The following is a 57671-nucleotide window of genomic DNA, read 5'->3' as shown; positions in this document are numbered from 1 at the left end:
ACCTGCACCTGGGCGTGCGCCGCGGGATACGTGAGCGCATCGCGATAGAACTCGTAGTGCAGTTGGCGGGGGGCGTTCTCGCCGTAGTGGAAGAACTCGCGGGTGCCCGCGCGCTCCCACTCGTCCACCACGCCGCGCCCGAAGTCCTGCTGGCGATTGCGGCCGAACGTGACGGCCGGCGCCAGCAGCACCAGCTTCCCGATCGGATGCTGAGGCAACACGGGGCCGAGGCGGGCCGCCGCGTGCCAGGCGACGAAGGCGCCCAGGCTCGATCCCATCAGCGCGACGGGCCCCGGAGGGCCCTGGGCGATGACGCTCCCGACTTCCCCCAGCATGCGCGTGACGGTGAGCGTACCGAAGTCGGGCGCGTTCAGGTCGGGCGCCACCAACGGGATCCCGACGTCGGCGAACTTCTCGCCGAAGAACCGGGCCTTGGTCGACTGGGCCGACGAGGCGAAGCCGTGCAGATAGATGACGCGTGAGATCACGATGCCGGCGTTCTAGATCATGCCCTTGCAGCCGGGTCGGCACTGACAGGGGATCTCGGCGGTGCCACCGGTGTAGTAGTTGTACGACAGTTCCTCACCGGCTTCGATGGTGCGGCCGGCGCGGATCCAGATGATGCTGTCGATGATCTGGCTGTAGCAGTTGGGCTTGCACGCGTGGTTGATGAAGCGCGAGACGTTGCCGCCGAACTTCGCATCGACTGCCCAGCGATTGCTCAACTCGAAACACCAGATGCAGCCCTTCTCGAGGTAGGCCACTTCACGATCGTGGCTCTCCTTGGCCGGCACCAGTTGTCCCGAGTAGTAGATGATCCGCGTGTTCTTCGGGATGCGCTCGAGCGCGAAGACGCCCCAGCCATGCACGCCACTGCGTCGGCGTTCGATCTGCGGAAGCGGCAGGTCGTCCGGCAGCTTGACGATCTGGCCAGCGACACGGGAGCGCAACTTGATGCGGGAACCGTCGATGACGAGGGGGGCGAGGTCGAAACGAGGGGTCTTGCCGTTGGTGCTTCCCTTGCGGGACGTGGTGCGCTTGGCCAACCAGGTGCCTCCGTAAGAACTGCGGAATTGTAGCAGGCTCAGATCACGCCACGCGTCTTCAGATCGTCGAGGGTCTCGGCCGAGAGGCCCAGCATGTCGCCGTAGACCTCCGCATTGTGCGCGCCGAGTGGTGGCCCAGGCCATGTCGTGCGTCCAGGCGTGGCCGACAACTGCGGCGCGATCGCCGGGATGACCACGTCCTCGCCGGAGGCCACCGTCACGTGTTCGATCAGCCCCCGCGCCGCGAAGTGCGGATCGGTCATCTGGTCGGCCACCGAGTAGATCGGCCCGCACGGCACGTCGGCCGCGTCGAGGGTGGCGAACGCCTCGTCGTAGGGTCGCGCCGACGTCCACGCCCCGATGGCGTCGTCGATCCGCGCCGCCTGCGGCACACGCCCATCGTTGGTCGCGAGACCTGTGTCCTCGGCGAGATCGGGTCGGTTGATGGCCCGCATCAGGCGCTTGAAGATGCTGTCGGCGTTGCCGCCGATGATGATGTAGCGACCGTCGGCACACGGATAGACGTTGGTCGGCACGATGCCGCTCACCGTGGACCCGTGCCGTTCGCGGACGACGCCGGCGGTGGCGTACTCGGGCAGCGACGACTCCATCAGGTTGAAGATGGACTCGTAGAGCGCCACGTCCACCACCTGACCTTCGCCGGTGCCCTTGCCGTCGCGATGATGCAAGGCCAGCAGGAGCCCCAGCACCGCGTGCAGGCCGCCGATGGTGTCGCCCAGACTGAGATTGGCGCGGGCCGGAGGGCGATCGGGAAAGCCGTTGACGTAGCGCAGGCCCCCCATGCCCTCGGCCACCGCCGCGAAACCCGGGCGCCGCGCATACGGGCCCGTCTGCCCGAAGCCAGAGATGCGGACCATGATGATGCGCGGGTTGATGGCCTTCAGCGCCTCGTACCCGAGGCCCCAGGCCTCGAGACGGCCGGGCCGGAAGTTCTCGACCACGACGTCGCACTGCTCCACGAGCCGGCGGATCAGGGCCCGCGCCTCTTCCTGCCGGAGATCGGCGGTGATGCAGCGCTTGTTGCGCCCCATCGCGTACCACCAGAGCGCCGTGCCGTTGTGGACGTGCCGCCACGTGCGCAGGGGATCCCCGCCATCGGGGGGTTCCACCTTGATCACGTCGGCCCCGAAGTAGCCGAGCAGCATGGTGGAGAAGGGGCCGGCGATGAGTTGGCCGAGTTCGAGGACGCGCAGGCCCTCCAGCGGAGCGGTCACGGGCTCATTCTAGCGGCCTTCGTCCCTGGGCCTTGGGCCTTCGCCCTTCATCCTTCGCCCTTCTCCCCTCTCCCTTCTCCCTTCGACCGGCCGGCATTCCGGCATTCGGCATCGCGGCATTTCTGTTTACTATTCCCCCCATGGCAGCCAGCGCGAGTTTCGACATCACCTCCACGGTGGACCTGCAGGAAGTGGACAACGCCGTCAACCAGGCGCAGAAGGAGGTCGGGCAACGCTACGACTTCAAGGGCGCGACCATCGAGATCGACTTCGACAAGGTCAAGAGCACCATCACCCTGCTGGCCGACGACGACTACAAGCTGTCGGCGGTGTGGGAGGTGCTGCAGAGCAAGATGTTCAAGCGCGGCGTGCCGATCAAGAACATGAAGCTCGGCGACAAGGAGATGGCTGCTGGCAGCGCCGTCCGCCGCGTCGTCTCCCTCCAGCAGGGCATCCCCACCGAAGCCGCCAAGGCCATCGTCAAGTTCCTCAAGGACGAGGGCATGAAGAAGGTGCAGGCCACGATCATGGCCGAGCAGGTCCGCGTCAGCTCGAACTCGAAGGACGAACTGCAGGAGGCGATGAAGCGACTGCGCGCCCACGACTTCGACATCGAGTTGATGTTTGGCAATTACCGATCGTGATCGGGAACCGGGAACCGGGAACCGGGCACCGTAAACCGGGCACCGTAAACCGGGCACCGTAGACCGGGCACCGGGCATCGGGCATCGGGAACCGGGCACCGGGCACCGCACGCCGTGAACCGGGCGCTGGCTACCGCGCACACCACAGCGGGCATCGGGAGCCGCGCGGGTAGGGCCGGCTGTCCCAGCCGGCGTCACCATCACGACTCGTCCTATCTCACGAATGCGAGCGACGCGAAGGCGTCCAGGCGACGGGTCACCGTGCCTCGCGCCTGCCACAGCATCTGGCCGATCGTGCGATCGCCCCGCACGTCGTCGTCCAGCGCGCGCGCCAGCGTCGTGAGCACGTTCTCGTAGACGCCACGCACAGCTGGCAACGAGGCCATCGCGAGCCCCCGGGACAGATGCGCGCAGGCCCGACTCACGTCGGTGCGCGTGGGGTGCTCGTGCACTCGTGCCAGCACCTCGCCGATGGCCCGGAGAGCGGCATACTCCTCGCGCATCGACGCGACCTGCGCACGGGCGAGCGACCCGCGACCCGCCCACGTGCCGTCGTCGAACAGGGCGAACGTCACTCGCGCGCCGTACTCCGGCGCCGGACCCGGCACGGCAAAGCCGTCGAGCGCTGTCTGTGCCGAACGGTCCACCAGGCGAGGCCGGACGACCACATCCGTGACGGGCCGCAGCCGGGCCCCTCGATCGCGGCGCGACACCTCGGCGCCCCACGCCACCACGACCTTGCCCGACGCATTGCGCGCAACCACACGGTGCGTGGGCCTGGGCGACCAAATGCCGAATGGCGCAGGATCGACGAACTCGAGCACCAGGGGCACGGCACTCGATGCCTGCTGCGCGCGTGCCGCCGTGGCCGCCAGCATCGCCGTGAGGCCACAGGCCGCTGCCATCGCAACACGTTGTTCGCGCATGTCGCCCTCCCTGAAGTGGACGCAGGCCCAGTCTGGCGCAGTGTCGATCGGCGAACCGACCTCGGCTGACCGCGTGCCTTACGGCACTCCTGTACCGGTCTTCCGCGTCGAGTCCTTCTGCAACACGGGCAGGCGACGTTGCATGTCGAGGGAGTTCGCGACCCGCTGGCGGGCCTTCGCCACGCCGTCCTCGATCGACAGGCCGGTCGGCCGCGCCGACGATGTCAGGCGCTTCAATTCGGCGATCGTGTTCAGGAACTCGTGGTTGGCCCGCCCCTCGGGCGTGTACGGCACGCGCGCGAAGGCGAGGGCGATGTGGTCGATCAGCGCCTGCACCTGATCGCCTCCGACAGGATCGGGAAAGGCGTCGAACGCGTGGTGCAGCGCGTCGAGCGCCGCGAGACTCGACCGTGACTCCGACCGGGCCCCCTCGATCGTCTCCGGCCTCCCCACCGCGGTCCCGTCGTCGAAGAAGGCCATCGTGGGCACGAGGACGCTGCCGTCGTCGGGCCGCCATCCCGCGGCTGAGGAGCGCCGCTCCACGCCCGGTCCCCATCCCTCGATGCCGAACTGCCCGCTGCTGCCGACCAACTCCCACAGGCCATCACGGCCAGGGCGATACACGGCCAACTCGACCACGTGGATGTCGCGCGACCCGACGTTGACGATCACGGCCTGCGGTTGGCGCGTGTCGTCGGTGATTGCCCGTACCTCGACAGGCACGCCGAAGTTCGGCGGCCCCGAGGCCACGGCGAGCGTCGCGGGCGCGCCGGACGCCGGGGCCTGTACGCCGGCCCCGCTGATGCCGACCGTGACCCGAGGTGTCGCGACAGCCTGCGGCGCCGAGGAGGCCGCTCCCTCCATCCGATCCGCCCCCGCCAGCGACACGCTCGAGACCAGCGCCCCGACCACCATGCACCCACGTGCGCGAGCGAATCCGTTGGTCATGACTTACTCCTTGCGTCTGTCTACCGTCGCTCTTCCGGGGGCGGCCGCCTCCCGTCTGCTCGCGATCACTCTGCGGCCGCGACGCCTGGCGATGCCGGACGGCTCCGCCGGCGACTGTAGCCCCGCACGCTGGTGCCACGCGTCGAGCTGAAGCTCGACGCCTACAGCAGCATCCTTCGTCCTTCGTCCTTCGTCCTTCGGCGTTCGGCGTTCGGCGGTCGGCGGTCGGCGGTCGGCGGTCTCCGCCTCCCGACTCCCGGTTTCCGGTTCCCGGTTCCCGGTTCCCGAACTACGTGCGCTTGACCACCATCAACGTGATGTCGTCGAACTGCGGCGCGCCCTCGACGAACGCATCGATGGCGGCGACGATGGCATCGATGATGGTCGAGGCGGGCTGTGCGCGCTCGCGTTCGACGATGTCGGCGAGGCGCTCGGGGCCGAACTCGTCGAAGACCGCCGTCTGGGCCTCGCTCACACCATCCGAGTACAGCACCAGCACGTCACCGGCACCGAGCGTGAACGACAGTTCCTCCCACGTCATGCCCGGGAACAGGCCGAGCGGCACACCGGTGGCGCCCATCCAGATGCGCTCGCCGCTGGCGCGCAGCAGCAGCGTCTCGGTGTGGCCGCCGCTGACGTAGCGGCATTCGCCGGTGGCCGGATGCGCCATGACGAGTGCGGCGGTCGCGTACTTGCTGCCGGGCGTCGTCGCGAACAGCAGCTCGTTGGTGCGGCAGGCCAGTTCGGCCAGCGAGTCCTCGCGGCCGAGCAGTGCGCGCAGCGTCGCCTGGATCGTGCTCATGAGCAGCGACGCCGCCAGTCCCTTGCCCGAGACGTCGGCCACGCAGAACAGGCAGGCCGGCGACACGCCATCGGTCAGCGTCAGCACGTCGTAGTAGTCGCCGCCGACCTGCTGCGCCGGACGGTTCATCGCGGCCACGTCGAAGCCGTCGAGGTCGGGCAGCGTGGCGGGAAACAGCCCCTGCTGAATGCCGGCGGCCACCGCCAGCTCCTTCTCGTACTGCTTCTTGTCCAGCATCTCGCGCAGATGCCAGCAGTTGTCGAAGGCGACGACGGCCTGCGCGGCCATGCCGGCGCCGAGCTCGAGATCCGCCGACGCGTACGTCTGGCCGCCCGGCCGTGCCCCGAGCGCCGCGAACCCGCACACCTGCTCGCCACTGCGCAGCGAGAACACGACGTGCAGCTTGTGGGCCTCGAACAGCGTGCGCAGGTCGCCATCCTGCAGGTCGCTGACCAGCGACGCTTCCGGCAGGTGATGCAGCGCGTCCATGTACGTCGACAGCGGCGGCAGCTTCACGCCCTGCTGGCGTGACACGGTGCCGAACGTGTCACGGCACACCGCGATGGCGTAGCGGGTGGCCATCCACTGCCCCGCCAGCGTCAGCCCGAAGATGCGCGCGACCTCCTCGACCTCGCTGACGCGCGAGAAGGCCCGCCCGAGCTCCATCAGCGTGCGTAGTTCCTGGATCTTCCGATCGAGGTCGCGGTTGAGACGCGTCGCCTGCGCATGCGAGTGGGCGTTGCTGATGCCGGTGGCCGCAATGCCCAGCAGCGCCTCGAAGAAGCCGCGTTCCTCCTCGTCCACGATGGGCCGCGCCGGCGGCGCGGTCGCCAGCAACCCCACGGCGGGCGTCAGGCCGATCGGCATCTGCTGCGGCAGGCCGAGGGCCGATGCCCTCGCCGCGTCGAAGCGTGATCCCACCGGCGCATCGGTGACGCCGCGCGCCATGGCCACGCGCAGGCCGTCGCCGACGTCGATGGCGATGACGGCACGCGTCACCAGCAGGCGCCCCATCACGGTGCGCAGCAGGTGCTTCAGCAGGTTGTCGAGGTCGAGCGAGGCGTGGAGGAGCTGCGCCGATTCCAGGAGGGATTCGAGGCGACTGACGGAGACATGCGCCACGAGGTGCTACTTCTGGATGCGCTTGAGGAGGCGGAGGCGGTTGCGCTCGCCGGGAACGATCTCGTAGGAGACCTCGTCCATCAGCGACTTCATCACGCGCAGGCCGAGGCCCCCGGTGCGCCGGTCGTGCACCATCTGCTCGACCGGGGTGGCGGGCATCATCGTCGGGTCGAAGCCCTGGCCTTCATCCACCACCTCGATGCGAAGGGTGGCCGCGTCGAAGGTGGCGCGGACGGTCACTTCCTTGTTGCTGTCGTGCCCGTGCGCATGCTCGATGACGTTGGCGCAGGCCTCGTCCACCGCGAGCTCGAGCTTGGCGACGTCGTCGTCTCCGAGTCCGGCCTGCGAGCCGACGTTGACGACGAAATCCCTGATCAGGGCCAGATTCTCGGTGGCCGAGGGCACCGTCAGGGTCAACGTCCGCTCGAGGGAGGTCATGGCGTTCATGCCTCCCGGGTGGGGCTGGTCGTGAAGCGCTGGACGGCGTCGGGCACCGTGTCGACCATGTCGTAGATGGCCTGGAAGCCCAGAATCTCGAAGATCTGCCGAACCTTGGGGCTGAGACCACAGATCTTGAGGTCGCCGCCCTGCTCGCGGATCTGCTCGATGAACCCCATGAAGACGCCGAGGCCAGCCGATGAGATGTAGGTGAGCTTCTCGCCGTCGACGATCAGTCGTGGGCGGCTGGCGTCGAGCTCGGCCTGGATGGCCTGTTCGAACACCGGCGCGGTATGGGCGTCGAGAAAGCCCTCGAGATGTAGCACCGAGACGTCGCCTTCGGCGGACCGGTGCACCTTGAACGGGTGAGGCATCAGAATTCCTCGTCCGAGTGGCCGTTAGTGTAGACGCAAAGCTCGAGCTCGGCCACCCTTCCACCACGTATCATACGGCCGCCGATGTCCGTCATCTCAGTGCTGTCTGGTCCCGCCCTCGTCATGGCCCCCATGACCAAGGGCGGCAACCTCCCCTATCGCCGCCTGTGCCAGGCCCTCGGGGCCACGGTCACGATGAGCGAAATGGCCGTCGTCCGCAGCCTCCAGCATCGCCGGAGGGGCGAGTTCGCGCTGATCCAGCGCGCGCCCGACGAACGCTGCTTCGGCGTCCAGCTGGCCGGCCGAGCCCCCGACGAGCTCAAGTGGGGGGCCGAGCTGGTGGCCTCTCGCGGGGCCGACTTCGTCGATCTCAATCTCGGCTGCCCCATCGACGAATTCACCCGTCGGGGGCTCGGCTCGGCCCTGCTCCGTCAGCCGCGCCGCATCGAACGCCTGGTGGCCGCCATGAAGGAGGGCGCCGGGCCCGTGCCGGTGACGGTCAAGATTCGTCTCGGCTGGAATGAAGACGAGCGAAACGCCGTGGATGTTGCACGGGCGGCCGAAGCCGGTGGGGCCGACGCCCTCACGGTGCATGGCCGTACGCGCAGCGCCCGCTATCGCAACGCCGCCGACTGGGTGGCCATCGGCGAGGTCGCGCAGGCCGTGCGCATCCCCGTGGTCGGCAACGGCGACATCCTCTTTCCCGAGGACATCGCGCGTGGACGGGCCCTCTCGGGCGTCCAGGCCGTGATGATTGCCCGCGGTGCCCTGATCAAGCCGTGGATCTTCGCCGAAGCACTCGGACAGGTCGTGGACGACTCCCCCGAGGGCCGACTGGCCATCTACCGCGAATACGTGCGTCTCGCGAAGGAACACTTCGGCGACGACGAGCGGGGGCACACGCGGCTGCGGCCGTTCCTCGTGTGGCACCTGGGCCTGTGGTGCCGACACATCCCCCGCCAGGCAGATGGGTCGTACGTGCCGATGCAGGAGCGCGCGGTCTTCGCCTCGCCGAGCTCGCCGCTCGAGGCCCTGCTGGCTCGCCCCGAACCCGAGGTGCACGGCTGGATCGCCGACCGCCTCATGGCCGGCGACGAGCTGATTCCCGGCGACCTGCCGGCCGACATCGTGCCCGATCCGCCGGACGATCCGCGCGATCGCCGTGACGATCGAGACAGCCGCCAGCGTCACCCGACCGAGACTCCAGCGGCGGGGTAGGGGAAATTGCAGAAGTTCGAATTTCAGAATTGCATGACCACCACCAATCCTCGACGTGCCGAGGTGGTGGTGGTGACATTCTGAAATCTGAAATTGAGATTCTGAAATTGCCATGTCCCCGATCTCCATCTCGGTCCCGACGCGGATCGCCGACCTCGGCGGCTGGACCGACACGTGGTTCGCACAGCACGGTCTGGTCTGCCACCTGGCGGTCTGGCCCGGAGTGGACGTCACCGTGCAGCCCGTCGACGGGCCGCCCGGCGTGGTGGTGCGGCTCGGCAACTTCGCCCGAGCCTGGCGGTGGACGCCAGGGCTCGACGCGCGCGCGACGCCCGACCCGCTGATTGCGGCCTGCCTCGACGAGGCGGGGGTTCCGCCCGGCGCCTGGATCCTGGACGTGAGGTCTGACGTGCCGCCCGGCGCCTCGATGGGCACCTCGGCGAGTGTGTGCGTCGGCGTGCTGGCGGCGCTGGCACAGGTCGCAGGTCTGCCGATCGCCCCCGCACAGCTCGCACGCCGCGCCCACGTCGTCGAAACCGAGCGGCTGGGTCAGCAGAGCGGCATCCAGGACCAGTGGGCGGCGGCGGCCGGCGGCATCAACCTCATCACCATGGACGCCTACCCCCTGGCCACGCGCGCGGCGATCGCGTTGCCGCCCGGCACGGGCGCGGCGCTCGAGGCGCAACTGCTCGTGGTGCTGCTCTCCCGCGGGCATGACTCGTCGGCGGTGCACGACCTCGTCGTCCGCCAGTTGGCCGACGCGGGCCCCGACGACCCGCGCCTCGAGGCCTTGCGTCGCTGCGCGCGCGACGGCGCCGAGGCGTTGCAGGCGGGCGACCTGGCCCGCTACGGCGCGGTCCTCACGCGCAACACCGAGGCGCAGGCCGCGCTGCACCCGTCGCTGGTCAACCACGAAGCGCACGCGATCATCGCTGCGGTGACCGTACCAGACACGCTCGGCGTCAAGGTCAACGGGGCCGGTGGCGCGGGTGGATCGCTCACCGTGCTGGCGGCAACGCCCGAGGCACGCGCACGGCTCGTGGCTCGGCTGGCGGCAGACTGCCCCGGCGCGCGAGTGCTGGATGTGACACTGGCCTGAGGGATCAAGGCTCAGGGCTCACGGCTCAGGGCTCGGGAAGGGGGCTCAGGGCTCTGGGCTCAAGGCGGACGCATCGCCGAAGCCGCCAGCCTTGGTGACGATGGGCAGGTCCGGGTGACGGCCGCCGATCAGCGTCGCGGTCGCGATGCCGGGCTGTCGTTCGCCGGTCAGCCACAGGCTCCCGCATCCGAGGGCCTGACACACGGCCGACGCCGTGTCTCCGCCGGTCAGCACGAGTCCCCCGACGCGGACGCGCGCGCACACCGCAGCCACGAGGGACGCGAGCCGCGCGGCGACGACGACGGGCGCGGCAGACACGTCCGGGAGTCCTGTCGTCGACAGGACGACGGAGGGCGATGACGCGAGGGCGTCGACCACGCGCGTGATCGTCTGCGCGGCTCCTGACGGGTCGTCGCTTTCGATCGACGACACGTCCGGGCGCACCACGACCACGCCGCGTCGCTGCAGCGCGTCCACCTGCGCCGCCGTCGCGGGGTGTCGACTGCCAGCCACCACCAGCACCGGTCCGTCCTGCCAGGACACCCGCGCGGGCGATGAGGCCTGTCGGCTCGCGCCGGCGAGGGCGATCGCTCGCGCCAGCCCGGCCGAGCCACACAGCACACGCAGGGGCGACGCCAGCGCCGCGGCGGCCAGCAGCGCGAGGTCGGCGTCGTCCTCCGCGTCGGCGAGCCACAGGCGGACGCCGCGCTCCTGCGCGACACGCCCGGCAAGGTGGTCGTGCCCCTGCCGCAGGTCATCACGCGACAGCACCACCATGGCGCCGTCCGCCGCTCGCAGGAACACGGCCCGGAGATCGGAGGGGACGTCAGCCTGCCCGACGGTGGTCTGTTCGATCGGGACACCGTGCACGTACTGACGGCCGCCGACCGTCGTGCGACCCTGCGCGGGAAACGCCGGCGCGACGAGCGCGGTCCGCTCACTCAGGGTGTCCATCACGGCCTCGAGCTCGATTGCCGGATGTCCCCGCAAGGTCGAGTCGATCTTCTTGTAGACCCGCATACCATCGTCGCCCTCACGCCAGGCGGCGATACGTCTCGCGCAGTGCCGTGTGGCCTCGGCGGCAGCCTCTGGCGCCAGGGCGCGCGACTCGCTGGTGAGCACGAGGACGTCTGCGGTCGGCGGAGCCAAGGCATCCGGCGACAGCAACACCACCGTGCGCCGTCCCGCGGCCGCGAACGCGGCACCGGTGTCGGCCGCGCCGGTCAGGTCATCGGCCAGGATCGCGAGCCGCCCGGTCACGATCCGGCAGGCGTCGCCGCGCGTGCCCGCACCATCTGCAGCGCGACGTCGATGGCCGCGACGAGGCTCTCGTCTCTCGCCACGCCGGTGCCCGCGATGTCGAACGCGGTCCCGTGGTCCACCGACGTGCGAATGATCGGCAGGCCGAGGCTGACGTTGACGCCCTCGTCGAACGCCAGCAGCTTCATCGGGATGTGCCCCTGGTCGTGGTACATGGCCACGACGATGTCGTAGGCGCCGCGCACGGCGCGCAGGAACACGGTGTCGGGCGGCTGGGGGTCGGACACGTGCAGGCCGCGCGCGCGCGCATCCTCGATGGCCGGCACGATCTCACGCGCCTCCTGCGACCCGAACAGCCCGCCCTCGCCGGCGTGCGGATTGAGGCCGGCCACGGCGATGCGCGGTGTGGCAATGCCGAGCGCGCGGCAGGCCTCGGCAGCCAGGTCGATGACCTCTCCGACACGCTGCCGCGTGACGCGACCGATCGCCTCCTCGAGCGCGACGTGCGTGCTGACGTGCACCACGCGCAGCGACGGTCCCACGAGCAGCATGCTGACCTTGCCGGCCCTGGTGCGGGCCGCGAGCAGTTCCGTGTGCCCGGCATAGGCATGGCCGCCGAGGTTCATCGCCGCCTTGTTGATCGGCGACGTGACCATCGCGTCGACCTCGTGCTGCAGCGCGAGATCGCAGGCCGCGAACACGTACTCGACCGACGCCCGGCCGCTCGCCGCGCTCACCTGTCCGATCAGACAGTCGGCGGGAGGCGCGTTGGCCAGGTCCAGCACGGTGATCCGGTCGTGGTCGAACTTCGCGTCGCGGGGGTGAGGCACGACCTCGAACCGCGGCGCCGGGCCCGTGTGTCCGGCCATCTCCGCCGCCCGCTGCAGGATGCGCGTGTCACCGATGACCAGCGGCCGGCACCGCTCGTGAATGGCCGGGCGCACGAGGGCCTTGAGAAGAATCTCGGGCCCCACGCCCGCAGGGTCGCCCATCGTGATCGCCAGCAGGGGCCGGAATGGCATGGGGGATTGTAGGCTCAAGGCTCAGGGCTTTGGGCTCAGCACGGAAGGCTCAGGGCTCCGGGCTCTGGGCTCAATAGGGAAGGGCTCAGGGCTTAGGGCTCAGGGCTCAGCACGGAAGGCTTAGGGCTCCGGGCTCAGTCGTTGATGGCCAGGGGTGACCGACCTTCAAGTGCTGGGTCTGCAACGCCGCAAAGGCGTCGGTGTAGAGCCAGAGGCACCCGCACACGATCACTGGCACGTGTCCAGGTGGCGCCACACCCGCTCCTCCGCGTGGTCGTGGCCGGGCCCCGCGTGCCGCGATGCTCGAGCCCAGAGCCCAGAGCCCCTGAGCCTATCTGTGGTGAGCCCTGAGCCTTGAGCCCTGAGCCTTCTGTGCTGAGCCTTGAGCCCTGAGCCCTGAGCCTTCTGTGCTGAGCCCTGAGCCTTGAGCCCTGAGCCTATCTGAAGTCGTGCGACGGCGTCCGCGGCTGATCGCCGGCAAAGCCCATGACCCGCTCGGCGCGCACCGAGGTCACGCCCTCCTGCTGCTGCAGCACGCCTTCCACGACGAGAAACGGCGCGCGCATGATCAGCGGCCGCTGCCGATCGAAGACGTCGGGGCGAATGATGACGTTGGCCAGGCCCGCCTCGTCCTCGAGCGTGAGGAACACCATGCCCTTGGCCGTGCCCGGACGCTGTCGCGTGATCACCGCGCCAGCGACGCGCACGCGACGCCCGCCACGGGTGCGCACGAGTTCGTCCGAACGCAACACGCCGCGCAGGCGCAGGTCGGCGCGCCGCAGCGACATCGGATGCGGCCCGATCGTCACGCCGCTGCCGCGGTAGTCGGCGACGATGCGCTCCATCGGCGTCATCGGGGTCAGGGGACTCTCGTCGGCCGTCGGAACAGCGTCGGGGGTGGCCTGCGTGGGCACCGGTGACGGCCGGCTCGGAGAGCCGGCCCTACCCTTCTCGACCCTACCCTTCTCGGCCCTACCCACACGCACCGGCGGCGCCTCCTCGTCGAGGAAGGCGAAGAGATCACCCGTCGGCCGCACCACGCGCTCGGCCTCCCACAGCGCACCGCGCCGATCGGTGCCGAACGCATTGAGAGCGCCGAGACTCGCCAGCGTGTTCAGTTCATCACGCCGGATGCCCGTGACCGCCACCAGGGCGTCGAGCGACGACCACCGCACGGACACGGCCGTCGGCAGTCGGCTGTCGGCCTTCGCCACGGCGGCGGCGGACGCGGCGGCAGGGCCCGGTGCCCGGTGCCCGGAGCCCGGTGTCCGGCGCTCTTCGTCCTCCCAGTCGTGGGCGCAGACGCCGCAATAGACGTGACGGCCATCCGCCCGCGCTTCGACCTCGAACATCGACGCATCGTCGGCGCCACACTTCGGGCAGCGCAGGATCTCCGCCGCCGCGTCCCTGAGCCCTGAGCCCTGAGACGTCAGGACCGAGCCCTGCGCCCTGAGCCCTGCGCCTGTTTCCAGCGTGCGTCCCACTTCCTCCCGCAGCCCCTGCACCATGCAGAAGCCGAGTCGCACGGCGCCGTCGGCCATGATGCGGCACGCCCAGGCCGAGTGCTGCACGTCCACCGGCAGGAAGCGGACACCGTGCCGCTGGGCATCCTTGATCAGCGTCGCCGGGTGATAGAACCCGAGCGGCTGGTTGTTGAGCAGCGCCGTGTAGAACGCCGCCGGGTAGTACGCCTTCAGGTACGCGCTGGCATACACGATCAGCGCGAAGCTCGCGGCGTGCGACTCGGGGAAGCCATAGAGCGCGAACGACGAGATCGACCGGAGGATGCTCTCGGCCGTCTCGCCCGTGATGCCGCGCTCGGCCATACCCGATCGCAATCGTCCCTCGATCTGTCGCATGCGCGCTTCGGATCGCTTGAACCCCATCGCCCGGCGCAGTTCCTCGGCCTCGCCGCCCGAGAATCCCGCCACGACCATCGCCATGCGCAGCAACTGCTCCTGGAACAGCGGCACGCCGAGCGTGCGCTTCAGGATCGGCTCGAGCGACGGATGGGCGTACACGACCGGTTCGTCGCCGCGGCGCCGCGCCAGGTACGGATGCACCATCTGGCCGACGATCGGCCCCGGCCGGATGATCGCGACCTCCACCACGAGGTCGTAGAAGCAGGTCGGCTTGAGGCGGGGCAACGTCGCCATCTGCGCCCGCGACTCCACCTGGAACAGCCCGACGGTGTCGGCCTCCTGCAACATCTGATAGACGACCGGATCGTCCGGCGGCAGGTGCGCGAGATCGATCGTCGCCGGTGGCGTGGCCTCGGTGTCGTGTCCGCTGGCGCGTGCTTCGTCGGCCGCCGTCGTGTTGACGATGGTGATCGCTTCCTGCAGCACGGCCAGCATGCCGAGCCCGAGCAGGTCCACCTTGACGATGCCCATGTCGGCGCAGTCTTCCTTGTCCCACTGCACCACCACGCGTCCCGGCATGCTCGCCGGCTCCAGCGCCACCACATCGTCGAGCCGCCCCTGGCACAGGACCATGCCGCCGGAGTGCTGGCCGAGATGCCGCGGGATGTCCTGCATCTGCATCCACAGATCGCCGAACTGCTGGATCTGCGGCAGGTCGGGATCGACGCCCAGTTCCCGCAGGTGGCGGGCCAGCGTGTCCTTCGGGTCCTGCCATTCGAAGGGACTCATCACCTTCGCGAGCGTGTCGATCATCTCGGTCGGGCACCCGAGCACCTTGCCCACCTCGCGCGCCGCACTGCGGCCACGATAGGTGATGACGTTGGCCGTCATCGCCGCACCGCGCTCGCCATACCGCGTGTAGAGATACTGGATGGCCTGTTCGCGTCGATCGCCGCTCGGGAGATCGAGGTCGATGTCGGGCCACTCGCCGCGCTCCTCCGACAGGAAGCGCTCGAACAGCAGCTCCATGCCGACGGGATCGACGGCCGTGATGCCCAGGCTGTAGCACACCGCGCTGTTGGCGGCCGACCCTCGCCCCTGCGCGAGGATGTCCTGCTGCCGACAGAAGTTGACGAGGTCCCACACGATGAGGAAGTAGCCGGCGAGATCGAGCTTCTCGATCAGATCGAGTTCACGCGCGATCTGCCGCCGCGCCTTCTCCGACAACGGCCGGTACCGCCAGTGCGCGCCCGCCTCGGTGATGCGCCGGAGGAACGAGACCTGCGTCTCCCCCTCGGGCACCGGGTAGTCGGGAAAGCGATAGCCGAGATTCGCCAGCGTGAAATCCAGACGTTCGGCCAGCACCTGGGTGTTGGTCACCGCCTGCGGCAGATCGCTGAAGAGCGCCTGCATCTGCCGGGGCGACTTCAGGTAGCGCTCGGCATTGGCCGCGAGCCGACGCCCGGCATGCGCGAGCGTCGTGCCATGTCGGATGCACGTGAGCACGTCGTAGAGCGGCCGCGCCTCGGGCGTCGCGAAGCGCACGCCGTTGGTCGCGAGGATCGGCACGCGATACGCCTCGGCCGCCGCCACCAGGATGCGGTTGTCCACTTCCTCGTCACGCGTGAGATGCCGCTGGATCTCCACGTAGACCTGGGCCCGGCCGAACACGCCGACGATCTGATCGAGCAGCCCGGCCACGCCATGGCGATCGGCCGCCAGCATCGGCCGCCCGACGATGGCGATGAGGCCGTCGATGTGCCCATCGAGATCGCGCACGGTCAGCGCGCCCTGCCCCTTCGCTGCGGCCAGCTTCATCCGGGTGATGAGCCGGCACAACGAGCGATAGCCCTGCGCCGAGGCCACGAGCAGCGGCAGGCGCCAGATGAGCGGCGCATGCAGCGACGCGGGGGCCGACGCCCGTGTGCCACTGCCCGTCTGCATCGTCACTTCGGCCCCGACGAGCGCGCGGAGGCCGGCCTTGCGGGCCGCCTGGTAGAACCGCGGCGCGCCGTAGACACCGTCGCGGTCGAGCAGCGCCAGGGTGTCGTAGCCGAGCGCGCGCGCCTGCTCGACGAGCGCCTCGGGCAACGACGCACCGTCGAGGAAGGAGAAAGCCGATGAGGTGTGCAGCTCGACGTACATCAGGTATCGGGAACCGGGAATCGGGAACCGGAAATCGGGCACCGGGCACCGGGCACCGGGAACCGGGCACCGGGAACCGGGCACCGGGAACCGGGCACCGGGCACCGGGCACCGGGCACCGGGCACCGGGTAGGGCACCGGGTAGGGCCGGGTCTCCGACCCGGCCGTCACATGCAAAGAAAAAGCGAAAGTCGCAAGCCAGAAAAAGAGCCCCTCGGGCTCTCGGACGGCCGCTTCGGAGAAGCGGCCCTACCCCCAGCGACAACGAACTGACAGAGGATGGATCAGGCGAAGAGAAGACGTAAAGGACTAAATTTACGAGGCATTTGCCCCACAAATGACTTCGAGGAAGGCAGGCCCCACATCTTCGGCCTTGCGCTGGCCGACCCCATAGATGTCGCGGAGGGCCTCGGCCGACCTGGGGCGCAGCCGGGCCATCTCGCGCAGGGTCGTGTCGTGGAAGATGACGTACGGCGGCACGCCGCGCCCGCGGGCCAGGGCCAGGCGCACCTCGCGCAGGCGTTCGAACAGGTCGCGGTCGACGCCTTCCCACGACTCGGTCTCCACGCGCGATCGCCGTGGGCCGGCATCCTTGGACCGGCGCTTCTGCCGGAACAGTGCCACCGGGGGCTCGCTGGTGCCGTCGCGCATCAGCGTGCGTCCCTCCGGCGAGAGCACGAGCACCGGGTAGTCGCCCGGCGTCTGGCGCAGGAAGCCCAGCGCCGTCAGCTGCTCGATGTAGCCGCGCACTTCGGTGACCGGCACGCCCGAGAACAACCCGAACGTGCTCAGCTGCGCGTGTCCACGCGCGGTCACCGCCTCCGACGTCTTGCCGACGAGCACGTTGGCCACGTGCGCCGCGCCGAACCGCTGCTCCACCCGCGCCACACACGACAGCACCTTGCGCGCGATGGTCACCGCATCGTCGACGATCTCGAGTTCGCCGAGGCACACGTCGCAGGCACCGCAGTCGTCCCGATCGTAGGTGTCGCCGAAGTACTGCACCAGATGCCGATGCCGGCACCGCGTGCTGGCGGTGTAGCGCTCGATGTCGCGCAGCAGTCCCTGCGCCGAGTCGGTGAGCTCGCCATTCTTCTCGAGCATCACGCGCCACTTGAGGAAGTCGGCCCCCGACGTGATCAGCACGCACTCGGCTTCGAGCCCGTCGCGACCCGCACGCCCCGACTCCTGCTGGTAGTGCTCGAGCGACTGCGGCGCCCCCGTGTGCACCACGAAGCGCACGTTGGACCGATGGATGCCCATCCCGAACGCCACCGTGGCGACGACGACAGCGGCCTGCTCGGTGAGGAAGGCGTCCTGGTTGCGGGCCCGTTCGTCGGAGGTCAGGCCGGCGTGATACGGCACCGCGCCGTAGCCCTCCTCCACCAGCCACGCCGCCAGCGCATCGACTTCCTTGCGCGAGGGACAGTAGAGGATGCCCGCCTCGCCGCGATGCCGCGCCAGCACCTCGAGCACCTGTTTCTTCAGTTGGTCGCGCAGCAGCACGCGATACACGAGGTTGGGACGATCGAACGACCCGACCTCCTCGAGCGCATCGCGCAGCCCGAGTTGCGTGAGGATGTCGCGGCGCACGCGCCCCGTCGCGGTGGCGGTGAACGCATGGATGCTCGCCTGCGGCAGCAGCGTGCGAATCTGCCCGAGCCGGCGGTACTCGGGCCGGAAATCATGCCCCCACTGACTGATGCAGTGCGCTTCGTCGACGGCGATGAAGCTGACCCCCACCTGCGCGAGGAAGCGGACGAACCGATCGCCGCCGTCGCCGACGAGCCGCTCCGGCGCCACGTACAACAGCCGCGTCTGACCGTCACGCACGCCCTGCATGACGGCGCGCTTCTCGCTGTCGTCGAGCGCGCTGTTGTAGCAGGCCGCCGGCACGCCGTTGGCGGTGAGGCCGTCGACCTGGTCCTTCATCAGCGAGATGAGCGGCGACACCACCACCGCCAGCCCGGGCTTGAGCAGCGCCGGCGCCTGGAAGCACAGCGACTTGCCGCCACCGGTCGGCATGACCAGTAGCGAATCGCGGCCACCGAGGATGGCCTCCATGACCTCGCGCTGATGTGGCCGGAACTGGGTGTAGCCCCAGTAGCGCGCCAGCACGTCTTCGAGGGAGGAGGAGGAGGAGGGAGCGAGGGTCGAACTCACGCAGGGGCGATCGTATCAGGCGCCGAACGCTGCCGTCGGCGACGCCGGCCCGCGATCGGCACCCAGAACATCCAGAGACCGCTGAGGTACATCCCCAGCAGCGCCAGGCCGGCGGGCAGGAAGACGCCGAGCCGACTGATCTCGCCGGCGAAGAACGAGCCGTCGTGCAGCGACTCGATCACGTCCGATCGCCGGTAGCTGGACTGCAGCACGCGCCCGCTGCCGAGATCGACCTGCACTTCCCACCCGCTGCGCAGCAGCACCTTCACGAGGCCCCGATCGGGACGCACGTCCAGACGCGCGATGTCCTGCCACCCGGTCGCCTGCGCGTCGGGCACCTGCCGCACGCTCGACAGGATGCCGTCGAAGTCGAGGGCCGGCACGGTGCCCGTGCCCCGCTGCTCCGGCGGCTGGACCCAGCCCACGTGCTTCTTGGTCTGCAGCAGGAGGCCGGACCCGATCACGACGAGGAGCGGCGCGGCAAGGACGGCCGTCAGCCAGTAGTGGAGGCGTCGAGTGAGTACGTTGAACGTCATGCCCGGGGACGCGCAAGGCGCGGCGCCGATCGTACCAGCCTGCCCGGCGCCGCCCGCACCGTGCTACGCTCCGCGCCGTGCAGGGCGACGCGTGCGCATCGTGATTGCGGGAGGTGGCCAGATCGGCCAGGGGCTGGCGCGGGCGCTGGCCGCCGACCACGAAGTGTTCGTCATCGATCACGACCCGGCCGTGGCCGACGTCTTCCAGTCGCTGGACGTCGAATTCCTCCTCGGCAGCGGCACGAGTGAAGACGTCCTGGCGCGGGCCGACATGGCACGCGCCGACTTCTTCGTCGCCGCCACCGGCCTGGACGAAGTCAACATCGTCGCCTGCGCCATCGCCAACCGGCTGGGGCACCCGCAGACCATCTGCCTCGTCTCGCGCGCCGACTTCCTCGATGCCCAGGGCGGCCCGGGCGGACTCGGGGCCTTCGGCGTCAACCGGGTCATCTGGCCCGAGGCGCAGCTGGCCGCCGACATCGAGCGCACCGTCACGGCGCCGGGCGCCATCGACGCCGAGGTCTTCGCCGGCGGCGTCGTCCGCCTGCTGGAGTACCGGCTGGCCGCAGACTCGCCGCTCACGGCCGCGCCGGTGTCGCGCCTCCGGATGCCGCGCGGGTCGCTCATCGTGGCCATGAAGCGGGGCGGCCTGATCTCGGTGCCCCGCGGCCACACGCAGCTGGCGGCGGGCGACAAGATCATCCTGATGGGCACCCCGGAGGCCATGTCCGAGGTCGAGACCCTGCTCAACCCGGGGCGCACCGGCGGCCGGCTCGAAGTGACGATCATCGGCGGGGGCGACGTCGGGTTGCAGCTGGCGCGCCGGCTCGAGGCCATGCCCACCTGCGATCTCCGCATCCTGGAGCGCGACCCGGCCCGCGGCGCCCTGCTCGCGGCCGAACTGACGCGCACGCTGGTGCTCAACGGCGATGGCACCGACCTCGAGTTCCTCGAGTCGGAGCACGTCGGCGGCAGCGACGTGCTCGTGTCGGTGATCGACAACGACGAGCGCAACCTGCTGGCCTCCCTGCTCGGCCGTCAGCTCGGGGTACCGAAGATCATCACGCGCGTCAGCCGGCCCTCGAATCTCCGGCTGTTCGAGCGGGTCGGCATCGACGTGGCCATCTCGGCCCGCGGTGCCGCGGTGGCGTCGATCCTCGATCAGATCGCCGGGGGCACCACGAGCCTGCTGGCGGTGGTCGAACACGGCGAGGCCCGGGTCTTCGAGCTGACGCTGGGGCCGACGTTCGAGCCACGGCAGCTCAAGGACATCGGCACGGCCGAAGACGCCATCATCGCCGCCATCCTGCACGCCAACCACGCGGTGGTGCCGCGCGGCGAGGATCGCATCGGCCCGGGCGATCGCATCCTGGTCTTCGCGACACGCGAGGCCGCAGACCGCGTGCGCCAGTACTTCCTGCGCGGGACACCGTGACCGCGCCCGGCGACTGACCCATGCGCCTGTCCCTGGTCGTCCACGTGGGTGGCGTCATCGTGCGGTTCTTCGGCGCCATGTTCCTGCCGGCGCTGCTGGTCGCGGTGCTCTATCGCGAATGGCACGATGCGATCGGCTTCCTGGGCGCAGCCATCGTCACCACCGCGCTGGGACACCTGATGCGCAGCGCGGGCGGACGCGACGCCGAAGGTGCCGTCGAGGGCATGCGCCGGGTCGAGGGGCTGGCGGTCGTGGCGCTGTCCTGGCTGCTCATCGCCCACCTGGCCGCGCTGCCCTTCGTGTGGGCGGGCCTCGGGCCAATCGACGCCCTGTTCGAGGCCATGTCGGGCCTCACGACGACCGGCGCGACGGTGCTGCGCGACTTCTCGCCGTACGGCCGGGGGTTCATGTTCTGGCGGGCCCTCACGCACTGGCTCGGCGGCATGGGGGTGATCGCGCTGTTCGTCGCCGTGCTGCCGCGCCTGGCCATCGGCGGCCGCGAGTTGTTCTTCGCCGAGGCTGCAGGCCCGAGCAACGAGAAGGTCAGCCCGCAGATCCGCCGCACGGCCCTGCTGCTGTGGCAGGTCTATGCCGGCCTGACGCTGCTGCAGGTGCTGGCGCTGTGGGCCGTCGGCTTCTCGCTGTTCGACGCCACGTGTCACGCCCTGGCCACGCTGGCGGCCGGGGGCTTCTCGCCGCATCCGCAGTCGATCGCCGGGTATCAGAACCCCGCCGCCGAGTGGGTGATCATCGTCTTCATGTTCCTGGCCGGCGCCAACTTCGCCCTGCAGTACCGGGCGCTGGCGCGCGGCCGCCTCGACGTGCTGACCCGCGACGAGGAACTGCGCGCGTACGCGGGGGTCGTGGTGCTGGCCACGGTGCTGCTCGTGCTGGCACTCGGCACGGGCCCCTCGCTGATGACCACCACGCGGACGGCCCTCTTCCAGGTGCTGTCGATCCTCACGACGACCGGGTTTGCCAGCGTCGACTTCCAGTTGTGGAACGAGCAGGCCAAGATGGTGCTGCTCGTGCTGATGTTCATCGGCGGCTGTGCCGGATCGGCCGGCGGCGGGCCGAAGGTCGTGCGGCATGTGCTGCTGGCGCGCTACACCTTGCGCGAGTTGCGCCGCACGCTGCACCCGCGGGCCGTGCTCCCCGTGAAGCTCGATGGCCGGGTGGTGCCCGAGTCGGTCCTCAACAGCGTGGTGGTGTTCTTCCTGTTCTACCTGCTGGTGTTCTCCATCTGCACCGGCGTGGTCGTGGGACTCGGCGCCGACATGATGACCGGGCTCACCGCTTCGATCGCCTGCCTGGGCAACATCGGCCCCGGGTTCAATCAGGTCGGCCCGATGGGCAACTTCGCCGACCTGCATCCCGTGAGCCGGGTGACGCTGACGCTGGCCATGTGGATCGGCCGCCTCGAGGTGCTGACGGTGCTGGTGATCCTGCGCCCGGAGGTCTGGCGCTCGGGCCAGTGGTCGGCCCAGCCGCGACACGCCCGCGTCTGATGGGAGGGCCGCCTCAGTCGATCTCGCCCTCGACCCACCACTGCTGCGTCTTGCGATCCTGGAAGATCCGGTAGGCCGCGCCGCTCTCGAGCGCGATGTCCCACTCATCGCGATCCCACGCGCCATCGCTCTCGGTGGACGGCTGCCACCATGCCCCCGACGATCGCCACGGGCCGGCCGCCTGGGCAATCGGGCCATCGCGAAAGACCGTGTCGCGCGATCGGACCCCGAAGCGGATGGCCCGCGGGATGCGCCCCTGGCCCAGCACCACCACGACCGGCCAGGGCTGCCGCAACCGACGGACGTGATAGCCCGCCGTGTCGAGCCAGCCTTCGCGCGCCGGTTCGCGCGCGTCCTCGCGGGCACGCCCGGCCTCCCTGGTGGCGGTGAGCCCGAGCGCCGCCAGCCACGCGCCGGCCCCCGTGTCCTGCCCCTCCACCCCAGTCGGCACGAACGGCGCCAGGGCGACGTCTCCGGGACGATGGGAATCCACCAGCGCGGGGGCGCCACACCGGCCCGCGCCCATCAGGGCGGTGAGCCGGGCCTGCAGGGCCGCCAGCTGATCGTCGGACGGCAGCGCCTTGCGCAACAGCGAGAACTGGACGATCCGCCCGGGCACGGCGTCGACGCTCACCGTCAGGCGATCGATGGCGGCATGCGGCGGATGCGCTTCGAGATCGAGCAGCAGCAGCGTGCGCAGCACCCGCGCCTCGCGCACCGGCACCGGCAGTTCGATCTCGCGCACATGGGTCTGGCGATCGGTGAGCTGCAGGGACAGGCGCACGACGGCCGCGGCGCGATCGCGCGCCTCCAGGTGCGCACACAGCGGATCGAGGACGCGGCCGAGCACGAACGACAGCGGCTCGAGCCCCTCGATCGGCCACTCGAGCTCCAGCGACTGCGAGAACGCCTCGTCGGCCGGCTGCCCCCGCAGCGGACGCGGGTCCAGGCCCACCGCCAGGCGCTGCAGCCAGAGCCCACGCTCCCCGAGCCGGGCCTGGAGATCGGCCGCTGGCAGGCGCGCCAGCTGCGCACACGTGGTGATGCCCCAGCGCTCCAGCGTGGCTCGCACATCGGGCCAGGGACGCCCGCTCGGCATCCGGAGCGGGGCATCGTCCACGAGGGTCTCGGTCTCGGCGTCTGGCGGCTGACGATCCGGCACCGCCCCTCCACCGACCAGCCCCTGCCCCGCCGACAGCCGATAATTGCGCGCCCCGCCCAACCGACGCACGCGCACGGCCCCGACAAGCGCCAGATCGACGCCGGGCACGGCCGCCAGCGCCTCCACCGGCAAGGGCGCGAGGGCCGGGGGCGTGTGCCCCCGTGCGACGACGGCCTCGACACCCGCCGACGCCAGGATGAGCGCCGCCACCCAGGTCGGCGCCACCGCCACACGCACCTCGAGGTCGCGATCCCGCGCCAGGGTGCGTGCGGCCGCCGCGATCTCCTCGGGACCACCAAGAATGCGCTGCAGCCCCGAGACGTCGAGCACCAGCGTGCGCGCCGTCAGGCGCTCCCAGCGCGGTGTCATGTCGGCCGCCACCGCCGACAGACGCGTCAGGATGTCCTCACGCGTCAGATCAGGAGGGCACGAGTGGAGATGGAGGGCTGCGAACATGGGCTTGGAGAATTTCAGAATTTCAGAATTTCACCACCATGGTCAGCAACTCGACGCATGGCGGTGGTCGTGACATTGTGAAATTCCTGCCATTCTGAAATTTCCGTCTATCCCGCCAGGGCGACCTGGACCTCGCGCGTGCTGCCCTCGGCGGCCCGGCTGCTGACGACGCGCATGGCGCAGTCCATGCCGGCGAGCCGGCACGAGCGCGCGGTCTCGCCTTCCCAGCGCGGGCGCCCCTGCACACGCACCGACACCCCACCCGCGCTGCGCGTGATCGGATCGGCCGCGAGGATCACCAGCATCGTCTCGCGTCCCTCGATGGCGCGGTGCAACCGCAGCCACGTGGACGAGGGAATCGTCCGCAGCACGAACGCCGGGATGTCGCACAGATCCAGCGCCACCACCCCGAAGCCACCCGCCTGCGCCACCAGATGCGCGGCCTTGATCGCCCGCTGCACCACCGTGTGCGTGAGATCGGGATCACCCCGACGAGGTCGCAACGCCAGCACCCCGGGCGACAGCGGCATCCCGCGCACCCAGAGCACGTGCGACAGCCTCACCCCCGCCGCGGCCGCGCCCGCCGGGTCGCCACGGTCGACCGTGTCGATCCACGCGGCCACGTCGCCACGCGCGGTCGCCGCCGCCAGCGTGGACACCAGGACGCGCGTGCGTCCCGAAGACGCCGGCCCGACGATTTCGGAGACATGGCCGCGAGGCCAGCCGCCGCCGAGCGTGGTGTCGAGTTCAGGCAAGCCCGTGGACAGCACGCCGGTGGCAGGCACCCGACCGGCGAGGGTGCCATCGAGCCGACGAGCCTGCAGCAACGCTTCGAGATGTGCACGCGAGCGCGGGAGAGACATTCGTTTTTGTTTCGCCTCCCACTCAGCGTACCACCTCGACGGGCCCTCGGCAATGTCCGGTGCGTGCATGGCCCGACAACGCCCGGCACCGGATGGGTCTGACACCGCGAACGCTCACACCACCGGATGGAAGAGGATGACGGTCGGCGTCCAGATGGCGTGTGCAATCAGGCCAGGCCCCACACGGCCCGTGTACATCCGCAGCGCGGTCCAGATCGCGCCACAGGTGCAGGCCAGCACGGCCACGATGATCGACCCGCTGCCCAGTTGCGTCAGCGAGAACGCCAGCACGCTCGTGACTGCCGCCACCGTCGCGCCCAGGCGCGCGCTCCAGACGTCGATCCACGCGCCCCGCCACAGCAGTTCCTCGGCCGTCAGGATCACCAGCGTCCACGCCAGGGCGACGGCCGGCGTCTCGGTCCCGGCCGCGCGATACAGCCGCGACACATGCGTCGCCAGTTCCGGCACGAGGGCCCGCGCTGCCTCGAAGGCCACGTACGTGCCCACCGTCATCAGCACACCGACCGCGACGCCCAGCGCGAGGTCACGGCCGCGCAGGCGGAAGGCCGCACGCCGCGGCACGCCGCGCACCGCCACGACCACCAGCGCGACCAGCACCGCATGCACCCCCACCACCCAGTAGATGTCGCCGCGGCCGAAACGGGCCATCACCAGGGCCCAGCTGACATTGAGCGCCACCAGCAACAGGCCCTGCCAGAGCAGGGTCGTCCTCGGCGGCGTGGAACGGAGGGTCATGACACGGCGGCGGCGTGATCGTCCTTCGGTGTCACCCACTCGGCCGCCTCCTCGACGAACAGGGCCATCTGCGACAACTCGTCGGCCTCCCCGGCCAGCGCCCGCCGCACGGTCTCGTCGAACGACTGGCGGCGATACTGCGGATACACCGCCCAGAACCCATCGTCTGGCGACAGGATGTCGGTCCGCAACCCTTCGACGAGTTCGGCGGCCAGGTGCGGATCGGCACGCGTGATCAGGCCGATCCAGTACGCCGAAAGCGATGGCGTCACGAATGGCACCTGGACAGTGTATGGCCGCCGGCCGAGCAAACCAGCCGTGCGCTCGATGATCGCGCGGGCCGTCAGGGTCTCGAGGCCGGGCAGCGGCCAGGCCCGACTCTCGCTGGTGTCCAGGCGAAGCGCCAGCACGATCGCCTGCACGACGTCGACGATGCCGATGGGTTGCGTGCGGCTGTCCAGCCACGCCGGCAGCAGCATGACCGGGAGGCGGGCCGCCAGATCCCGCACCATCCGGAAGCTCTCGCTGCCACTCCCGATGACCATCGTCGCCTGCAGTTCGATGACCGGCACGGGCCCCTCGCGCAGGATCTCTCCGGTCGCCAGGCGGCTGCGGAGGTGCCGTGAGGGCGGACCGGCCGGCCGCATGCCGCCGAGATACACGATTCGCTGCACGCCAGCCGCGGCCGCCGCGGCGCGAAACGTCAGGGCCGCCTCACGTTCGATCCGTTCGTACTCGTGGTCGGCACTGGCCATGCCATGGACGAGATACACCGCCTGCGTGCACCCCTGCAGCGCCGCGTGGACGGTCTCGGGTCGCAACAGATCCAGCGCCACGAACGCGCGGTCGGGGTGGTCGTGTCTCGCTCGCGCCACATCACGGGTGCCGCCGACGACGTCGGCACCGGTGCGCGCGAGGATGGGCACCAGGTGCGAGCCGACGAACCCGGTCGCGCCGGTGACGAGCACGCGCGGGCGCGGACCAGGGGTGACAGCGGCCGGTGGACGTGCCGTGGGAACGAGGGTCATGGCAGGGTCCTGCTTCAAGAACCACGCCAGTCGAGTCCGCTGGGCTGAGGCGGGTCCGGCCGCGTCAGCCAGCCGCGCCGGCAAGCCGATGCTTACCAGCTGTATCGCGTTGCGTCAGCGCCGCCCGCCGAGATGCGGGGTCGCCTCGGAGATGGGAGGGCCGCCTCGCCGAGGCGTCCGGATGTGTTCACCGTCGAGATGCGTCGAGGTTCCGTGTGCCAAACCGTGTCCGCGTCCTCTAGGATGGAAGGAGATCACGTCGCCTCCGGACCTCCCGGGGGCTCATCGAAAGGAATACCCGCATGCAACGCCAGCTTGGCCTCATCTTCGGCGCCGCAGCGCTTCTCGCGCTCGGCATGGTCGGCGCCGCCCAGACGCCCGCGCCGATTCACGTCAACCTGCAGGACGGCAAGGGCCAGGCCGTCGGCCACGCGATGATCTCGCCGGCCGGCGAGGGGGTCTCGATTGCCGTCTCGCTGAAGGGACTGCCGCCGGGCGATCACGCCATTCACGTCCACGCCGTCGCCAAGTGTGAAGGGCCGGCGTTCACCTCGGCCGGGCCGCACTTCAACCCGACCACCAAGCAGCATGGGCTCCAGAACCCCAACGGGCATCATGCCGGCGACATGCCCAACATCACCGTAGGCGCGGACGGCACGCTCGAGAAGACCGTGACCAACACGGCGGTGACGCTCGGGAAGGGCCCCAACTCGCTGTTTGCCAACGGCGGCACGGCCCTCGTGATTCACGCCAAGGCCGACGACCTCAAGTCCGATCCGGCGGGCAACGCCGGCGATCGCATCGCCTGCGGCGTGATCACCGCGGCACACTGACGCGGCGCTCCTCGGTCCACAGCAGTTGCGCCGCATAGGCGCGACATGGCCGCCAGGCCTCGGCCCTCGCCAGCAGCACCGCTGGTGGGGGCCGCACGCCCGTCTCGGACGCGGCGCCACGCAACAAGCCGACATCACTGGCGGGAAACGCATCGGGCGCACGCAGGGCGCGCAGCGCGATGTAGTGCGCCGTCCAGGCGCCGATGCCCTTCACGGCGCACAACCGCGCCAGACTCGCCTCCAGCGGCGTCGTCGGGTCGAAGAGGCGCGGGTTGTCGAGGGCCGCGCGGGCGAGGGCGGTCAGCGTGGCGCGACGACTGCCCGGCATGCGCAGGGGGGACAGATCGGCCGCAGCCACGGCCCGAGGCGTGGGGAACGTCCGGTGCAGCGACGCGCCCCCGAGCGATGGGGGAAGCGACTCGCCACAGATCTGGACCACCTGCGAGACCAGCCCACGCGCGGCCGTCACCGTCACCTGCTGTCCGAGCACGGCGCGGACGGCCAGTTCGAAGGGCTCCCAGCCCCCCGGAACCCGCACGCCGGGATGCCGGGCGAGCAGCGTCGCCATCCACGGGTCGCCGCCGAGCTGTTGCGCCATGTCCTCGAGCTCGCGGTCGAGATCGAGGACGCGCACCAGACGCGACAGGATGGCCTCACGCGGGACCGGCCGCAGCGTCGAGAGGCGCACAGCGATGGCGGATCGTGCCGGCGCGGGGGTGACACTGACGACGCCAGGCACGCCGTCGATGCAGAAGGTGCGCCGGTATTCCGTCGGGCCGCACGCCTCCACGCCGTCGACGGCCCGCGCCGCCAGCCACGCCAGCATCGCCGGCCAGGCGTAGGCGCCCCGGTAGTCGGCCCACACCGCCCCGTCGGTCTCGCTGCCCATATCGGGCATCATCGCAGCCCCGGTTGGGGTGCGGTAGCACTGGACGCCGGCCCCATGGACGAGCCAGCATGGTGCGCGCATGTCCCTCCTCCCGCCGTCAGCCGTGATCGAGACGCCGCGAACCTGGCAGGTCCGGTTGCTCGCGCTGATCCTCCGGCTGACGTTCTGGTGCGGGCTGGTCGTGTACGTCCCGAGCCTGTACCTGTCGCTGCGCGTCGGGGTCCTCGGCATCGCCCTCATCGACACGATCGCCATCGTCGTCATCGGCGTCCTGCACTTCTCGCCGTCCCTCTCCTACATGGGGCGGGCGATCGGCTTCTGCCTGGTGTTCTACATGCTGGCCGTGGGGCTGCTCATCTGGGTGGGCCCGATCAGCCAGATCTCCCTGTTCGGGTTCACCACGGTGGCCACCCTGCTGCTGGGCTACCATCCTGGATTCGTCACGTCGGTGCTCAGCTCGCTGACGCTGCTCGTCATCGGGGCGATCGGCTGGGGAGCGCCAGGGATGCTGGCGCCGACGTGGGGCACGGACGTCACCGCGTGGATCGTGGTGACGTTGAACTTTGCGCTCGTCAACCTGATGCAGACGGCGGCCGTCGGCATGGTCGTGAGCACGTTGCAGGGCACCCTCGATCGGGAGATGGGCGCACGGGCGTCGTTGCAACGCGAGCACACGCTGCTGCGCACGCTGATCGATGCGCTGCCGGACGTCATCTTCGCCAAGGACACCCACCGCCGGTATCAGCGCGGCAACGCGGCACTGCTGACTCAGCTGGGCCTGACACGCGAGGCCGACCTGCTCGGCAGGTCCGACGACGACCTCGTGCCGCCCGCGGAAGCCCGCACCTCCCGCGACCACGACGAGCAGGTCCTCCAGGGCACTCCGCTGTTCAATCAGGAACTGCCGAGTCCGACGGCCGACGGCACGCTCCGCTGGTCTCTCACCAACAAGGTGCCCCTGCGCGATGGGGGCGGCGGCATCGTCGGCCTGATCGGGATTGCCCGCGACATCACCGACGTCAAGCGCGCCGAAGCCGACCGGGCGCATCTGCTGGACCGGCTGCAACTGCAGATCGAGCGCATGCCGCTCGCCTACGTGCTGACCGACGCGACGTTTCGCTACGTACGCTGGAATCCCGCCGCCGAGCGGATGTTCGGCTTCACGGAGGCCGAGGTCCTGGGCAGGCATCCGTTCGACCTCATCGTGCCCACCGAGTCCCAGGAGGAGGTGACGCGGCGCTTCGACGAGATCATGGCCGGCAGCATGGACGCCCACGGCGAGATCCGCAACCGGACGCGTGACGGCCGCACGATCATCTGCGAATGGCACAACACGCCGCTCGTGGACGAGACCGGCGCCTTCACCGGCGTGCTGTCGCTGGCCGAGGACGTGACGGAGCGTCGCAGCCTCGAAGAACAGCTCCAGCAGGCCCAGAAGATGGAGGCGGTCGGCCGGCTCGCGGGGGGCGTGGCGCACGACTTCAACAACCTGCTGACGCTGATCATCGGCTACAGCGAGCTGCTGCTGTCGCCCCCGCGCGCGGCACTGGACGTGCCGCAGTCGGTGCGCGCCATTCGTGACGCCGCCGAACGTGCCGCGACGCTCACGCGGCAGTTGCTCGGCTTCAGCCGCCAGAGCCTGCTGCAGCCGCGCGTGCTCGATCTCAACGTGGTCGTGGCAACGATCAGCACGATGTTGCGGCGCCTGATCGGCGAGGACATCCTGCTGACGACGTCCCTCGCGCCGGTGCTGGCCCACGTCAAGGTGGATCCCGGCCAGCTGGAGCAGGTCTTGATGAACCTGGCCGTGAATGCGCGTGACGCGATGCCCACCGGTGGGCACCTGCGCATCGAGACGTCCTCGGTCATGCTCGACGGCAGTGCCCACGTGAGACTGACGATGAGCGACACGGGGTCCGGGATGACGCCGGACGTCGTGGCACGCATCTTCGACCCGTTCTTCACGACCAAGCCGGCGGGTCGGGGCACCGGCCTCGGACTGGCGATGGTGCATGGCGTGGTGCAGCAGAGTGGGGGCCGCAGCGAGGTCCGCAGCGAGCCGGGGCAAGGCACGACGTTCACGCTCGACTTCCCGGCCGTCGACGACGCGGGCCTCAAGGAGGAGTCGCCTGCGTTGCCCGAGCACGTCGGCGGCGACGAGACGATTCTGGTCGTCGAGGACGAAGGGAGCGTGCGTGGTCTGGTCGTGCGCACGCTCGCGTCCTACGGCTACAGCGTCGTGGCAGCCACCAACGGTCAGGACGCGTTGCGCGTGGCGACCGCGCACGCCGGGCCCATCGATCTCGTGCTGACCGACATCGTGATGCCGGCCATCGGTGGCCCAGAGTTGGTGCGACGGCTGCGCCCGACGCTGCCGCAGGCGCGCACGCTCTTCATGAGCGGCTACACCGACGATGCGGTGATGCGACACGGTGTGCTGGAATCGGACGTGGCCTTCATCCAGAAGCCTTATACGCCAGCGGAACTGGCGCGCAAGGTGCGGGAGGTGCTGGACATGCCCCGGGTGCCCAGCGCGGAGCACGCATCCTGACATCGCCCACCTCGCGCGGCCTCGCCCTTGGCTTGGCGTCGCATGCGCTGGCCGGCGTGTCGCCCTTCATCGTCGCTGCCGTCATCGCGCGCACCACCCTGCTGCCCGGGACGGCGCTGGTCTACGGCCTCGGAGCCGTCGGGTTGCTGCTGATGCTCGCGGTCCCTCGCGGGCGCGAGCGACTGGACGCCGAGACGCGGGCGCTGCTGGCACCAGGCCGGCGTGGCGCCTTCGTCATGAGCCTGGCGGGCTTCCTGGTGGCGGGCATCGCCTTCTACGTCGGGCTCGCCGGCAGCCCGCGCGTGGCCGAGTACGTCTTCCTCACGCGGCTGGACTGGGTGGTGCAGGCGCCGGTGGCCATCCTCGTGCTGCGCGAGCCGTGGACGCGCGCCGGACTGGCCGGCGCAGGCCTGGCGCTGGCGGGCGGGCTGCTCCTCGTGTGGAACGGCGCCGTGGGCACGAGCGGACTGACCGCGGCGGGCGTCTATGTGGCGGCCTCACTCGCGGGGTATCTCGGGGCCAGCCGTCTGGCCAGGGCCGGTGGTCTCGCCGCGTCCACCACGCTCACGGTGTGGCGACACTGGGTCAACACGATCGGGTTCGTGGCGCTCGCCCTGCTGCTGGGTCCGGCGACGATGCCGCCGCTCGCGATGAGCACCGTGGCGCTCGGCGCGGTCAGCGCCCTGGTGCTGATCGGCCTGTTCCTCTGCCGCTTCGCCGCTTTGACGCACCTGCCGCTGTGGGTGCTCTCGGCCCAGGCGCCGGTGCAGGCGGTGGTGGCGCTGGTGGCCTCGCGCCTCACCGAGGGCACGCCCTCGGCCACCACTCTCGTCGCCGTCGCCATGATCGTCGGCGGCGAAGTCGTCGTCGCCACGAGCCAGCGCCAGCGGCCGCGTTGAGTCCTGTCGGGGGCGGCTTCGGGCGGTGACGGCCGGCTCGGAGAGCCGGCCCTACCCCTGCGGGCTGTTCTGCGTTCTACGTTCTGCGTTCTGCGTTCGTCAGCCATTCAACGTGACTGTCTTCCCTGTCTTCGCCGCCTCGTAGATCGCCATCATGGCGCGCAGGTCCTTGAGGCCTTCCTCGCCGGGCGTGCGTGGTTCCGTGTTGCCCTTGACGCACTCGGCCATGTGATCCATCTCGAGGGCGAACTGGTTGCGTTCGGGCAGCGATCGCAGTTCGACCGTCCCGCCTCGAATCACCTGCATCCGGAGGTCGCTGTAGCTGAGCGCGGGCTCGAGCTGGAACGCGGCCTTCTCGGCATGCACGCGGAAGCGGTTCAGGCCGACGCCGTAGCTGGAGACGCAGTTGGCCAGGATGCCGCTCGGGAACCGCAGCTGGAAGTTGATGGTCTCCTCGACACCGTCGGCGAAGCGCACGTCGCCGGGCGTGGTGTACGAGAACGCGTTGATGGCGACGGGCTCCTCACCCGAGAGGTACCGCGCCGCGTTGAGCGCGTAGATGCCGATGTCCATCAGCGATCCACCGCCGGCGAGCTGCTTGTTCAGGCGCCACTGCTTCGGGTCGCCGATGCTGAAACCGGCCTCGCACAGGATGACCTTCGGCTTGCCGAACTCCTGCTCGCGCGCCATCCGGATCATCGCCATGTTGTACGGCTCGTAGCGCAGGCGATGGCCGATCATCAGCTTCTTGCCTGCCGCTTTCGCCGCCGCGATCATCGTCTCGCACTCCTGCGGCGTGTTGGCCATCGGCTTCTCGCACAACACGTGCTTGCCGGCCGTGTGCGCCCGCACCGTGTACTCGGGATGCATGCTGTTGGGCAGCACCACGTACACGATGTCCACGTCGGGGTTGTCCTTGAGGCGGTCGTAGGTGTCGTAGCTGTAGAGGCCCGACGCCGGCACGCCATACGCGGTGGCGAGCGTCTTCGCCTTGGCCGCATCGCCGCTGACCAGGGCCGTCACCCGCGCGTGTCGACAGTGCGCGAACGCCGGCAGGATCTGGTTGATCGACAGGCTGCCGAGCCCGACGATGGCGAAGCCGAGCTTCTTCTCGGGCGGCCCCGGCAGGCGCGGCTGGGCGCGTGCCCGGACGCCGGCGAGCGAGGTGGCGGCCACGGTGAGTCCCGTGGCCTGCAGGAACTGTCGTCGTGATGTCGTCGGCGTACGCATGGAGTGCCTCACGGGATCGCTGTCGATGTAGGCGCCGGACTTGTCCGGCGCGGGCCACGCAGACCGCCGGACAGGTCCGGCGGCCACGACTCGGGAACGGCGGCTACGTGGCAGGGCGCTCAGCCAACCTTGCCGTGATCGCGTCGACATCGTAGACGCAGCCGCCCCAGGTGCCGCCACTGGTGGCCTGCAACGCCGCCCACAGGCGCGTGGCATCCGGCAGCTTGGGGTGCGGCGCCAGCGCCGGATGCGGCGCCCGCTCGGCCAGCGTCTCGGGATCCGGCACGAGGGCGCTGGTTGCCGGGTCGAGCCGCACCAGGTCCACGGTGCCGGTCAGCGCCCGCGTGTCGATGACGACGTGCACGAGGTCGCCGTCACGCAAGCGCCCGAGCGGCCCACCCGCGAGCGCCTCTGGGCCGATGTGCCCGACGCACGGCCCGGTCGACACGCCGGAGAAGCGGGCATCGGTCAGGAGCGGTGTGCCGCGCAGCGTCGGCAGGTGCTTCAGCGCGGAGGTCACCTGGTAGACCTCCTCCATGCCGGTGCCCATCGGCCCGATGCCGGCGACCACCACCACCTCCCCGGGCGCCAGCGCCGTCTCGTCGTGCGCCTTGATGGCACGGATGGCGTCGGCCTCGCTCGTGAACACGCGCGCCGGGCCGACATGACGGTACACGCCGTCCTCGCCGAGCAGGTCGCGGGCAATCGCCGTGCTCTTGACGATGGCGCCGTCGGGCGCAAGGGTGCCGCGCATGAAGCACACGGTGCTGGAGAGTCCGACGACGGCGGCCGAGGCGGGCGGCAGGATCACGGTGTCGGGGTCGACGCGATCGCGGTCGCGCAGCACCTGCCGGCAGCGGGTGCGACGCTCGCTCTGGGCCCACCAGTCCAGCGCCTCGTCCAGCGTCACGCCGGCGCAGGTCGGGACGCGCGTGTCGAGCAGGCCGAGCGCGCGCAGGTGCAGCAGCACCTCGGGCACCCCGCCAGCGAGGTGGACGCGCACGGTGGGATGCGGCCCGGCCGGCAAGGCGTCGACCAGGCGAGGCACGGCGCGATTGACCGCCATCCAGTCCTCGAGCCCGGGCCGCGCCAGGCCGGCCGCGTGCGCAATCGCCGGGACGTGCAGCAGCAGGTTGGTCGACCCGCCAAACGCCGCATGCGTCACCATCGCATTACGAATCGACGCATCGGTGACCAGCGTGCGCGCCGTCCACCCGAGGCCGCGCTGGGCCTGCAGGCCGTGCACGGCCCTCGCGGCGCCATCCAGCCAGATGGCCTGCCCGGACGGCGCGAGCGCGCTGTGCGGCACGGCCAGGCCGAGGGCTTCGGCCACGACCTGCGCCGAGGCCGCCGTCCCCAGGAACTGGCACCCGCCCCCTGGGGAGGCGCACGCGCGGCAGCCGAGCGCCGCGGCTTCCTCGAGCGAAATCAGCCCGTGCGAGAACCGCGCGCCGATGGTCTGGACGGTGCCGGCATCCTCGCCATCGGTCGCCGGCAGCGTGACGCCGCCGGGCACGATCGCGACGGGCAGGTCGCCGGCACCTGCCACGGCCATCAGCATCGCCGGCAGGCCCTTGTCGCACGTGGCGACGCCGAGGACCGCCGATCGCGTCGGCAGCGACCGGATCAGGCGCCCCAGCACGGTGGCGGCATCGTTGCGATAGGGCAGGCTGTCGAACATGCCCGGCGTGCCCTGGGACCGCCCATCACAGGGATCGGTGCAGAACCCGGCGAACGGCGTCCAGCCGCTGGCGCGACAGGTCAGCGCTGCCTCACGCATGAGGAGGCCGACTTCCCAGTGTCCGGTGTGATAGCCGAGGGCGAGCGGCGAGCCGTCCGGCTCGCGCATGCCGCCAAGGGTGCTGAGCAGCAGCATCTGCGGCTGCCGCACGGCGCCAGGGGCCCAGCCCATGCCGACGTCCAGCGACCACCCGAACAAGTCGCCGCTCGGCTTCTGCAGGAGGTCGTCGGCCGTCAGCGGCAGCTGCCCCGCGGGGCCGGGGGCAGCTGTCGTGATGCCGTAGATCGCGGCGTCACCGCGATCGAGCGCGAGGGGGACGGAAGGGGCCATCGACGCCTTCCGCTCGTCCTACTTCGGCTGGTTGGCCGCAGCCGCGGTGCCGGAGGCCGGCGCCGGCACGAGCCGCGCGATGCGGTCCGGCTGGTTGAAGGCGATGTAGATGGCGCCATCGGGGCCCATCACCACGTCGCGCAAGCGACCGACGTTCTTGAAGAGCACTTCCTGGGTGATGCCGGCGTCGGTCATCTCGAGGCGACGGAGTTCCTGCGCCGCCAGCGACCCGAGGATCAGGTTGCCCTTCCAGCCCGGGAACTTCGTCCCCGTGTAGAAGCCGATCGACGAGACGGCGATGGACGGCACCCAGTACGTCAGCGGCTGCTCCATGCCCGGCGCTGCCGTCTTGTCGGTCATCGGCGTGCCGTTGTAGTTCATGCCGTAGGTGATGACCGGCCAGCCGTAGTTCTTGCCCTTCTCCACCAGGTTGAGCTCGTCGCCGCCGCGCGGGCCGTGCTCGACGTCGTAGAGCGCGCCGGTGGTCGGGTGCATCGCCAACCCCTGCGGATTGCGGTGCCCGTAGGACCAGATGCTCTTGATCGCATCGGCCTTGTCGACGAACGGATTGTCCTTGGGGATCGATCCGTCCTCATTGATCCGGTGCACCTTGCCGTTGGGGCGCGTCACGTCCTGCGCGTCGAGCTGCTGACCGCGCTCGCCGATCGAGAAGTAGACGTGGCCCTTGCCGTCGAACACGAACCGGGTCCCGAAGTGGACGTTGCCGGTGCGGTAGGTTGCGGCGGGCGCCTTGAACAGGGTCTGCAGATCGGTCAGTGCGTTGCCCTTCAGCTTGGCGCGCACCACCACGGTCATCGCCGAGTCGTTCTCGCCGGGATCGCTGTAGGACAGGTAGATCCAGCCGTTCTTCGCGTATCCCGGGTGCACGGCGACGTCGAGCAGGCCGCCCTGGCCCTTGGACCACACGGCCGGCACGCCCTGCACGGGCTCTGGCGCGAGCACCCCCTTCGCATCGGCGAGACGCAGGGCGCCGCCCTTCTCGGTGATGAGCATGCGGCCATCGGGGAGGAAATCGAGGCCCCACGGCGCGGTCACGCCCTCGACCACGGTCTCGAGCTTGAAGGCGTGCTTCTGGCTCTGGACGACGACATTGGCCGCGGGGGCGGCATACCCGGCACCAGCGGCCTTGGCCTTGCCGGCGGTCTCGCGGATGTAGACGACCATCGCCCGAATCTCTTCGTCGCTCAGCAACCCGCCGAAGGCCGGCATGCCGGTGGCGACGCGCCCGTTCTTGATGGCCGCCGCCAGCGAGGCGTCGTCACCGTTGCCCGACACCCACACATCGTCGAGCATGCTCGGCGCCTGGGCCCCGGCCATCGTCGGTCCGTGGCAACTGGCGCAGACGTCGGTCCAGACCTTGGCGACGTCCTTCTTGGGCGCAGGGGCCTGCGCGAGCAACAGGGGGGCGGCGACGAGCGCACCGGTCCCCGCGACGAGGGCAGAAAGGCGAAGCAGCATCCGGGTAGCGTAGCAGAACAGGAGACGACTTCGTCAAAGCGCCAAAAGGGCAAACAGGGCAAAAAGGGCGAAACGACACCACCGAAGGTTCAAGACCGAAGTCTCCAAGACTTCAAGACTTCACGACCTGCGGTGACCTTGAGACTTCCGTTTTCCGTCTTCCGTCTTCCGTCTTCGGTCTTCGGTAGTGTCTTTTTGCCCTGTTCGCCCTGTTTGCCCTTTTGTCCTTTCACTAGACGCTGTCCGTGTACCACCGTTTCAGTGGCTCGTAACTGACGCCCAGGTGGTCGAGCGCCTCCTTGGGCGCGCCGGTCCATGTCGGCACGAACGTATTGCCCTTGTACTCGAGGTCGGCGATCCCGATCTTGCTCGTGAAGAAGCCGGTGGCGGTGAGATCGCGGACGGCCGCGAAGAAGCGGACGCCGTGCGAGTGCTCGGGCTTGGCCTTGGCCGGGTAGGCCAGCGCATCACAGATCGCCGCCTGCTGGGCGGCGGTGCCCTTCACGAAGGGCTGCGCGAACTGGCGACGGCACTCGCTGTCGAGCCACTTGATCCCGCCGCGCATCAGCAGCTGGCGATCGGGCTGATCGACCATCATGAAGTCGATGAACTCCGGCACGCCGGCCTCGCTGGCGTCGCCCGAGCGCTCGTCCTTCGGGATGATCAGGTTGGCCAGCGCCGTCACGGTCGCCATCTCGTGCGCCGTGAAGTACTTCGGCTTGTACGGCCCCGCCTTCGCGCCTGCGGCGCTGCGGCGGGCTTGCTGCGCATGCTGGTGCGCCTGCTGGGCCTCGGCCTCGGTCCAGGCGATGCCGGCCATCGCCGGGGCGGCGCCCAGCACCTTCAGCATCTTGCGTCGATTGAAGTTGTCCATGTGTCGTGTCCTCTGACGGCCGGCTCGGAGAGCCGGCCCTACCCTAGATGGCGAGGGCCTTGCGCTGCTCGGCGATGTAGTCGCACGTGCGCCACGCCAGCGCCATGATCGTCCACGTCAGGTTCTTGTCGGCCTGCGACACGAACGGGCCCGCGTCGGCGACGAACAGGTTCTTCACCTCGTGCGCCTGGCAGTGGGCGTTGAGCGCGGAGGTGTTCGGGTCGTTGCCCATGCGGACCACGCCCGCCTCGTGGATGATGCGACCGCCGGCGGCCAGCCCGTAGTCCTCGTCGGGACCAGGGATCTTGCCCAGCACTGTGCCGCCCATCTCCTCGATGAGCGCCTTGAAGGTCTCCATCATGTGCTTGGCCTGGCCACGCTCGGCGTCGCCGAACTTCCAGTGGAACCGCGGCACCGGGATCCCCCACTTGTCGACCACGTTGGGGTCGATGTCCATGTAGGTGTCGTCGTTGGCCACCATCTCGCCGCGGCCGGCAAAGCCGATGGTCGCGCCCCAGAGGCGACGGTACTCGTCCTTGAGGCCCTTGCCGTAGCCACCGCCGGAACCGCCCGGGTGCCGATCGATACCGCCCATGAAGCCGAAGCCCGGCATGCGCCGACCACCGCCTGGCTCGATGTGGTAGCCGCGCGGGAACGGGAGCTTGTCCTTGACGTTGTTCAGCCACCACGGCATGTAGAGGTGCATGCCGCCGGTGCCGTCCTCGTTGTGGTTCGGCATGCCGACCAGCTTCGGGATGAAGCCCGAGAGGCTCGCGCCGGTGGAGTCGGTCAGGTACTTGCCGACGACGCCGCTGCCGTTGGCCAGGCCGTTCGGGAAGCGTGCGGACTTCGAATTGAGCAGCAGCCGCGCCGACTCGCAGGCACTCGCCGCGAGGACGACGATGCGGCCTTGCACCGTGCGCTCTTCACCGGTCGTGGTGTCGACGTACGAGATGCCCGTCGCCTTGCCTTCGGCGTTGCTGAGGACCTCGCGCGCCATCGCCCCGGTGACGATGGTCAGCTTGCCGGTCTTCATCGCTGGCGGCAGGAGGACGGTGGGCGACTGGAAGTTCGAGTGGGTGGTGCAGCCGCGGCCACACTGCGCGCAGTAGTGGCACGCCGCCCGCCCGTTGAGCGGACGCGTGAGGATCGACAGGCGCGACGGCACGCAGGCAATCTTCAGCCGGTCGGCGGCCTGCTTGAAGTACAGCTCGTAGGCGCGCGGCAGCGGCGGCGGCTGGAACTTGCCGTCCGGCTCGTTGTGCAGCCCCGTCTCGGCGGCGTGGTTGCTGCCAAAGATGCCGACGAACTCGTCGAGCTTGTCGTAGTAGGGCTTGATGTCGTCGTAGGTGAACGGCCAGTCGTCGCCGAGCCCATCGAGGCTCTTGCGGCGGAAGTCGTCCGGTCCCCACCGGAGCGAGATGCGCCCCCAGTGGTTGGTGCGGCCGCCGAGCATGCGGGCGCGGAACCAGTCGAAGGTCGATCCCTTGCCGGCCGTGTACGGCTCGCCGGGCAACTCCCAGCCGCCCCACGCCGCATCGAACTCACCGAACGGCCGCTCGGTCGGCGCGCCTCTGCGGGGCGACTCGTAGGGCCAGCCCAGCATCTTGCCGTCGCGCGCCTGATCCCAGACGGGACCGGCTTCGAGCATGCAGACTTCAGCGCCGGCTTCGGTCAGGACCTTGGCGGCGATCCCGCCGCCGGCCCCCGACCCGACGACGACGACGTCGTAGACCTTCGGTGAACGGATGACTTGCATCGTGAATCATTCCTCGGAGAATCGCAGAAACCGCCGAATAATCGGCAGTGTACATCGGGTCAAAGTCGAAAGGGCCAAGAGGGCAAAACGACACCACCGAAGACGGAAAGACAAAGGTGAACGACGAAAGGCTTCAAGGCTTCCCCGCTTTCACCTTGCGGACACGACCTTTGTACTTCGGTTCTGTCGTTTTGCCCTTTTTGCCCTGTTCGCCCTTTTAATCTTTCGACAACGGCTGCTGCTGGGTGACGCAGTGGATCGACCCCATGCCCCACACCAGCGGCTCGCACTGAATGGGTACGACGCGATGCGCGGGAAAGAGATCCTGCAGGATGCGGGTGGCGACCGCGTCGTTGGCGTGGCCGTACATCGGCGCCAGCACGACCTGGTTGGCGATGTAGAAGTTCGCGTAGCTGGCCGGCAGCCGCTCGTCGTCGGCCATCACGTAGCCCGGCATCGGCAGGGTGACGATGCGCCACGGGGCGCCGTCGAGCTGCCGGGCCGCCTGCAGGCGCGCCAGATTGTCGCGAAGCGGACCATGATTGGCGTCGGCCGGGTCGTCCTCCACCACGGTCACGATGGTGTCGGCCGCCACGAAGCGCGTGATGTCGTCGATGTGTCCGTCGGTGTCGTCCCCCTCGATGCCGTCGCCGAGCCAGAGCACCTGCTGCACGCCGAGATGCAGGCGCAGGCAGGCCTCGAGGTCGGCCTTCGACAGGTGCGGATTCCGGTTCCGATGCAGGAGGCACTGCTCGGTCGTCAGCACCGTGCCGGCGCCGTTGACGTCGATCGAGCCGCCCTCGAGCACGATGCCCGGCTCGAATCGGGTCACCCCGGCGAGCCGCTCGAGTCGGGCGGGCACCGAGGCGTCACGCATCAGGCTCTCGTACTTGCCGCCCCACGCGTTGAAGCCCCAGTGATTGAACGCCAGCTGCCCGTCGGGGCCGAGCAGGAAGTTCGGCCCGTAGTCGCGGATCCACGAATCGACCGTCGCGAGGACGATCAGCTCGAGATTGGCGGTGTGCGCGGCACGTCCCCGGCAGCGCTGCCGGACGTCCTCGGCCACCTCGGGGGTGTCCACCAGCAGGCACACGCGCTCGTGCGGCGTGAGCGCGTCGATGAACTGCAGGAAGATCTCCTGGGCCTGCGGCACGCGATCGGGCCACGTCACCGGATCCTTCGGCCAGGTCAGCCAGGTGGCGGCGTGCGGATGCCACTCGGCGGGCATGCGGTAGCCGCGCGCGGCGGGTGTCGCGGGGCTTGCCCCGCCGGAGCCGGAACGGTCCATGGGGGCCACGAGCACTGGCGACGGGCGAAGGCGGGTCACGGTTCGATGAGCCGCTGGGTGATGGGCGCGTAGGCGTCGATGCGGCGGTCGCGCAGGAACGGCCAGTTCTGCCGGGTCTGCTCGATCAGGGAGAGATCGCACTCGACCAGCAGGGTCTCTTCGCTGTCGGCCGAGGCACGGGCGAGGATGCGGCCGAACGGATCGGCGACGAACGACTGCCCCCAGAACTGCAACTGGCCCTCGAGCCCCACCCGGTTGACGGCCACCACGAAGACGCCGTTGGCGATCGCGTGGGCGCGCTGCGCCGTCTCCCACGCCGAGTGCTGGGCCTCGTTCATCGCCGCGTGCTCACCGGGCAGCCAGCCGATGGCCGTCGGGTAGAAGAGGAACTGGGCGCCCTGCAGGGCGGTCAGGCGTGCCGCCTCCGGGAACCACTGGTCCCAGCAGACGAGCACGCCGCAGTTGCCGCGCGTCGTCTCGTGCACGCGGAAGCCGAGGTCGCCCGGCGTGAAGTAGAACTTCTCGTAGTAGAGCGGGTCGTCCGGGATGTGCATCTTCCGGTACTTGCCCACCACGCTGCCGTCCTGGTCGAAGATGACGGCGGTGTTGTGATACAGCCCGGCGGTGCGGCGCTCGAACAGCGACGCAATCAGCACGACCTTGTGCTTGCGCGCCACCTTCGCCAGTGTCCGCGTCGTCTCGCCGGGAATGGGCTCGGCGAGCTTGAAGAGCGCGGTGTCCTCGGTCTGGCAGAAGTACTGCGAGGCGAAGAGCTCCTGCAGGCAGACGATCGTCGCCCCCTGCCTGGCGGCCTCGCCGATGCGGCTGATCGCCTTTTTCAGGTTCTTCGCCGGGTCGGGCGCGCAGGTCATCTGGACGAGACCGACGACAGGGTTGGGGGTCTTCTTCTTGGCCATAGTTCGTCACTGGGTAGGGCCGGCTCTCCGAGCCGGCCGAGAAACAACGCCGCGCGGATGACGGCCCGCTCGGAGAGCGGGCCCTACCCGCTGCATCATCGGGTCCTACCCGCCGTAGTACTGCGCGCGCTTCGCCTTGAGGAACTCCGCCGATCGGGTCAGTTCGTCGAGGCCGTTCATGCCGTCCTCGATGGAGATCCAGCCGTCGTAGCCGACCTCGGCGAGGAGACGGAAGATCGTGTCGTAGTCGTTGAGCCCCTTGCCCGTTTCGCCGTGCTTGAGCGCCGCACTGTACCCGGTACTGCCATCGGCCTGCTTCAGGTCCTCGAGGGTGGCGCCGTCGGCCAGGTAGCGGTCCGAGGCATGCATGCTCACCACGCGGTGCTTGACCTTCTCGAGGAACGCGAGCGGGTCGTAGCCGCCGACCAGCGCGTTGGACGGGTCGTACTGCACGCCGAAGTGCGGGTGGTCGATCTGGCCGATGATCTCGAGGAAGACGTCCTCGGCCTGGGCGAACTCGGGGTACGTCCAGTTGCCGTCCTTGTAGTGGTTCTCCATGCACAGCACGACGTCGCGCTCGGCCGCGTACTCGAGCGACGCGGTGATGCCCTCCACCGTGCGCCGCACCCCCTCGCTGCGACTCATGCCCGGCAGACGCTGACCGCTCAGCGTGCGGCAGTGGCGCAGGCCGAGCGCCACCGACATGTCGATGGCGTCACGCTGCCGCTGCACCTGCCGCGCCCGTTCGTCGGCGTCGGGGTGCGTGAAGTCGGGCGAGAAGCACAGCAACGAGGACACCTGCCCCGTCTCCTCCATCACGTCCCGCACGCGCCTGGCAGCGTCCGGGCCGAGCGGCGTCAGGAAGCCGTCGTAATGCTCGATGCCCTCGCCGCCGAGCGCCTGGGCATCACGCAGCCACTGGAGGTAGTCCATCTGGCCGGCACACAACTCGTCGAAGTAGCACTTGGGGAAGACCGAGATTTTGGGAAGCATCGAACAATTCAAAGTTCAAAATTCACAATTCAGGAAGAAAAAAGAACAAAGAACGAAGGATGAAGGATGAAGGATGAAGGATGAAGGAATTGCCTGGGAGCGCGACGCCGGCTGGCGTCGCGCTACCAGGCCGGTGGCGCCCCAACCGGGTACTGCTCCAGGTCCATGACCGAGCCCGTGACACAGGCGGCCGCATCCGACACGTAGTAGGCGACGGCGAAGGCCGTGTCGGCCGGCTCCAGGAGGCGTCCGAACGGTCGGGTCTTGACCGCCTCGGCGACCCACTCGTCGCCCTTGCCCTCCTGCTCGCGCTTGACCTTCTCCTCGCCCTCGGTGAGCGTCCAGCCGACGTTGATCTGGTTGACGCGGATCTTGGCGGTGTTCAGCTGCGCCGCGGCGTTGCGCGTCAGCGTCATCAGTCCGCCCTTGGCCGACGAGTAGGCCGTCAGCTTCGGCTCGCCGATGTAGGCGTTGATCGATCCGATGTTGAGGATGGCGCCGCCGCCCTGCCGCTCGAGATGCGGCACCGCGGCCTGCATCAGGAAGAACGGCGCCCGCAGGTTGATGGCGTGAATCCGATCCCAGTCCTCGATGGTGGTCGAGCGCACGTCACCGCGGGAGGTATCGGCGGCGTTGTTGACGAGGATGTCGAGGCGGCCGAAGTGCGCGGCGGCCCGATCCACGAGCGCCTGGCACTGGCCCGCGTCAGTCAGATCGCAGGCCTCGAAGGCCGCCCGCCCGCCCAGGGCCTCGATGGCCGCGACGACCTCGGCCCCACGCCCCTCGGACCGTCCGTTGACGATGACCGCGGCGCCGAGGGCGGCCAACTGGAAGGCGATGCCCTTGCCGATGCCGGACGTCGACCCGGTGACGAGCGCCACTCGCCCCGTGAGGTCGAGCGCGCGTGAGATGGAGGGAACCGTCGTGTCAGCCATGATGCGTCGCGTGTGTCCGGCAGAGCCGACCCTGTTGGCTCCGCACTGCATTCTGAATGGTGAACTCTGAATTCTCCGTCAATCGACCGGATCGTAGACCCGTCGCAGCGGCTTGCGCCGACCGGCGCCGCCACTGACTTCAATCTCGACGGCCAGTCCGCGGGGCGACGTGATCGCGAACGTCTCCTCGATGGACACGCCATCGTCCAGGTGGGTCTCGCGGACGAGTCGGCCTTTCTTCCAGCGAGTCTCGGTCTCGACCGTGCCGTTGGTGGCCTGGTGCTTCTCGGTCCGGCCGTTGGTCCGGTAGCGCACCGTCCGGCCATCCTCGAACGTGAAGGCGACGACGGCGGCATCCTGGACGATCGTGAAGCGCCGCACGGGCTCCAGCAACTCGCGCAGCAGCTCCATCCGCTGCTTCCGGGTCTCGGGATCCACAGGGAGGCCGGCGCCACCCATGCCCCCGGGCGACCCGAACCCGCCCATCGGCTGACGGCCCGGCATCCCGAAGCCGCCCATCGGACCACGCGGGGCGTCCCCTTCTCCCCCGCCGGTCCCGCCGACATCGCTGGCGTCGGCATTGAGGCGCCACGACCCCGACAGGTCGGGCGGAGCCTGGGCCACCGCGAGACTCGCGGCAGCGATGACGATCAACGAAGCCAGCAGCAGGGGACGGCGCATGTCACTTCAGACGTTCGCGGCCGCGCGTGAGCTTCCACGCGGCGTCGGCAGTCAGCGCTGCGGGCCCTCGGGGCCGTGCGGCAGCAGGATCGACTTGATGACCTGACCGCTGTGCATGCCCTCGAATGCCTCGTGCCAATGCTCGAGGTCGGTGCGCAGGCCGACGACCTTCTCGGCGCCCGTGCGCCCGGCGCTCAGCAGGCTGATCACGCGCTCCCACACCGGGTAGTTGTGACTGAACGACCCGTGCAGCTTGACGGCCTTCTGCACCAGCGGATTGAGGTTGATCGGCACGAGGTCGGGCGACCAGCCCACCTTGACGACCGTGCCGTCCGGCTTGCACATCTGCAGCGCGGCGTCCAGCGGCCGGCTGGCCCCGGAGGCGTCACAGACGACGTCGGCGCCCAGCGGATCGAGCGACCGCACGACCTCCTCGAGCGACTGGTTGTCGACGTCGACCACATGCGTGGCGCCGAGTTCGCGGGCCACCTCGAGTCGCGCGCGATCGGCCGCCCGGCCGGCGACGATCAGCGGATAGGCGCCGCTGAGCGCTGCCATCTTCGCGCAGAGCAGGCCGATCGGCCCGGGACCGAGCACCACCACGACATCGCCGGGCTTGATGTCGGCGTTGACGCACATCGACTGGTACGCCACGCTGTGCGGCTCGGTCAGGCAGGCCAGGTCGAACGGCAGACTGTCGGGGATGTGATGCAGGCAGCGCGCTGGCACGCGGACGTACTGGGCCATGGCGCCATCGATGCCATAGCCGAAGCCCTTGCGCGTCGGGCACAGGTTGTAGCGACCCGTGCGGCAGAGCAGGCACTCACCGCAGATGTAGGCCGCCGTCTCGCTGACGACCCGGTCGCCTTCCTTGAAGCCCTTGACGTCGCGCCCGAGCTGCGCCACGACGCCGCCGAACTCATGCCCGAGGGTGACGGGCGCGTTGACCGGCCACGAGTGGGTCAGGTACGCCTGATGGACGTCGGAGCCGCAGACCGAGGCGGCGCCCACGGCCAGCAGCACGTCGGTCGGACCGATCTCGGGCACCGGCACTTCGCGCAGCGCCACCTGCAGCGGCTGGTCGAGGCCGAACTGGACGACGGCTGGTTGCATCGCGCCCATCTACTTGCCCTCCCGTGGCAACCGCGTGCCGTCGGCGGCCCAGCGCTTCAGCGGCGTCTTGCGGATCTCGGTGCTGATCTCGCGGAGCACGGTGTGCAGGTCGTTGCTCGAGGTCTTGAACTCGTTGGCATCGATGACCAGCGGCGCGCCGAGCACCACCAGGGGCGCGCCGTGCGCCGGGCACTCGATGGCCTGGGGAATCGTCAGCCCCCCCACCGCCTGCACCGGCACATTGACGGCCTCGACGACGGCATCGAGCTCGTCCATCGGGCTGAGCCCCTTGACCAGTCCGCGCTCGTCGAAGCCGATGTGGTGGATGATGTAGTCGCAGCCCAGCGACTCCAGCCACTGCGCGTTCTTGACGCGATCCTCGGCCACCATGTTGTCGCCCATCACCTTGATGCCGTAGTGGCGCGCAGCATCGACGACGCGGCGCACGGTCGCTTCATGCGCCCGCCCCATCACCACCACCAGGTCGGCCCCGGCCTTGGCCATCATCTCGGCCTCGAGATAGCCGCCATCCATCGTCTTCAGGTCGGCGACGATGGGGTGATTGGGGAACTTCGCCCGCAGCTTCTCGACGGCATGGAGGCCCTCGCCGAGCAGCAACGGCGTCCCGGCTTCGAGCCAGTCCACGCCCGCCTCCACGGCAATGGCCGCCGTGTCGAGGGCTTCGTCGATGTTGGTGAGGTCGAGGGAGATCTGGACGATGGGGAACGTCAGCGAATCGAGGCGAGACACGGGGGCATTCTACTGAAATGCCGCGATGCCGGGAATGCCGAATGCCGGAAGGCCGGGAGCGCTCCCGACTGACCGGCATTCGGCATCGCCGCATGTCGGCATTACGAGATCGTCTCTGCCCTGTACCCGCCCCTGGCCCGGTCGGCCATGTAGATCGCCCCGAAGATGACCACCAGCAGCAGCGGCAGCGCCGACCAGATGGGCAGCACCTGATCGGTGCCGTAGGTGGCGCTGAGCCAGCCCATGATCGGCCCCGAGAGCGCCGTGGCGAAGCTGCCGGTGGCGCCGATGACGGCCATGCCGAGGGCGCCCGACCGCGGGAACCGCTCCGAGGTGATGCCGATCATCGTCGGCCACCAGAAGGCGATGCCGACGGCGAACACACCGGCCCAGGCGAAGGCCGCGGTGACGGTGGCTGCGTGGCTGAACATGTACAGCCCGAACGACGCCACGATGGCGCTGACGGCGATCAGGCCGGTGGGCGCAATCTTGTGCGAGATGTTGTGGCCGAACTGCCGCATCAGGTACATCACCATGTTGATCCAGACCACCTGCAGGATGCCGGCCTGCGTCGCGCTCTGGGTGACGCGGTTGAAGATGGTGGGAATCCAGCTGCCCGCGCCGAGCTCGGTGCCGGCGGTCAGGATCATGCAGAACCACACCAGGATGAACAGCGGCCGCGTCAGGTCCTTGAACATGTCGCCGAACGGCACGCCGGCGGCCTCGCGTTCGGTGGCCGGGAACTTCTGGCCCATGAACATCACCAGATAGATGACCGACGGAATCAGCAGCGTCAGCGTCTTGGCCTTCCAGCCGAAGCCGGCCTGGGTCATCGCGAACGCCAGCACGCCGCCGATGACGATGCCGCCCGGGAACCAGGCGTGCAGCGTGGTGAGTTTGGAGGTCTTGTCCTGCGGGTAGATCGTCGCGATCAGCGGGTTGATCGCGGCTTCCACGAAGCCGTTGGCGACGCCGACGACGACCGTCGACAGGAAGAAGGTGGTGAAGTTGGTCGAGAAGACGGTGAGCAGCGCGCCGACGATGTGCCCCGCCGCCGCCAGACGCATGATCGTGCCCATCCCGAGCAGGTCGCACAGCGGCCCCCCGAACAGGATCGACAGGCCGAAGCCCCAGAACGCGGCAGTGGCCACCCACCCGGTCTGCACATCGGTGAGGCTCAGGTCGACCTGCACCTGCCCCAGGATGTCACCGCGGATGGCAAAGGACATCGCCGTGGCAATCAGCGACACACAACTGGCGATGAAGAGACGACGTTGGTTCATGGCGATGCGCGAGGCCCCCTGCGGATGACCGGTCCCTGAAGCGCCGCCGTCACCGGCGCGAAGCGCCCGGACGCGGCTGTCACTGTCGGATTTCGGGGCACAGCATACAACGGCTTCCGCCTTCGCCTTCGGCTTCGGCGGACACGTCACTGCCGGCCTTCGGCCTTGGGCCGTGAAACCTTCCCCCTTCTCCCTTCCACCATTCACCTTCCACCTTCCACCTTCGGCATTCGGCATTCGGCATTCGGCATTGCAGGTTTACACTCCCCCCATGTCCTGGATCGACGAGTACGTGAAGGCGGGCAAGGCCCTCGACGTGACGGTGACCCTCAGCGAGCGCCTGGCGCCGTGGCCAGGGCAGGAGGTGTGGGAGTTCTCGCCCCTGCTCCGCATGGACAAGGGCGACGTCTGCAACGTGTCGATGTACCGCGTGTCGTGTCATGCGGGCACCCACGTGGACTCGCCATGGCACTTCGGGATGAGCCCGCAGACGCTGGAGTCGATTCCGCTCGACCAGATGATCACGCCGGCCCGGGTGATCGACCTGACGCACGTCGCCTCGGCCATCACGAAGGCGGACCTCGTCGGCAAGATCGAGGGGGCACGCGCGGTGCTGTGCAAGACGACCAACTCGGGCACGCTCGAGAGCGGGGCGCCCTTCAACACCGAGTTCGTCTACATCGCCGAAGACGCGGCGAATTACCTCGTCGACTGCGGCGTGCGCACCGTCGGCGTCGACTACCTCTCGGTGGAGGGCTTCCACGCCCCCGAGCCGGTCACGCACCGGGCCCTGCTCGGCAACGACGTCTTCATCGTCGAGGGGCTGGACCTGTCGAAGGCCGCGCCTGGCGAGTACCTGTTCGTCGTGCTGCCGCTGAAGGTGGAAGGCGCCGACGGCTCCCCGGCGCGGGCGGTGTTGCTGTCGTAGCAGGCGTCAGGTGTCGCGTTTGCCCGTCTCGGCGTCGTCAGCCTCGGCGAGGTGCGACAGCAGCGCGCGCATGTCCTCGGCGAGCGCGCGAGCGGCGGCCGCCGATCCCGTCCGCCACTGCGCGCCGATCTGCGTGACGGACAGACCGTCGAAGTAGGCCAGCCTCACGGCGGGGCCGCCGATGGCCGCGGGGGCCGCCGGCGCCGGTGTCGGTGACGGTCTCGGTGACAGGGCGCTCCGCCGCGCCAGCGCGCCGTCCCGCACGCGGAACGTCAGCCAGGTCCGGGCCGAGGTGCCTTCGATGGCCAGGCGGTCCGGATACTCCCAGGCCTCCGCGAAGACCGTCGCGACGACGTCTTCGGCCTCAGCCGCGCAGGCGGGATGCTCGCGCAGGATGCAGGAGGCGAGAGCAAAGAGGCACGGACCATGCCGGTCGTACAGCGCCGCCAGCGCGTCCGCATCGCGGGCGCGCAAACTGATCACGAGGGCCGGGTCCGATAGCGCGCGCAGATGCACGAGTGCGCCCTGCAGCAAATGACGCGCCAGGCGTTGTTCTCGGCACATGTGCGACGGATAGGGCCCTGGCGCGAGATGCCCACGTACCTCGGGGCGCCAGGTGCACTCCGACCGGACAGCTACGCGGGGACCGGCCTCGCCGGCAACGTCAGACAGACCGTCGTGCCGCCGGCCTCGGGGCTCTCCGCCCACACGGTGCCGCGGTGCGCCTCGACGATGCAGCGCGAGATGTAGAGCCCGAGTCCGAGACTCCAGCGCTGGCTGGGATCGGCCTGCCAGAACCGCTCGAAGACGGTCTCGAGCAGGTGCTTCGGGATGCCCGGGCCACTGTCGCGCACCGACAACTGGACGTCGCCGCCCTGGCGAGCGCCGCGCACGACGATCCGGCCGCCGTCGGGCGTGAACTTGATGGCATTGGAGACCAGGTTGGTCATCACCTGGAGGACCCGCACGTAGTCGAGCGTCGCGTGCAGCGGCCGCTCATCGATTTCGACGGCGAGATCGATGCCCCGCGCGGCCGCAACGGCGGCGAAGGTCTCGGCCGCCTCCGTGACGAGGGCCGCGACGTCCGCCTCGCTCGGCGACATCGACAGCTTGCCGGCTTCGATGCTCGCCACGTCCACCAGGTCGCAGATGAGCCGGTTCATGCGGGCCGCGTAGCGCTGGATCCGCTCGGCCTGGGCGACCGCCTGCCGGCCGTCCTCCGAGTCGGAGGCCTGCATCGCGAGGACGGCCGCCGCGTTGACGATGCCGCCGAGCAGGCCGCGTAGGTCGTGACTGACCATGCCGAGGAAGTCGTCGCGATTGCCCAGCGCATCGTCCCAGATCGCCCGCTCGGTCAGCAGGTGGCGGTCGGTCTTCTCGCGTTCGAAGGGGATCAGCGCCCGCAGCGTTGCCGAGGTGCGCTCGCGCTCGAGACGCAAGGTCTCGTCGGCCGTATCGCGCTCGTCCTGGACGATGGCGTCCTCGGTGTCGCGTGACTGCTCCACCGCGCGGCGGCTCATCACCGGCTGGCCGGTGCGGGCGTCCAGGTGTTCGTCGGCCTTGTCCCGCGCGGCATCGAGGACGGCGTCGGCGTGCTCGCGCGCCACCGCGATGATGGTGTCGGCCTCGTCCTGGACGGCCTGCTGCCGTTCGGCCAGGGCGCGGTCGGTCTTCTCACGCTCCGCCCGCAGCGACACATCGGTCTGCTGGCGCACCGCCTGATTGGTGTCGCCCGTCTCCTTCGGCATCTGGTCTCCCCGCCCGGCGCGGTCCGGGACCAGACGTCACCATACACCCCTTTCCCGCCTCAGACCGCCGTGGTGGCCTTCGCTGGTCGCGGATACAGCAGGATGGCGACCAGATAGCACAGCGCGATGGCGACGAGCAGCACGCGGTAGCCCGTCACCAGCGCGAGGTACTCGGCGACACCGCCGAGCATCGCGCCCAGCAGGTTGGCGCCATAGGCGTACGCGACGTTGTCGGTGTGCTTCAGGCTGCCGCTGAACAGCAACCCGGCGAGCAGCACCGGGCTGAACGTCAGCAGCGAGTAGAACGCCGTCTCGGCCGCCAGCGACCCGAACCCGATCGCGCCGATGGGCAGCAGGTAGGCCAGCAGCAGCACCAGCATCAGCGGCACGCCGACGGCCCACGGGTTGATGCGCGGCAACCGTCCCGCCAGCCACGCGCCCAGCGCCGCCATCACGAGCACCGACGCGATGGTGGCCGAGGCCACGACCCACGTCGACCCCCAGATCAGCGCGAACTGCGTGATCGCCTTGGTCTCGAGAATCATGAAGCCGGCACCGAGCACGAAGAACGGCACCAGCGGGCCGATCCGCACGGCCTCACCGGCCCGGCGCCCCACCAGCGTGAGCGTCCCGACCACCGACACCACCGACAGGACCAGCAGGCCGAGCAGCGCCCAGGCGTAGTGCGTCGGCAGGTGCGGCTCCCGCATGTACAGGAACGGCCAGTCGTCGGTCGCCGGGCGAATCGAGGCATCCCGATCGAGCGGCAGTCCGGGACTCACGACGTCGGGGTGGTTGTAGGCCGCCACCTTCTCGGGCGGCGACGGCCAGTTGGCCACGGTCCTGACCCCGGGGCCGGCAATCATGACGCCGAGATAACCGTGCTCCTTGTGGATGTGGACCTTCGGCTCCTCGTCGAACACGTTGCGGGCCGAGTTGGCCAGGCGGTCGACGAGCCACTTCTCGCGGAAGTAGTTGTAGACCACGAGCACGCCGTTCGGCTTGAGCCGCGCCTTCGCCGCCCGGAACGCCTCCTCGGTGAACATGAAGCTCTCGAGGCGCACCGCGGAGAACGACGACTGCAGCGTCAGCGAGTCGATCAGCGCGAAGACGACGAGGTCGTACTGCTTCTCGCTCGTCCGCAGGTAGTGCCGGGCGTCGTCGGTCACGACGGAGACGCGCGGATCCGTGTACGGGCCGTCCGGGTGGTACTGACGGCCGAGGCGCACGATGACGGGATCGATCTCGACCGCGTCGACGCGTTTCGCGCCGTGCTGCAGCGCCGAGGCCACGTCGGTGCCCGACCCCGCGCCCAGGATCAGCACGTCGTCGAAGCGATCGCCGAACACCTGATACGGCCACTGGTAGAAGTACTCCTTCTCCCGGACCGGCGCCATCGACTGGTGGAAGATGTTGTTGACCTCCACCACGGTTTCGTTGTCCTTCGTGTGCGCCGTGATCTTGTAGTACGGCGACCACATCGTGTCGCCGGACAGCTGGTGCGCCACGCCGAGCGAGACGCCGAGCAGGACCATGCCGACCGAGGCCCACACGCGCCCGAGCTGCAGCACGAAGGGCACGGCACCCGCGAACGCCAGGCCGAACCACACGACCGGGGGCGTCTGCAGGGCCGACAGCGTGCCGAACGCGATCACCCCGGCGAGGCTCCCGGCCAGGTTGACGAGGTAGGCGCGGAGCGGCGCGTGGGCGTTCATCTCGCGCCCGAGTCGCTGGGCCAGGGTCACGAACAGCAGCGCCACGGCGATGCAGAGCAGCGGCAGGAACCAGGTGCTCTCCACCGGGACCACGGCGTCGCTGGTGCCACTCGAGAAATAGATGCTCTCGGAGGTCTGCGGCACGGCGATGTCGATGCGCCCGGCCGCGACGGCGACCACCAGCAGCACCTGGACCAGCGGAAACCACTTCAGCAGGTTGGTGCGCAGCGGGGCCAGCAGGCAGCCGACGCTGATGCCGAGGAAGCTGGCCAGCAGGATGAAGTTCGAGAAGTACGCCAGCAGGCGGATGTACGCCGGCATCCACCGGATCAGCGCGACCTCGAGGAACAGGACGACGAAGGAGATGAGGAAGAGGGGCCAGAGGGCCCCCCGCTTGGTCTCTACCATCCGAGGATGCGCGCGAACATGAGGGGAGCGACGATGGTGGCGTCGGACTCGATGATGAACTTCGGCGTGTCCACCCCGAGCTTGCCCCAGGTGATCTTCTCGTTGGGCACGGCGCCCGAATAGGACCCGTAGCTCGTGGTCGAGTCGCTGATCTGACAGAAGTAGCCCCACAGCGGCACTTCAGGCCGCTGCAGGTCCTGGTGCAGCATCGGCACCACGCAGATCGGGAAGTCGCCGGCGATGCCGCCGCCGATCTGGAAGAAGCCGATCGACGAGCGCGGCGCGAGCTCCTGATACCAGTCGGCGAGGCGGATCATGTACTCGATGCCGGTGCGCACCGTGTGGACGTGCTTGACGTCCCCGGCGATGCAGTGGCCGGCGTACATGTTGCCCAGCGTCGAGTCCTCCCACCCCGGGACGATCATCGGCAGCTGGCGCTCGGCCGCCGCCATCATCCACGAGTCCTTCGGGTCGATCTGGTAGGACGGCGCGAGCACGCCGCTGAGCAGAATCTCGTACATGAACTCGTGCGGGAACAACCGGGTGCCGGCCTGGTCGTGCTGCACCCAGCGATCGAGCACCGCGGTCTCGATCCGTCGCATCGCCTCGTGTTCGGGGATGCAGGTATCGGTGACGCGGTTCAGGTGCCGGTCGAGCAGCGCCTGCTCGTCGGCGGGTGTGAGATCGCGGTAGTTCGGCAGCCGCACGTAGTGGTCGTGGGCCACGAGGTTGAAGACGTCCTCTTCGAGATTGGCCCCGGTGCAGCAGATGCCGGTGACCTTGCCCTGGCGGATCATCTCGGCGAGCGAGCAGCCGAGTTCGGCCGTGCTCATCGCCCCGGCGAGGGTGACGAGCATGGACCCGCCCGCATCCAGATGGGCGCTGTAGGCATCGGCCGCGTCCTTGAGGGCCGCGGCATTGAAGTGCCGGTAGTGGCGATCGATGAATTGCGAAATCGGTCCGGACATAGTCCTCGTGACAGCCCGTTCGGAGAACGGGCCCTACCCCACCTAGGTGAGCTTCTCGGAGCGGGCGTCGAAGCCGACGACCTTGTTCTTGCGGTACGCGGTGACGCCGCCGCCGATGGCCGCCATGGCCTTGTAGCCGAGATCGGCATCCAGGTTCGGCTTCTCGCGGCTGCGCATGGCGGCCAGGAAGTTGTCCATGTGCGGGTGCTCGCCGCGCACGAACGGCTGGACCGGGATGCGCAGTTCCTCGGCGCCGGTCTTCTTGACGAAGTCGTCCTTGTAGTCGCGATCGGGGATGACGACCATCTCGGTGTTCTGGAAGCTCTCGCTGTCCTCCGCCACCATGATCGTGCCCTGCGACCCGTGGAACACCAGAGGCGCGCCCTTGCCGCTGGTCACCGAGCAGGCCAGCTGCATCGTCCAGTCCGGGTAGTCGACGTTCATGAAGAACGTGTCGGGCACCTCGCGGTCCTTCTGGACGTAGATGCCGCCGCCGGCGGTGATGCGCAGCGGGAACTCCGGGCCGACCGCCATCAGGATCGGCGAGACCGTGTGGTAGAAGAGGTCGGTCGCGATGCCGCCCGAGTAGTCCCAGTACTTGCGCCACCGGAAGTAGCGCGCCGGGTCCCAGTCACGCTTGGGGGCGTTGCCCAGGAAGGCCTTCCAGTCGAGATTGGACGGATTGGCCTCGGGGTCGATCTTGTAGTTCCACTCGTTGCCCCGCTTCGTGCTGTTGCGCCCGAAGCCGCCCGACGCCCAGACCACCTCGCCGATCAGGCCATCCTCGATGGCCTTTTTCGCCTTGTGGAAGTGGTCGAGCGAGGTGTACTGGCTGCCGACCTGCAGGATGCGGCCGCTGGTCTTGACGTACTCGGCGATCTTGCGCGCCTCGTCCACCGTGTAGGTCATCGGCTTCTCGAGGTAGACGTCCTTGCCCGCCTCGAGCGCCGCCATCGCGTGCGCGTAGTGCCAGTGGTCGGGGGACGAGATGACCACGGCGTCGATGTCGGGCCGCTGCACGAGTTCGCGATAGTCGTGGTAGACCGCCGACGCCTCGACGCCCGTCTTCTCCTGCGCGAGCTTCTTGCGGGTCTCCCAGATGTCGTTGACCGCGATGGCCTGCACGTCCCCCTTGGCCTTGTTGCGGCTCATCACGTGGGTGATGTGGGAGTTCATGCGGCCGCCGCAGCCCACGAAGCCGACGTTGATGCGGTCGTTGGCGCCCAGCACGCGGCTCTTGGCGGGGGCAGCCATCGGGCGCGCCGTCGCGGCGGCCGGGGCGATGGTCCCGGCGGCGGCAACGGCACCGGCGCCCACGGTACGGATGAAATCGCGTCGGGTGGTCGATGGAGTCACGTCCGCTTGTCCTCTCTGAAGGTCCGCCGTCGCCGCGTGGCGCCTGTGCGCCGAAGCCTTGGCGAAGGCGCACATTGTATCCTCATCGGGATTGTCCCTGCCGCCCCCCGCCACGCCTCCCGACGGCCCCCCGCCCGCGCCAGTCCCGGTTCCGTCGAGCGGACTGCGGCGCCTCGGCGCGGCGCTGCTGTCGCGGGACTTCCGCATCCTCTGGCTCGGCGCCTTCACCTCCACGATTGGCACGTGGATGCAGAAGATCGCGCAGAGCTGGCTGGTGCTGTCGTTGACGGGCTCGGCGTGGTACCTCGGGCTCGACTCGTTCCTCGGCGAGCTGCCGATCCTGGTGTTCACGCTGGTCGGGGGCGTCATCGCCGACCGCCACAACCGACGGCTGCTGCTCATCAGCTCGCAGGTGGTGCAGCTGTCGTCGGCGGCCCTGCTCGCCGGCCTCGTCTGGTTCGACGTGGTCCGCATCTGGCACGTGCTGCTGCTCTCCTGCCTGACCGGGCTCGCGCAGGCCTTCGGCGGGCCGGCCTATCAGTCCCTGGTCCCGTCGCTGGTGCCCAAGCAGGACCTGCCCAACGCGATCGCCTTGAACTCCATCCAGTTCAACCTGTCGCGGGTGATCGGCCCCGTGCTGGCCGGCCTGGCGCTGGCCTCGGTCGGTATCGCGGCCTGCTTCGGGTTGAATGCGCTGTCGTTCCTGGCGGTGATCGCCGCCCTGAGCATCCTGCGGGTGCCGCACGTCCGGCCGCCCTCCCCCAAGCCCATGCTCACCGAGATGCAGGGCGGGTTGCGCTACGTGCGCAACGACCCCACGCTCGTCTCGCTGATCATCGTCGCCGCGGCGTCGACCTTCCTCGGCTTGCCGATGCAGACGTTCCTGCCCGTGCTGGCCCAGCAGGTCTTCGGTGAGGGCGTGGACACGTACAGCCGGATGATGTCGTTCTCCGGGGCGGGCGCCGTGACGGGGGCGCTGGTGGTGGCGTGGCTCGGCCGCTTCGACGGCATGGGCCGGGTGCTGCTGGTGCTGCAGGCCGTCTTCAGCCTGCTGGTCATCGCCATCGCCTGGTCGCGATCGATGCCGCTGACCTACATGCTGCTCTTCGCCGCCGGCGTGTCGACGATTATCACCACGTCGCTGGTCACGTCGCTGGTGCAGCTGGTGGCGCCCGACCACATGCGGGGACGCGTGCTGAGCATCTACATGGTGGCGTTCCGCGGCGGCATGCCGCTCGGCAGTCTCGTCAGCGGCGCCCTCGTGTCGCGGGTCGGCCTGCCGCTCGTGCTGACGGTCAACGGCGCGCTGCTCTGCCTCGCCGCGATGTACTTCCTCACCCGCAAGGAGGGTGTCGTCCGTGTCTGATCGTGCACGCCTCGTGAGACTCGGCAGTCTGGCCATGGCCCTGGGCGTCGCCCTCGGCGCCTTTGGTGCCCACGGCCTGAAGTCCACGCTCGCGCCCGATCTGCTGGCCATCTACGAGACCGGCGTGCGCTACCACCTCGTGCACGGCCTCGGCGTCTTCGTCGCGGCCTGGCTCGCGGGCGAGGACCAGACCCGTGCGGCCCGCCTCGCAGGCGTCCTGTTCATCATCGGGATCCTGGTCTTCTCGGGCAGCCTCTACCTGCTGGCACTGACCGGCGTGCGCGCGCTCGGCGCGATCACGCCGATCGGCGGCGTGGCGTGGATCGCCGCCTGGACGATCCTCGCGCTGCGGGTGCGGATGCGCTGACATGACGGCCGGCTCCACCTCCGCCACCGCTGCGGCGGACAGGTCGGAGAGCCAGCCCTACCCGGCCCATCGACGTTCCTTGTTCAGTGGTCGCCGGCCCGGCAGACCCACCACACCGCCACCTGGCGCGCGTCGTCTCCAGGCGCACAGGGCTCGGTGCCCACGATGACGGCGGCCGGCCCGGCGCGCAGCGCCTGACGCGAGTACTCCGCAATCCGGATCGCGGACGTCGGCGACAACTGCACCTGTTCCCGCGACAGGAAGTCGACGTGGTACGAGACCCAGTACGACGCCCACCCGTAGCGGTCGCCGTGCGCGACGAGATCGTCGGCCAACTGGCGGTACGCACTCGGTGGCGGGTCGGTCCGATACTCGTGGAGCAATCGGAGATGGCTCCACCCCATCGCGCCGGCCCACACCACGATCGCCGCCCCCATCACCTGCAGCCCGAGGCGCCCGCGCGACGTCCCTGCGGTGCCTGCCGCACCGCGTGCGGCCGGGTCCGTCTCCTGGCAGACGCCGAACGCCAGTGCCGTCAGTCCGACGGGCGCGAGAGCGAGCAGCAGGTGATAGCGCAGCGTGACGAGACTGCGAATGTCGCAGCCCGTCGCGACGCCACCCAGGCCACACAGCCCAGTGACCACGAGCATCGTCGGCAACAGCACGCGGTGGTCGGACGGCGGCCACCAGCCCGACAGCCCCCGGCGCCGCTGCCACACCAGCCCGAGCGCGAGCACGACCGCGCCAGCCGCCGGGATGACGGCCCATGGCGCGCCCGTGGGTCGGGCCGACAGGATCAGGTGGCCCGGGGCCTGCGTCTGCACGCCGAAGAACGTCGGGACGTTGTGCGCCACCAGCCAGCCCAGGTTGCCGACCACGTGTCCCGGTGCCAGGCACACGCTGCGCGCCACGAGATCGACGTTGGTCACCCCGTCCTCGAGCCTGGGCGGCGCAGCGTCCGGCCCGAACATCGAGGCCGTGTGTCGCAGCAAGGTGACGCCTTGCCTGGCGCCGAGGAACACGAGCAGCACCACGCACCAGTGCGCCGCACGACGGCGCGACCACAGTTCGCCGCTCCATGCCTCGATCGCCACGATGGCGACCACGGCGAACAGCGTGAACTCCCGCTGCAGGAACCCGAAGGCGAAGAGGAGTCCGAAGGCGACCGCACGCCGTCGCAGCAGCCACAGCAGCAGCGTGTACAGGAGCGGCTCGATCGTGCCGCCCTGCGCCTGGACCATGCGGCTCGCCGTCACCGGCGGCAGCACGGCGAACCACGACGTGGCCACGGTGGCCTGCCAGGCCCGGAGGCCGGCCTCGCGCACCAGGAGCCACACCAGCAGTCCGCCGGTCGCGACGTTGAGGATCAGCAGCGGCAGCTTGAGCGCGAAGACGGACGGCCCGGTGACGAGGAAGACGAGAGCGGCCATCCAGGCCTGCACCCCCATCATGTACAGCTGGCCGTAGAAGAAGAGCGGCCAGGCGCGCCCTTCGGACAGATGCGTCGCCATCAGCCCGACAATGGCCTGATCGGCGTCGAAATCGGCCTGCTCGTAGTGGAGAAAGACGAAGGAACGAAGGACAATCAGCGCGGCCGTGACCAGCACGGCACACCAGATCACGAGCGATGACGAGGCACGAGAAGGCGTGAACACGAGGCAGGCGGCACCGCTCACCGGTGCCACAGACGGCGCGGCGGCGGCCTCGCGCATTGTACGCATCGTCGCGGCGACGTGGCCGCTGGTGGCGATGGCGGTCGTGCTCGCGACCGTCGCGCTCGCGGTGCCGCGGGACGCCTGGCTGCCCCTGTCTGCGGGCCCCGCCGACGCAGCCGAGTGGCAGCGCGTGCCGAGTGGGCCGATGGCGTGGCTGGCCAACGGGCAGATCCGCCTCGGACAGACGCTCTTGCCGGGCGACCCGGTCGGAGGCGCCATCGCGGTCGCCGCGGGGACGTCCGCCGCCGCGACCGGCGTGCTGGCGGTGGTACTCCGGTCCGCGGGCCTCTCGTCACTGCTGGCCGCGCTCCTGGCGCTCGTCGCCGTGGCGGCACCCGTCGGCGGCTGGCAGGCCGCCTCGCCGCTGGCCGCGGGTCCGGCCGCGTTGGCCAGCGCGTGCCTGCTCTACATCACCGTGCGCCGAGGCACGTCCGTGCGCGTCCGCCATGGCGGCCGTCTGGTCGTCGCCCTGGCTCTTCTCATCGTGGGCGCCGAGCTGGTCGGCGG

Annotated in this window: 48 protein-coding genes and 1 pseudogene (1 of these 49 running past the window's edge); 12 read left to right on the top strand and 37 right to left on the bottom strand. The window is 69.6% G+C overall.

Features of this window, described 5'->3' with window-relative positions; all coding sequences use genetic code 11:
* The 3 genes in view from Q0C41_RS05470 to Q0C41_RS05460 are tightly spaced (at most 38 nt apart) and all read right to left on the bottom strand, a layout consistent with a single transcriptional unit that may run on beyond the window.
* A protein-coding gene (locus tag Q0C41_RS05470; RefSeq protein WP_291981675.1) for a YqiA/YcfP family alpha/beta fold hydrolase crosses the window boundary here: on the bottom strand, positions 1-488 show its 5' portion. Its footprint begins 172 nt before the window's first position; the window shows 488 of its 660 coding nt (coding positions 1-488); the start codon lies at positions 486-488; its stop codon lies beyond the left edge, outside the window.
* A gap of 12 nt (positions 489-500) precedes the next feature.
* Positions 501-1046 carry an SET domain-containing protein-lysine N-methyltransferase gene (locus Q0C41_RS05465; RefSeq protein WP_291981673.1) on the bottom strand — a complete coding sequence of 182 codons (546 nt, stop codon included), beginning with the start codon at positions 1044-1046 and terminating at the stop codon, positions 501-503.
* 38 nt (positions 1047-1084) lie between these two features.
* Positions 1085-2281, bottom strand: coding sequence for a CaiB/BaiF CoA-transferase family protein (locus tag Q0C41_RS05460; protein ID WP_291981672.1), 1197 nt, complete (start codon positions 2279-2281; stop codon positions 1085-1087).
* Between the two features lie 140 nt (positions 2282-2421).
* Here Q0C41_RS05460 and Q0C41_RS05455 point away from each other — a divergent pair, with 140 nt between their 5' ends.
* The gene (locus tag Q0C41_RS05455; RefSeq protein ID WP_291981670.1) at positions 2422-2925 is read left to right on the top strand and encodes a YajQ family cyclic di-GMP-binding protein; all 504 of its coding nucleotides are present in this window, start codon (positions 2422-2424) and stop codon (positions 2923-2925) included.
* Positions 2926-3137: 212 nt separating this feature from the next.
* Here Q0C41_RS05455 and Q0C41_RS05450 read toward each other — a convergent pair whose 3' ends face one another.
* From Q0C41_RS05450 to Q0C41_RS05430, 5 genes are all read right to left on the bottom strand, one after another.
* Positions 3138-3851 (bottom strand): hypothetical protein, encoded by a 714-nt coding sequence (locus tag Q0C41_RS05450; protein WP_291981668.1) that lies wholly within the window; start codon positions 3849-3851, stop codon positions 3138-3140.
* A 78-nt stretch (positions 3852-3929) separates the two neighbouring features.
* Entirely contained in the window at positions 3930-4799 is an 870-nt protein-coding gene (locus Q0C41_RS05445; RefSeq protein WP_291981666.1) for a hypothetical protein, read from the bottom strand.
* A 289-nt stretch (positions 4800-5088) separates the two neighbouring features.
* On the bottom strand, positions 5089-6723 hold the full coding sequence (locus Q0C41_RS05440) for a PP2C family protein-serine/threonine phosphatase (RefSeq protein ID WP_291981665.1): 1635 nt from the start codon (positions 6721-6723) through the stop codon (positions 5089-5091).
* A 6-nt stretch (positions 6724-6729) separates the two neighbouring features.
* Positions 6730-7161, bottom strand: coding sequence for an ATP-binding protein (locus Q0C41_RS05435; RefSeq protein ID WP_291981663.1), 432 nt, complete (start codon positions 7159-7161; stop codon positions 6730-6732).
* A 5-nt stretch (positions 7162-7166) separates the two neighbouring features.
* Complete coding sequence (locus Q0C41_RS05430) at positions 7167-7535, bottom strand: STAS domain-containing protein (protein WP_291981661.1); 369 nt, start codon at positions 7533-7535, stop codon at positions 7167-7169.
* 84 nt (positions 7536-7619) lie between these two features.
* Between Q0C41_RS05430 and Q0C41_RS05425 the strand changes: the two genes are divergently transcribed.
* Positions 7620-8753 carry a tRNA-dihydrouridine synthase family protein gene (locus Q0C41_RS05425; protein ID WP_291981659.1) on the top strand — a complete coding sequence of 378 codons (1134 nt, stop codon included), beginning with the start codon at positions 7620-7622 and terminating at the stop codon, positions 8751-8753.
* Between the two features lie 112 nt (positions 8754-8865).
* Positions 8866-9852, top strand: a complete 987-nt coding sequence (locus Q0C41_RS05420; RefSeq protein WP_291981658.1) for a hypothetical protein — start codon at positions 8866-8868, stop codon at positions 9850-9852.
* Between the two features lie 45 nt (positions 9853-9897).
* Here the strand turns inward: Q0C41_RS05420 and Q0C41_RS05415 are convergent, their stop codons facing one another.
* From Q0C41_RS05415 to Q0C41_RS05395, 5 genes are all read right to left on the bottom strand, one after another.
* Positions 9898-11112, bottom strand: a complete 1215-nt coding sequence (locus Q0C41_RS05415) for a four-carbon acid sugar kinase family protein (protein ID WP_291981656.1) — start codon at positions 11110-11112, stop codon at positions 9898-9900.
* A complete protein-coding gene (gene pdxA, locus Q0C41_RS05410; protein ID WP_291981654.1) occupies positions 11109-12134 on the bottom strand; it encodes a 4-hydroxythreonine-4-phosphate dehydrogenase PdxA in 1026 nt (341 codons plus the stop codon). Before pdxA ends, Q0C41_RS05415 begins: the two co-directional genes overlap by 4 nt.
* A gap of 437 nt (positions 12135-12571) precedes the next feature.
* Positions 12572-16141, bottom strand: a complete 3570-nt coding sequence (locus Q0C41_RS05405; RefSeq protein WP_291981653.1) for a DNA polymerase III subunit alpha — start codon at positions 16139-16141, stop codon at positions 12572-12574.
* Positions 16142-16456: 315 nt separating this feature from the next.
* On the bottom strand, positions 16457-18304 hold the full coding sequence (recQ, locus tag Q0C41_RS05400; protein WP_291981651.1) for a DNA helicase RecQ: 1848 nt from the start codon (positions 18302-18304) through the stop codon (positions 16457-16459).
* Positions 18301-18840, bottom strand: coding sequence for a PepSY domain-containing protein (locus Q0C41_RS05395; RefSeq protein ID WP_291981649.1), 540 nt, complete (start codon positions 18838-18840; stop codon positions 18301-18303). The genes recQ and Q0C41_RS05395 overlap by 4 nt, the downstream gene beginning before the upstream one ends.
* 91 nt (positions 18841-18931) lie before the next feature.
* Here Q0C41_RS05395 and trkA point away from each other — a divergent pair, with 91 nt between their 5' ends.
* Positions 18932-20275: a Trk system potassium transporter TrkA gene (gene trkA / locus Q0C41_RS05390; protein ID WP_291981647.1), complete on the top strand. Its 1344-nt coding sequence runs from the start codon at positions 18932-18934 to the stop codon at positions 20273-20275.
* A gap of 20 nt (positions 20276-20295) precedes the next feature.
* Positions 20296-21783: a TrkH family potassium uptake protein gene (locus Q0C41_RS05385; protein WP_291981645.1), complete on the top strand. Its 1488-nt coding sequence runs from the start codon at positions 20296-20298 to the stop codon at positions 21781-21783.
* A gap of 13 nt (positions 21784-21796) precedes the next feature.
* Here Q0C41_RS05385 and Q0C41_RS05380 read toward each other — a convergent pair whose 3' ends face one another.
* The 4 genes from Q0C41_RS05380 to Q0C41_RS05365 form a co-directional block, all read right to left on the bottom strand.
* Complete coding sequence (locus tag Q0C41_RS05380) at positions 21797-23401, bottom strand: hypothetical protein (protein ID WP_291981644.1); 1605 nt, start codon at positions 23399-23401, stop codon at positions 21797-21799.
* A gap of 107 nt (positions 23402-23508) precedes the next feature.
* A complete protein-coding gene (locus tag Q0C41_RS05375; protein WP_291981642.1) occupies positions 23509-24264 on the bottom strand; it encodes a hypothetical protein in 756 nt (251 codons plus the stop codon).
* A 114-nt stretch (positions 24265-24378) separates the two neighbouring features.
* Entirely contained in the window at positions 24379-25020 is a 642-nt protein-coding gene (locus Q0C41_RS05370; protein WP_291981640.1) for a type II CAAX endopeptidase family protein, read from the bottom strand.
* A complete protein-coding gene (locus tag Q0C41_RS05365; RefSeq protein ID WP_291981638.1) occupies positions 25017-26048 on the bottom strand; it encodes an NAD-dependent epimerase/dehydratase family protein in 1032 nt (343 codons plus the stop codon). Before Q0C41_RS05365 ends, Q0C41_RS05370 begins: the two co-directional genes overlap by 4 nt.
* Before the next feature lie 302 nt (positions 26049-26350).
* Here Q0C41_RS05365 and Q0C41_RS05360 point away from each other — a divergent pair, with 302 nt between their 5' ends.
* Positions 26351-26881, top strand: coding sequence for a superoxide dismutase family protein (locus tag Q0C41_RS05360; RefSeq protein ID WP_291981636.1), 531 nt, complete (start codon positions 26351-26353; stop codon positions 26879-26881).
* Here Q0C41_RS05360 and Q0C41_RS05355 read toward each other — a convergent pair.
* Complete coding sequence (locus tag Q0C41_RS05355; protein ID WP_291981634.1) at positions 26865-27851, bottom strand: AlkA N-terminal domain-containing protein; 987 nt, start codon at positions 27849-27851, stop codon at positions 26865-26867. The genes Q0C41_RS05360 and Q0C41_RS05355 overlap by 17 nt on opposite strands.
* Between Q0C41_RS05355 and Q0C41_RS05350 the strand changes: the two genes are divergently transcribed.
* Both Q0C41_RS05350 and Q0C41_RS05345 read left to right on the top strand, forming a co-directional pair.
* A complete protein-coding gene (locus Q0C41_RS05350; protein ID WP_291981631.1) occupies positions 27850-30321 on the top strand; it encodes a PAS domain-containing sensor histidine kinase in 2472 nt (823 codons plus the stop codon). The two genes, Q0C41_RS05355 and Q0C41_RS05350, sit on opposite strands and share 2 nt — an antisense overlap.
* 32 nt (positions 30322-30353) lie before the next feature.
* Entirely contained in the window at positions 30354-31220 is an 867-nt protein-coding gene (locus tag Q0C41_RS05345) for a hypothetical protein (RefSeq protein ID WP_291981629.1), read from the top strand.
* Positions 31221-31319: 99 nt separating this feature from the next.
* Here the strand turns inward: Q0C41_RS05345 and Q0C41_RS05340 are convergent, their stop codons facing one another.
* From Q0C41_RS05340 to Q0C41_RS05280, 13 genes are all read right to left on the bottom strand, one after another.
* Entirely contained in the window at positions 31320-32450 is a 1131-nt protein-coding gene (locus Q0C41_RS05340) for a Gfo/Idh/MocA family oxidoreductase (protein WP_291981628.1), read from the bottom strand.
* 103 nt (positions 32451-32553) lie between these two features.
* Positions 32554-34521, bottom strand: coding sequence for a YjhG/YagF family D-xylonate dehydratase (locus Q0C41_RS05335; protein ID WP_291981626.1), 1968 nt, complete (start codon positions 34519-34521; stop codon positions 32554-32556).
* A gap of 18 nt (positions 34522-34539) precedes the next feature.
* A complete protein-coding gene (locus tag Q0C41_RS05330) occupies positions 34540-36000 on the bottom strand; it encodes a PQQ-dependent sugar dehydrogenase (protein WP_291981625.1) in 1461 nt (486 codons plus the stop codon).
* A 232-nt stretch (positions 36001-36232) separates the two neighbouring features.
* The gene (locus Q0C41_RS05325; protein ID WP_291981624.1) at positions 36233-36874 is read right to left on the bottom strand and encodes a gluconate 2-dehydrogenase subunit 3 family protein; all 642 of its coding nucleotides are present in this window, start codon (positions 36872-36874) and stop codon (positions 36233-36235) included.
* Positions 36875-36917: 43 nt separating this feature from the next.
* Positions 36918-38633 carry a GMC family oxidoreductase gene (locus tag Q0C41_RS05320; protein WP_291981622.1) on the bottom strand — a complete coding sequence of 572 codons (1716 nt, stop codon included), beginning with the start codon at positions 38631-38633 and terminating at the stop codon, positions 36918-36920.
* Positions 38634-38850: 217 nt separating this feature from the next.
* Positions 38851-39960 (bottom strand): agmatine/peptidylarginine deiminase, encoded by a 1110-nt coding sequence (locus tag Q0C41_RS05315; protein ID WP_291981620.1) that lies wholly within the window; start codon positions 39958-39960, stop codon positions 38851-38853.
* A complete protein-coding gene (locus Q0C41_RS05310; protein ID WP_291981618.1) occupies positions 39957-40838 on the bottom strand; it encodes a carbon-nitrogen hydrolase in 882 nt (293 codons plus the stop codon). Before Q0C41_RS05310 ends, Q0C41_RS05315 begins: the two co-directional genes overlap by 4 nt.
* Before the next feature lie 105 nt (positions 40839-40943).
* Positions 40944-41831, bottom strand: coding sequence for a sugar phosphate isomerase/epimerase (locus Q0C41_RS05305; RefSeq protein ID WP_291981616.1), 888 nt, complete (start codon positions 41829-41831; stop codon positions 40944-40946).
* A 122-nt stretch (positions 41832-41953) separates the two neighbouring features.
* A complete protein-coding gene (locus tag Q0C41_RS05300; protein ID WP_291981614.1) occupies positions 41954-42766 on the bottom strand; it encodes an oxidoreductase in 813 nt (270 codons plus the stop codon).
* A 78-nt stretch (positions 42767-42844) separates the two neighbouring features.
* Positions 42845-43447 carry a hypothetical protein gene (locus tag Q0C41_RS05295; RefSeq protein WP_291981612.1) on the bottom strand — a complete coding sequence of 201 codons (603 nt, stop codon included), beginning with the start codon at positions 43445-43447 and terminating at the stop codon, positions 42845-42847.
* 51 nt (positions 43448-43498) lie between these two features.
* Positions 43499-44560, bottom strand: coding sequence for a zinc-binding dehydrogenase (locus Q0C41_RS05290; protein ID WP_291981611.1), 1062 nt, complete (start codon positions 44558-44560; stop codon positions 43499-43501).
* A 9-nt stretch (positions 44561-44569) separates the two neighbouring features.
* Positions 44570-45310, bottom strand: a complete 741-nt coding sequence (locus Q0C41_RS05285) for an orotidine 5'-phosphate decarboxylase / HUMPS family protein (RefSeq protein ID WP_291981609.1) — start codon at positions 45308-45310, stop codon at positions 44570-44572.
* Positions 45311-45411: 101 nt separating this feature from the next.
* Positions 45412-46593, bottom strand: coding sequence for a sugar MFS transporter (locus Q0C41_RS05280; RefSeq protein ID WP_291981607.1), 1182 nt, complete (start codon positions 46591-46593; stop codon positions 45412-45414).
* Between the two features lie 271 nt (positions 46594-46864).
* Between Q0C41_RS05280 and Q0C41_RS05275 the strand changes: the two genes are divergently transcribed.
* Positions 46865-47521, top strand: a complete 657-nt coding sequence (locus Q0C41_RS05275; RefSeq protein WP_291981605.1) for a cyclase family protein — start codon at positions 46865-46867, stop codon at positions 47519-47521.
* A gap of 6 nt (positions 47522-47527) precedes the next feature.
* Here Q0C41_RS05275 and Q0C41_RS05270 read toward each other — a convergent pair whose 3' ends face one another.
* The 5 genes from Q0C41_RS05270 to Q0C41_RS05250 all read right to left on the bottom strand — a co-directional run bounded on the left by Q0C41_RS05270 (position 47528) and on the right by Q0C41_RS05250 (position 53716).
* Positions 47528-48085, bottom strand: coding sequence for a sigma factor (locus Q0C41_RS05270; RefSeq protein WP_291981603.1), 558 nt, complete (start codon positions 48083-48085; stop codon positions 47528-47530).
* A gap of 71 nt (positions 48086-48156) precedes the next feature.
* The gene (locus Q0C41_RS05265) at positions 48157-49269 is read right to left on the bottom strand and encodes a HAMP domain-containing sensor histidine kinase (RefSeq protein ID WP_291981601.1); all 1113 of its coding nucleotides are present in this window, start codon (positions 49267-49269) and stop codon (positions 48157-48159) included.
* Positions 49270-49328: 59 nt separating this feature from the next.
* Positions 49329-51392: a hypothetical protein gene (locus Q0C41_RS05260; protein WP_291981600.1), complete on the bottom strand. Its 2064-nt coding sequence runs from the start codon at positions 51390-51392 to the stop codon at positions 49329-49331.
* Positions 51386-52360, bottom strand: a complete 975-nt coding sequence (locus Q0C41_RS05255; RefSeq protein WP_291981598.1) for a deoxyhypusine synthase family protein — start codon at positions 52358-52360, stop codon at positions 51386-51388. The genes Q0C41_RS05260 and Q0C41_RS05255 overlap by 7 nt, the downstream gene beginning before the upstream one ends.
* 42 nt (positions 52361-52402) lie before the next feature.
* On the bottom strand, positions 52403-53716 hold the full coding sequence (locus tag Q0C41_RS05250) for a Gfo/Idh/MocA family oxidoreductase (RefSeq protein ID WP_291981596.1): 1314 nt from the start codon (positions 53714-53716) through the stop codon (positions 52403-52405).
* A 91-nt stretch (positions 53717-53807) separates the two neighbouring features.
* Between Q0C41_RS05250 and Q0C41_RS05245 the strand changes: the two genes are divergently transcribed.
* On the top strand, positions 53808-55082 hold the full coding sequence (locus Q0C41_RS05245) for an MFS transporter (RefSeq protein ID WP_291981594.1): 1275 nt from the start codon (positions 53808-53810) through the stop codon (positions 55080-55082).
* A gap of 34 nt (positions 55083-55116) precedes the next feature.
* Entirely contained in the window at positions 55117-55449 is a 333-nt protein-coding gene (locus tag Q0C41_RS05240; RefSeq protein ID WP_367079142.1) for a DUF423 domain-containing protein, read from the top strand.
* Between the two features lie 83 nt (positions 55450-55532).
* Here the strand turns inward: Q0C41_RS05240 and Q0C41_RS05235 are convergent, their stop codons facing one another.
* Positions 55533-57161: a hypothetical protein gene (locus tag Q0C41_RS05235; protein WP_291981590.1), complete on the bottom strand. Its 1629-nt coding sequence runs from the start codon at positions 57159-57161 to the stop codon at positions 55533-55535.
* 31 nt (positions 57162-57192) lie between these two features.
* On the opposite strand from Q0C41_RS05235, the pseudogene Q0C41_RS05230 reads away from it, so the two are divergent.
* Positions 57193-57671: pseudogene (locus tag Q0C41_RS05230) on the top strand (hypothetical protein); the annotation flags it as partial.

The organism is Luteitalea sp., assembly GCF_022842525.1.
Taxonomy (GTDB): Bacteria; Acidobacteriota; Vicinamibacteria; order Vicinamibacterales; family Vicinamibacteraceae; genus Luteitalea.
Note: the sequence above shows the minus strand (reverse complement) of the source record. Positions and strands in the feature narration are given on the sequence as shown.

What these genes read in the sequence shown, in the direction of transcription:
- Q0C41_RS05375 (WP_291981642.1), bottom strand. Translation starts at nt 24,264, where the DNA reads ATGTCTCTCCCGCGCTCGCGTGCACATCTCGAAGCGTTGCTGCAGGCT.
- Q0C41_RS05405 (WP_291981653.1), bottom strand. Translation starts at nt 16,141, where the DNA reads ATGTACGTCGAGCTGCACACCTCATCGGCTTTCTCCTTCCTCGACGGT.
- Q0C41_RS05275 (WP_291981605.1), top strand. Translation starts at nt 46,865, where the DNA reads ATGTCCTGGATCGACGAGTACGTGAAGGCGGGCAAGGCCCTCGACGTG.
- Q0C41_RS05430 (WP_291981661.1), bottom strand. Translation starts at nt 7,535, where the DNA reads ATGCCTCACCCGTTCAAGGTGCACCGGTCCGCCGAAGGCGACGTCTCG.
- Q0C41_RS05310 (WP_291981618.1), bottom strand. Translation starts at nt 40,838, where the DNA reads ATGGCCAAGAAGAAGACCCCCAACCCTGTCGTCGGTCTCGTCCAGATG.
- Q0C41_RS05305 (WP_291981616.1), bottom strand. Translation starts at nt 41,831, where the DNA reads ATGCTTCCCAAAATCTCGGTCTTCCCCAAGTGCTACTTCGACGAGTTG.
- pdxA (WP_291981654.1), bottom strand. Translation starts at nt 12,134, where the DNA reads ATGCCATTCCGGCCCCTGCTGGCGATCACGATGGGCGACCCTGCGGGC.
- Q0C41_RS05365 (WP_291981638.1), bottom strand. Translation starts at nt 26,048, where the DNA reads ATGACCCTCGTTCCCACGGCACGTCCACCGGCCGCTGTCACCCCTGGT.
- Q0C41_RS05265 (WP_291981601.1), bottom strand. Translation starts at nt 49,269, where the DNA reads ATGCCGAAGGAGACGGGCGACACCAATCAGGCGGTGCGCCAGCAGACC.
- Q0C41_RS05380 (WP_291981644.1), bottom strand. Translation starts at nt 23,401, where the DNA reads ATGTTCGCAGCCCTCCATCTCCACTCGTGCCCTCCTGATCTGACGCGT.
- Q0C41_RS05360 (WP_291981636.1), top strand. Translation starts at nt 26,351, where the DNA reads ATGCAACGCCAGCTTGGCCTCATCTTCGGCGCCGCAGCGCTTCTCGCG.
- Q0C41_RS05295 (WP_291981612.1), bottom strand. Translation starts at nt 43,447, where the DNA reads ATGCGCCGTCCCCTGCTGCTGGCTTCGTTGATCGTCATCGCTGCCGCG.
- Q0C41_RS05330 (WP_291981625.1), bottom strand. Translation starts at nt 36,000, where the DNA reads ATGCTGCTTCGCCTTTCTGCCCTCGTCGCGGGGACCGGTGCGCTCGTC.
- Q0C41_RS05385 (WP_291981645.1), top strand. Translation starts at nt 20,296, where the DNA reads ATGCGCCTGTCCCTGGTCGTCCACGTGGGTGGCGTCATCGTGCGGTTC.
- Q0C41_RS05450 (WP_291981668.1), bottom strand. Translation starts at nt 3,851, where the DNA reads ATGCGCGAACAACGTGTTGCGATGGCAGCGGCCTGTGGCCTCACGGCG.
- Q0C41_RS05435 (WP_291981663.1), bottom strand. Translation starts at nt 7,161, where the DNA reads ATGACCTCCCTCGAGCGGACGTTGACCCTGACGGTGCCCTCGGCCACC.
- Q0C41_RS05335 (WP_291981626.1), bottom strand. Translation starts at nt 34,521, where the DNA reads ATGGCCCCTTCCGTCCCCCTCGCGCTCGATCGCGGTGACGCCGCGATC.
- Q0C41_RS05420 (WP_291981658.1), top strand. Translation starts at nt 8,866, where the DNA reads ATGTCCCCGATCTCCATCTCGGTCCCGACGCGGATCGCCGACCTCGGC.
- Q0C41_RS05395 (WP_291981649.1), bottom strand. Translation starts at nt 18,840, where the DNA reads ATGACGTTCAACGTACTCACTCGACGCCTCCACTACTGGCTGACGGCC.
- Q0C41_RS05425 (WP_291981659.1), top strand. Translation starts at nt 7,620, where the DNA reads ATGTCCGTCATCTCAGTGCTGTCTGGTCCCGCCCTCGTCATGGCCCCC.
- Q0C41_RS05300 (WP_291981614.1), bottom strand. Translation starts at nt 42,766, where the DNA reads ATGGCTGACACGACGGTTCCCTCCATCTCACGCGCGCTCGACCTCACG.
- Q0C41_RS05350 (WP_291981631.1), top strand. Translation starts at nt 27,850, where the DNA reads ATGTCCCTCCTCCCGCCGTCAGCCGTGATCGAGACGCCGCGAACCTGG.
- Q0C41_RS05370 (WP_291981640.1), bottom strand. Translation starts at nt 25,020, where the DNA reads ATGACCCTCCGTTCCACGCCGCCGAGGACGACCCTGCTCTGGCAGGGC.
- Q0C41_RS05240 (WP_367079142.1), top strand. Translation starts at nt 55,117, where the DNA reads ATGGCCCTGGGCGTCGCCCTCGGCGCCTTTGGTGCCCACGGCCTGAAG.
- Q0C41_RS05320 (WP_291981622.1), bottom strand. Translation starts at nt 38,633, where the DNA reads ATGCAAGTCATCCGTTCACCGAAGGTCTACGACGTCGTCGTCGTCGGG.
- Q0C41_RS05340 (WP_291981628.1), bottom strand. Translation starts at nt 32,450, where the DNA reads ATGCGTACGCCGACGACATCACGACGACAGTTCCTGCAGGCCACGGGA.
- Q0C41_RS05355 (WP_291981634.1), bottom strand. Translation starts at nt 27,851, where the DNA reads ATGCGCGCACCATGCTGGCTCGTCCATGGGGCCGGCGTCCAGTGCTAC.
- Q0C41_RS05255 (WP_291981598.1), bottom strand. Translation starts at nt 52,360, where the DNA reads ATGTCCGGACCGATTTCGCAATTCATCGATCGCCACTACCGGCACTTC.
- Q0C41_RS05270 (WP_291981603.1), bottom strand. Translation starts at nt 48,085, where the DNA reads ATGTGCCGAGAACAACGCCTGGCGCGTCATTTGCTGCAGGGCGCACTC.
- Q0C41_RS05325 (WP_291981624.1), bottom strand. Translation starts at nt 36,874, where the DNA reads ATGGACAACTTCAATCGACGCAAGATGCTGAAGGTGCTGGGCGCCGCC.
- Q0C41_RS05260 (WP_291981600.1), bottom strand. Translation starts at nt 51,392, where the DNA reads ATGGTAGAGACCAAGCGGGGGGCCCTCTGGCCCCTCTTCCTCATCTCC.
- Q0C41_RS05445 (WP_291981666.1), bottom strand. Translation starts at nt 4,799, where the DNA reads ATGACCAACGGATTCGCTCGCGCACGTGGGTGCATGGTGGTCGGGGCG.
- Q0C41_RS05290 (WP_291981611.1), bottom strand. Translation starts at nt 44,560, where the DNA reads ATGCAACCAGCCGTCGTCCAGTTCGGCCTCGACCAGCCGCTGCAGGTG.
- Q0C41_RS05235 (WP_291981590.1), bottom strand. Translation starts at nt 57,161, where the DNA reads ATGCGCGAGGCCGCCGCCGCGCCGTCTGTGGCACCGGTGAGCGGTGCC.
- Q0C41_RS05455 (WP_291981670.1), top strand. Translation starts at nt 2,422, where the DNA reads ATGGCAGCCAGCGCGAGTTTCGACATCACCTCCACGGTGGACCTGCAG.
- Q0C41_RS05280 (WP_291981607.1), bottom strand. Translation starts at nt 46,593, where the DNA reads ATGAACCAACGTCGTCTCTTCATCGCCAGTTGTGTGTCGCTGATTGCC.